Below are 57671 nucleotides of genomic sequence, written 5' to 3' on the forward strand. Positions count from 1 at the left end.
CGAGAATAGTGCCACATCTCAGTTTAAACTCACATCTTGCACCAATATCAGCAACGGGCTAGAAGCCCGTTCCACAAGAAAATCTACTCTTTGTGGAACAGGCATCTTGCCTGTTAAGCGAGAATAGTGCCACATCTCAGTTTAAACTCACATCTTGCACCAATATCAGCAACGGGCTAGAAGCCCGTTCCACAAAAAATAAACTTGATTGTGGAACGGGCATCTTGCCCGTTCTTAAGAATGGTGCAACATCTCAGTTTAAACTCACATCTTGCACCAATATCAGCAACGGGCTAGAAGCCCGTTCCACAAGAAAATCTACTGTTTGTGGAACGGGCATCTTGCCCGTTCTTAAGAAGAGTGCAAAATATTGGTTTGAGCTAATTGATTAATTTCTAATAACCAGGCTCCTCCTCGTACTCAGGAGTCTTAGTTTTCTCAGGAATATTCACGCGAGGAGCCTGGTAAGGCTTCGGTGCCTCATCATCAGCCCAAGCATCAGCCTCCACATCATCTTCGTACTCCACCACCGGCTGCTTCGGGCGAGAAATCTCGGCGCGAGTGTATTGCGGCTTCTCCTCGTACTCCTCCTCTTCGTAATCGTCCTCCTCCCCGCCCCAATTATCCTCTTCGTAATCCTCGTAATCGTCGATTGGCTGCTGCTGTACCTGCACCGCGCGCATGGGCGGCTGGCGAACCGCAGGCCGATTCCACTCTAAATCCTCATCCCAAGGAACTTCCTCCACCGCAGGCGCAGCTACCCGGCTCCGCATTTCCGGTGCAGGTATCCGCACGCCTGGGCCCAATTGATTTCCCGTAGCCACGGGTTTCGGATAATAACCTGCCTCGTCCTCTTCCCGTTCCCAAGGTGCTTGGCCCAAACCAACGCGCTCCAGCAAACCCACACTAAGCTGCCTGAGCCTTTCCTCGGAACCTTCAAACACAATCAAGCGATTCGGGCCACTGCTGACAATTTCCTCAATCCCCAACTCGTAAGTGCTGAGAACTTGGTCGGGGATTTGGGGGATTCCCAGGGAAGCGATAATTATAGAAACTAACTTACCGTCTTCGGGGTCGAACCTAAAGCCCCGCACCCTACCTAAAAGTTCGCCGGTTTCGGTAATAACTTCGCTGTTAATCAAAATGCTGTAGACTTCAACATCAACATCATCTTCGATCGCGCTCTCATCTTCCACCAACAGCACGTCGCCGATTTCGCTGACATTGTTGAGGAACATAAACCTCGGCATTCCAGCGACCGCGAATATATTATCACGCAGACCGATCGCCACAACTTCCCGCCGATCGATGTCCACCCACAATTGACTAACCACCCCCAAGCGTTTACCTCTGTCGCGAGTGATGACTTGAGTGCCGAGAAGGTCGGAGCGTTGGCAGATTTGTTCTGATGTCATTCTAACTTTAATCCTTATTTATCATAAAAATGGGCCTAAAACCCCCGTGCTTCTAGCACGGCTTTGCTGTATGCTTGTAGTAGTGGAAAGGTAATCAACCACTCTAAAAACCTAGCTGTCAAAAGACAAAGCGCTGAACCTTGAAAATTGAATCTAAGCGGTTCTACTGCATTTTTCTAGACTCCACCTCGCAGTAGGTAAAAGATTCAGAGGAGCTAGACAAACAGCATGTGAAGCGAATTTGCTTCAAACTGAAACAGGACTTGCCTAAAAGCAAATAGGGTAGGGCATACCCGAATTAACGCTTGGGGAGAGTCCCACCTCTGGGCTAGAGACTTCAAGGAATCTAGTTTAAGTGGTCTCGGTGAGCCAAGAATCCTCGTACCTTCAGGTCGAGGAGTGTCAATAAGTACATATATCACTCAACACGAGCGTTAACAGACACTCCGGGACTACAACTTCAGTCAGTCGATTTTAGATTTTAGATTTTAGATTTTAGATTTACTCCACAGAGGAATGTGGGAGCTGGAACTAGGGTCTAAAATTTTGATCTATCCACGACTGTTGTCGGCGGCTTGTACCCGTTTTTGGGTAGGGTCATCAACAGACACTCCGGGACTACAACTTCAGTCCTATGACTTGAGTATAAGCTCCCCGTGCTTGAGTAACACCAATTGTACGCTCAGCCGATTGAATCATAGGTCGCCGCAAACTCACAACAATAAACTGGGCTTGTTCAGACTGTCGTTTTATCATTCTAGCTAATCGCTCCACATTTGCCCCATCTAGAAACATATCCACTTCATCAAAAGCGTAGAACGTAGACGGGCGGTAGCGTTGCAGGGCAAAAATAAAACTCAGCGCCGTCAACGACTTTTCGCCTCCAGACATGGAAGCCAGCCGCTGTACGGGTTTGCCCTTCGGGTGAGCCACCAAATTCAAGCCACTGCTGAAGGGGTCTTCCTGGTCATCTAGCTGGAGATAGCCATCGCCTTCGGAAAGTTCCGCAAAGATAGTCTGGAAGTTCTCGTTAACCGCGTCGAAAGCTTCCTTAAAAGCGCGCCGCCTGAGTGTGGTAAAATTTTCGATTCTCAACAGCAGTTCAGTGCGTTCTCCTTCCAATGTCGTCAATTTTTGACTTAATTCTTGAAGGCGTTCTTGAGTGCGGTTGTATTCTTCCAAGGCTAGCATATTGACTGGTTCTAAAGCTTGAATGCGTTTGGCGATCGCCTTTACTTCCTGCTGCAATTCCGTCAAATTGGCTTTCTCAACATTTTCAGGAATCGACGGCACGGGGTCGGGCATTTCCGCCCGCTGCGTTTCCAAGAGAGTGCGGATGGCGGCCAATTGTTCCCGGCGTTCTTGCTGGGTTTCGTGAAGTTTTTGCAACTGCCATTGTAACTGTTGTTTGGCTAAATGCTGTTCTCGCAATTGAGATTCCGCCCGATCGCGCTCCCCCTTCTGCACGCCCAATTTTTCCTCAATTTCCCCCAAAGCCGCCTTAGCTGCGGCAATTTGTCCATCGAGTTCTAACTGCTGCGAAACAATGCGATCGATCGCATCCGCCCCCGCGTTTTGCTGCACTTGCCATTCCTGCAATTTCTCGCTGCCTTCCTTAATTTTGTCTTCCAAACGCCCGAATTGATTTTCCAAGTCTACCAGGCGCTGCTGGACGGTTCTCAGAGCCAATTCTCGCTCTTGCAGTTGCGCTTCCAAAGCGCGCAAACTCGATTGCATTTGCTGCCATTCGCTGTGACTGTTCGACTCTTCCAACTGCGCCAAAGTTTGGCGGTACTGCTGCAATTGAGTTTCCTGTGCGGGCAATTCTCGTTCCAGCAACTGCAATCTCGATCGCGAATTAATTAATTCCTGTGTATTTTTCGCAATTTGCGATCGCACTTGTTCCTGTTGCCCTTGCAAATTCTTAATTTCTGAATCCAACTGTTCCAAGCGCAACTGATGTTCGCGCAAATTTTGTTTCGCTTCCATCAATTCTTGGCTGCGAGTTTTGACTGCAACAGAAGCGCGATCGATCGCAATTTTACACCGTTCCAAAATCCGCTCAATTTCCTCCAACCTTTCTTGCAAAGACGCGATCGTCCGCGCTTCAATAGCAGCCTCGCTAGCATCAACCGTGCCAAAATGTAACGTAGATCTATTAGTAGAACTTCCCCCAGTCATCGCCCCGCTAGTTTCCAAAATTTCCCCGTCCAAAGTGACAATCCGGTACTGTCCCAAATAGCGGCGCGCGTCGCTGAGGTTGCTAAACACAACCGTACTGCCAAAAACGTAAGCAAAAATTTCCTGATACCGCGAATCGCAATCAATCAAATTAACAGCCGCATCCACAAACCCAGCCGCGCGCCGCAAATTTTCATTCACCGAATACCTGCCGCCCCTAATCTTATTCAAAGGCAAAAACGTCATCCTTCCCGCCCGTTTTTGTTTCAACAATTCGATCGCAGCAGCAGCCACGCTGTCATCTTCCACCACCATATTTCCCATGCGCCCGCCCGCCGCTATTTCCAGCGCCAACTGATAGCGCGGTTCTACCCTGCCGAGTTGCGCCACCAAGCCACAAACTCCGCCAATTCCGCTTTGCGCGACAATTTTTGCAGTAAACGTTCCCGTCGCTTCTTGCAGTGCTTGAAACTGCACTTCTAGTTTGTCTAATTTGCGCTGTCTTTCCCGCTGTTCTTCCAACAAACGAGTTTGAGTTTCCTGTTGCAGTTGCAATTCTTGTTCGGCTTCGACTAAAATCTGATTCAGCGATTCTACTTGCAAAGATGCCACGCCTTTGGTTTCCACCAGGCGAGATTGCTGCTCTTTTTTCGCTTCTATTTCCTGTTGTAATACTTGCAGCGATTGGTTTTGTTCTTGAATTTGACTTTGCAGGCGATCGGCTCTTTCGCCAATGGTAGCTTGTTCTGTACGCTGCGGTTCCAAAGTTTGTTGAATTGTTTCGATTTGGCGGTGCAGTTCCGTTTGCTGCTGTACCCAAACTTCTGCCGTCGAGGCGATCGCATTTGCAATTTCCCGATTTTCATCTAAACTTTGCTGGGCTGCGTCCCGCTGTTCCTGAAAACTCCCCTGCTGAGATTTAACATAAGATATTTCAATCTCAATTTGCTCCAAACTTTGCCGGAATTGCCGAACTTCTTCCTCGGTTTGTGCTATATTAGCCGCCATTTGCCCAGCAGTTTTTTCCAAATCCTGTTTGCGGTTTTGCAGTTGCCGCCGTTCCGCTTCCTGAGTGGCAATCGTCGCTTGTAAAGCCAACAATTCCGACTCTCCCAAAGCTTTAACGCGGGCATTCAGCGCGTCAAGTTCGGCGGTTGCTGCTTGAATTTGGGTGCTAATTGTTTGCAGTTGTTCGGTGAGAGATGCAGAAGTGCGATCGCCCATTTCGATTTGTTCGCGCAGTTTCCATTCTTGCTGCTGCAATTGCCGGAATTTCAGCACAATTTCCCATTGCGATTTTTCTTGAAATTCCGCCCGCAATTTTTGATATTTTTCCGCTTTTGTGCGATCGGAAGCCAGTCTATCGCGCTGAGAAATCAGCTCTTTTTCCACAATACTGCTGCGTTCTTCCACCTCCTTAACTTCATCCAACTTCTGCCTAGCTAAAGAGATTTTGCGATCGAACTGAGCCACGCCAGCCAATTCGTCAATGATTTCTCTGCGTTCCTTAGAATTCATCGAAATAATGCTGGTAACGTCTCCTTGTAGGACGACGTTATAGCCTTCGGGATAAATTCGCAAGCGGTTGAGTTGTTCGTGAAGTTGAGTCAGCGTGCAAGGTTGGCCGTTAATGTAATAAGTTGAAGTGTAAGTACCTTGGCGAGTTACCCGAAGTTTGCGCGTTACACTCCACTCATCCGGTTTGGGATTTTGGATTTTGGATTTTTTATTAGTAGCGAGTAGTTGCCCGTTGTTGTCTTGAGTTGCTGCGATTTCAATCTCTTCTACGTCTTCAACAGATAACTCATCCGATTTTGGATTTGGGATTTTCGATTTTCGATTGACAGGAGATGATTGGCCGTTGTTGTCTTGAGTTTCGGTAATTTCTATCCCTTCGGCTTCTGCAACTGAGAGAGGCGATTCTTGATTAGCAGATGATTGGCCGTTGTTATCTGGAGTTTCGGCAGTTTCTATCCCTTCGACTTCCTCTGCTTCAACAGATAACTCTTCCGATTTTCGATTTTCGATTTTGGATTTTCGATTGGCAGATGATTGTCCGTTGTTGTCTTGAGTTTCGGCAGTTTCTATCGCTTCGACTTCCTCTGCTTCCACAGATAACTCATCTGCTGCATTTTCCTCCTCATCTTCATCCCGCGCGAACCATTCCTCTCCCACATCTTCCAGGGCAAAAGTCGCAGTCACGCTAGCTTCGATCGTACCGCGTTTGTTTTGGGCGCTGTTCACCAAATCCGGCAAACGTTCAGCCCGCATTCCCTTAGAACTCGAAAGTCCGAGACAAAACAGCAAAGCGTCGAGGATGTTCGACTTCCCAGAACCGTTGGGCCCGGAAACCACAGTAAAACCGGGCAGCACGGGAATGGCCGTCGTGCCGCCAAAAGATTTAAAGTTAGTTAGTTCGATCCGTTTAATGTGAACCATATGCTAGGAGTAGCTTTGGCTCTAGGTTGTTGTCACAGGGTAGCACAGGCAATGGGGCGATCGACAATGTGTTAACTTTCTGGCATGGTCGATCGAACCGATATCTTACACCTTTTTGACATACCCCTGCCTAAAGGCGAGGGGATTCTTGATTCGCAGGGATTCCAATGAATTTACCCTCGGCAAGCATCTTGACCGTATGCCCTACGGCTGCAAGTCCTCTAATTAGAACTACTTGAGCGGCTGCAACATCTCTGTCTGTTGTATAGCCACAGTTCGAGCATGAATGAGTACGCTCATCAAGCTGTTTTTTTCCTGTTTCTGCTAGACAATTGGGGCAAACCTGACTCGTTTTATGGGCGCTTACCTTTTGAAAATACACGCCATATTTCAAACAAGTTTGCTCTAGGATTGTGAAGAACTGACCCCAGCTTGCGTCTAAGCAGTGTTTCCCTAGCATCGCCCTAGACAGCCCCATCAGGTTCAGATCCTCAACGAAAATCATTCCCACATCTTGGCAGATTTGATGAGATAATTTACGATGCCAATCTTTCCGACTGTTAGCAACGTATTCATGCAGTTTGGCGACTTTCTTTTGAGCTTTACGCCAATTGTTAGAACCTAGTTTTTTACGACAGACACGTTGTTGCAGCAATTTAAGCTTGCGTTCTGCGTCTTTAAAAAATCTTTGGCGCTTGACTAAAAGACCGTTAGAAGTTGCTAGAAAATTAGTTAGTCCCACATCAATTCCGATACCTTCACCGTGGGGCATTAGAGTGGGTACTGAAACGTCCCATTGTAGGGTTAACATCACGTACCAACCGCTAACCCTACGGACTATCCTTGCTTGCTTAATCGTTGCACCATCAGGGATAGTCCGTGATTGATGGAACTTAACCAAACCAATTTTAGGGAGCTTCACCCCTTGATTTTGGACGGGGTTAACCCCCAATTGTGGGAACACAAACGATCGCATTGTTCCTGCTTTCTTAAAGCGGGGGAAACCGTGTTTTTGTTCCCACATACTCACAAACGCTTTTTCAAGCCTTTTCAGTGTTTGCTGGAGGACGTGTACGGCGACGGCAGCCAATGTGGGTATGTTTGCCCTAGCCGTAGTTAAACTTTTGCACTGGCTTGCATAAGTTGGTCGTTTTGTTTCGGCCCGAATGATGAACTCAGATCGGATAGAGCAAGCGTTAATTCGACAACTACGAGACTCAAACCAATGTTTACGCAGGGCCAATGCGTAGTTGTATACGCGACGGCATTGTTCTAGCCAATCTTCAAAGATTGCTATTTGTCCTGCCGTTGGTTTGAGTTTGAATTCGTAGACTAAATGAAACATTTGCTCTTTCCTCCTACCTGATTCTACCACAATCATGAGCAAACGTTGAAACGCTTTTTCAAGAAGTCTACTTAAAGCCGTCCTAAAAGGACGGGGCTTGCACCCAAATTTTCGGTCAACAACCGAGTCGGCTTTTACTTCAAAAGTTCGTTGACAAAAGTACAATATCTCCGATCCGAGCGAGCGCTACAAATTAACGTAAATTTTGATACAGATAACTCCATGAAACTCGATCGACATTATTTGTGCGATTAAACCTGAAAGCCTTGTCCCTAGTGAATTAGAGGAAAGAGAATTCCCGGAATTCCAAATGTCACCCCTAGACATATAAAAACTTTCCGGTAAAATCGAACCAAAATTAATAATGTATAAAGTAACGAAGCGAATTATGGAGGGCAAACCCATTACACCAGCTCAGAACTCATCTAACCTGCCAGCTTCACCTGAAAGCGACCAACAAGTATTGCAAATTTGGGGTCGCCAGCCCCTTAAAGGACACGTCAAAATCAGCGGCGCCAAAAACTCGGCCTTAGTCGTCATGGCAGGAGCCCTGCTATGCCCAGAGGATTGCCGTCTCCGCAACGTTCCCGGTCTAGTCGATGTCGCCCGCATGGGGCAAATTCTCTCGGCTGTAGGAGTCAAATTACAGCAGCACGGGGACGTTTTAGACATCAACGCCAGCAACCTCATAGACGCTCAAGCCCCCTACGAATTAGTCAGCCAACTGCGGGCGAGCTTCTTCATCATCGGCCCGCTGCTAGCGCGTTTGGGATTTGCCAAAGTGCCCTTGCCCGGTGGGTGTGCCATCGGTGCCCGACCCGTTGAACTTCACGTTCGCGGTTTGCAAGCCCTCGGTGCCGAAGTTCACATCGACCACGGCACCGTTCACGCTTACGTCAAAGGGCCGAACCGCCGCCTGAAAGGAGCCAAAATTTATTTGGACTACCCCAGCGTCGGCGCAACTGAAACTTTGATGATGGCGGCGACTCTGGCTGAAGGAGAAACCGTGATTGAAAATGCGGCTCAAGAGCCGGAAGTCGCAGATTTGGCGAATTTCTGCCGCGCAATGGGAGCAAAAATTCAAGGCGCTGGCACGAATACGATCGTCATTTCGGGAGTTCCCAAGCTGCACGCGGTAGACTATTCAATTATTCCCGATCGCATTGAAGCCGGAACATTTTTAGTAGCAGGAGCCATCACTCACTCGGAAATCAGTTTGTCGCCAGTAATTCCCGACCACCTGACCGCAGTCATTGCCAAATTGCAGACAATTGGGGCGAAAATTATTGCAGAATCCCCCGACATTTTGCGGATAGTTCCCGGCCAAACTCACTCTGCCACAGACATCGAAACTCTGCCTTACCCTGGTTTCCCCACAGATATGCAAGCTCAGTTTATGGCTTTGCTGACGCTGAGCGAAGGAGACAGCTTGATCAAAGAAACCGTGTTTGAGAATCGCTTGCGCCACGTAGCAGAACTCAACCGCATGGGCGCGGACATTCGCCTTAAAGGTAATGTCGCGATTGTGCGCGGAGTGTCGCGGCTGTCCGGTGCGCCGGTAGTGGCAACAGATTTGCGGGCTTCGGCGGCGTTAGTATTAGCGGGACTTGCAGCCGATGGTGTCACCACCATCAGCAGCTTGCAGCACTTAGACCGCGGCTATGAGCAGTTAGAGGTGAAGCTGCAAAAATTGGGAGCGAATTTGCGACGGGTCAAAGAGGGTACAGACCCGGCGACTGCAGAGGCTCCTGTCAATCCCGTGCGATCGGGTTTAAACTGTTAATTAGTCATTAGTCATTAGTCAGCAGTCATTAGTCATTAGGAAGAAGGAAAAAGGAAGAAAGAAAAATAATTCAACCTTTTTCAATTCCCGCTTCCCAATTGCCAATTCCCACTTTCCAATGACCAATGACTAATGACCAATGACTAATGACTCAGGATTAAAATGTCTAACATACCCCTCATCGGTTTGAAAGCAGACCAGTTTCGCCACCCCCTAGACTTGGAAGCTACCAGCACTCTCAAACAACTGCCGGGCCTGGATTTGATCGTCCGGCAGTTGTTGGGACAACTTGGCGAACAGTTTTTTATGCTGGAAAATCTGGCTTCCAGTGTCCAAGTCGGCGAAAATCAATTGCCCCACCTGCATCAATTGTTGTTGGATGCCTGCAAAACTCTTGATTTGGAGCCGCCGCAGCTTTATGTCCGCCAGCATCCGATGCCAAATGCTTACACGTTTGCGATGCGGGGAAAACAGCCTTTTGTGGTGATGCACACTTCTCTGATTGATTTGCTCACAGACGAGGAAGTTAAGGCAGTAATTGCTCACGAGTTGGGGCATTTGAAGTGCGAGCACGGAGTTTACCTGACTCTGGCTAATTTAATTGTGTTGGCTGCAGGTCAAATTTCGCCTGTGGGAACCGTGCTCGCCCAGGGTTTGCAGGCGCAAATGTTGGAATGGTTGCGGTGTGCGGAATTTACGTGCGATCGCGCCGCCTTGCTCGCCACCCAAGACCCAAAAGTGGTAGCATCGCTGTTGATGAAACTGGCCGGAGGTTCGCCGACTTTAGCTCCCAAACTGAATGTCGATGCGTTTTTGGCGCAGGCGCGGGCCTACGACGACCTCAGCAGCACTCAACTGGGAGAAATGCTCAAACAAGCTCAAACGGCTCAGTTGTCCCATCCTGTACCAGTATTGCGCGCCAGAGAGATCGATCGCTGGGCAAGTTCAAAAGATTATGAATCTTTGCTTGCAGGAAATCGATCGGTGTGTTATGATAGTGAAACGAAAAAGGGCGGGTGGCGAAATTGGTAGACGCATCAGACTCAAAATCTGACACCGAAAGGTATGAGAGTTCGATTCTCTCCCCGCCCACTGCTAAAGAAGCTTAATAAATCTAGGGTTCCAGATGATAAGTCTGGAACCCTAATTTATATGGCATGGGGAATCGGGCATCGGGCATGGGGAATCGGGCATCGGGCATCGGGCATCGGGCATCGGTAACAACAGTCATTAGTCATTAGTCGTTAGTCATTAGTCGTTAGTCAGTCAACAGTCAACAGTCAACAGTCAACCGTTAACAGATTTTATGGGTGAAATCGCCGCTTTAGGCGCTGCATTTGTCTGGGCTCTATCTTCCACAATCTGGCAGCGAGTAGGACAGCAACTCCCCGCAGTGGTGCTAAACTTGCTCAAAGGTGCGATCGCCCTTTTCATGCTCCTTGCCACTACACTAATTTTAGGTAAACCCTTACCCGCAATCAACCCTAATATTTTAGCAATGCTGCTCATCAGCGGCGGCCTAGGAATTGGCATCGGAGACACCGCTTTCTTTATCGTCTTAAAATATTTAGGCGCGAGGCGAACGCTGCTTTTAGAAACCCTATCTCCCCCTTTAACAGCTTTATTCGGCTTAATCTTTTTGCAAGAAAAGTTATCGCCCATTGCTTGTACTGGCATTCTTTTAACAATTTGCGGCGTAGCTTGGGTAATTGCCGAACGAACAGCCGAAACAACCTTATCATCAAAATATATTTGGCAGGGATTAGGTATTAGTTTATTAGGACAAACAAGCCACGCCGCTGGAGCAATTTTATCCCGCGCCGCCTTCACTCAAATAGATATTGATCCCCTGTGGACAGCCGCCTTGCGTTTGAGCGGTGGTATGGCAGTCATGCTATGCTTTTTGAACCCAAAAAACCTTGATAGTTTCAAACAATTAAAAGCGCCAAAACTATTAGGTGCAATAATTCTAGCAGCTTTTTTAGGAACCTATCTCGGAATTTTTCTGCAACAGACTTCGCTGAAATATGCACCCGCAGCAATAGCTCAAGCACTCAGTTCTACCAGTCCCCTATTTATACTGCCTTTAGCGGTGCTGGCGGGCGAAAAAGTGAGCCTTCGGGCTGTTGTGGGGGTAGTTGGTGCGATCGGCGGAATCGCCTTATTATTAGGTTTGAAGTGATTATATTTGATATCAATTCCGGTGCCACCGGAATGATTGTTGACTGTTGACTGTTTACGGGCGGGTCGAAAAACTGAATGGTTGAGTGTTAACTGTTGACACTAATAGGCACGGCGTCGTCTCGAAAGCAATGGGTAATATTAATTACGATGCTACCGGATTTGATATCACAACTCCGACAAGTGGAAACAAAACTCTACGGAGAGATTGAGAAGCAAATTGCAAACGCTCGCCAGAAGGAAGAGGAAGTGATTTATGCTTATAATACTTGGGTAAAACAATTTGCAGAAATCCGTAAAGATTTTGACGGGATTATCCAGTCCATCACGAAGGCAGCAGCTAACCGAATACTTGAATCTGAAAAAGAGCGCCCTCACATACCAACTTGTCACAAAGTGCGTGAAGCGCAGCTATCCCGTAGGGAATCGTCCTTATAAGCTGTTGTGCATTTAACTTATATCTTTAGGGCGGGCAGGATGCCCACCCCACAAAAGTTTAATTGTATTCGGTCGTGCAATTTAAATGCCTCGGAGCTTATTCTTTAGAGAAGAAACGGCCCGAATAATATTTCTTCATCGATTCGTGAGAAATAATCCCATAACAAGATTCGTCTCTCGGCAAATCCCCTCTCGCTTCCAGCCAAGGTTTTTCACTGCAAATCATTCGTTCCAAAGTTTCATCATCATACTCAAAATATGCCTCCGCAACTTCTTCGATAAATTGCCCAACTTTTTGGGGAATTTTCGGTTGTTCGATTTTCTCTGTAATGCGTTCCCAACTAAATTGGCGTTGATACTTTTCTAATAAATCAGGAATAACCGGCCCGTGAATCTCTGCTTTAAAATCTACATCAAATAGTGGCTTTCCGTAAACTCCTAAATACCAAGCTTGAGCGTAATACATGAGTTTTTGTAGCTTGTAGGCGTTGATTGCTACATTAGTTTGGGCGGCCAACCAAATGAAAGCATTTGCAATATCTTGCTCACTCACTTTTACTGAACTACCTGGAACGGCAACAACTTTGAGTTGACCTTCGCCTATCTGTTCCAATAGTTCAGAAACGGACAAGTTAAATTCTGCAGCAATTTGCTCAACTCTTTGCCAAACTGGAGAACTCACTGTTATTTGATATTCATTTTTTGTTGAGATAGCTTCAGTCATGGTCGTCCTTAGAGCTGACTTAAATAATTCTAGCAAACAGTGAGGAATAATGACGTATGCAGTCTTTTATAAGCATTATAACTCAAGTGCAACTCACCCACAATCGGCAATTCAAATACATTACTCTCTCGCAACCGCTTGGAGAAAAACATAACTTCCAGATTTTCAATTTCCTCCGTGTCAGGATTGAGACGAGCCACAATTCCATATTCTAGTTCTTGCGATTCTTGCTCTGCATAAGGGGAACATTTATTGACGTACAAAATATCTCCAATAGCATCGTATTTAAAAGTTAGTTTTTCTGCCATATTATCTCTCCTTGGGTAACATTTTTTGTTAAGTAAGCTGTCACGATCCAATAGCGCTCTCTCGGAACTGTATCATTGACAACAGCTACTACAACATACCTACCCTTGCGACCCTTACCATATCTCGAAGAATGTCCATTATTAGAACCCCGACTTATTAAAGAAGCCGAGGCTCTAGCTACTCTTACAAATTGCAACTCATATCCCCAGATAATTGACTGAAACGCGCATTTTCCCGATAGTCTACCGGACAGTCAATCACGCAAGGGACATCTTGAGCCAGGGCTTCTTTCAGAATCGGAATAAAATCTGTTGCAGATTCCACTCGATAGCCTTTTAAACCCATACTTTCCGCAAATTTCACAAAGTCGGGATTGCCAAATTTTACGAAATCTGAATGACCAAAATAATCTTGCTGCTTCCATTCAATTAACCCGTAACCGCCGTCATTAAATATCAACGTCACAAAATTAGTACCGACTCGCAAAGCAGTTTCTAACTCTTGGCAATTCATCATAAAACCACCGTCGCCGGTGGCGGCTACTACTTTGCGATCGGGATAAACGAGTTTTGCAGCTACCGCACCCGGAATCGCAATTCCCATCGCCGCAAAGCCGTTGGAAATCAAACAGGTATTCGGGCGATCGCAATGATAGTGCCGCGCGATCCACATTTTGTGAGCTCCCACATCAGATATAAGAATATCTTCCGGGTCCAGGATTTGCCGCAAATCGTAAATGAGTTTTTGTGGCTTGATCGGGAAACCGTCGTCGGCTGCATATTGTTCGTACCCAGCGCGAATATCCGCCCGCAATTGCTTAGCAAAAGGGTCTACTTTCTCCATGCGATCGGCACGCTGCAAAATTTCATTGAGGGAATCAGAAATATCTCCCACAACTTCTATAAGAGGAATATAACTGCTGTCAATTTCGGCTGGCAAAGATCCAATGTGAATAATCGGAATTTTTCCTTCTGGATTCCACTTCTTCGGGGAATATTCAATCAAATCGTAGCCAACAGCAATCACTAAATCCGTTTCTTCAAAAGCACAACTAATGTAATCCCGTTTTTGCAATCCCGTCGTCCACAGTGCCAAAGGATGAGTGTAAGGAATTACACCTTTGCCCATGAAAGTATTAGCTACAGGAATATTCAATCGAGTAGCAAATTGTGTCAAAGCATCGCTGGCGTTAGCGCGGATCGCGCCGTTTCCTACTAAAAGCAGAGGACTTTTTGCCTTGGAAATTGCCACAGCGGCTTTATTCAAGCTTTGGTAAGCGCCAAAAGTTTTTTCGCGGTTATCTTTGGTGAGCGGAGTTCCTTCAGCCGGCATTGCTGCGATGTTTTCAGGTAAGTCAATGTGAACTGCTCCCGGCTTTTCACTTTGAGCTACTTTAAAGGCTTTGCGGACAATTTCTGCCGTCGTGCTGGGACGGACAATCTGAGCATTCCACTTAGTAACGGGCGCAAACATGGCGACCAAATCTAAGTATTGGTGCGATTCTATGTGCATCCTGTCTGTGCCGACTTGTCCGGTAATTGCTATTAAAGGAGCGCCGTCTAAGTTGGCGTCAGCAACTCCTGTCATTAAGTTAGTTGCGCCGGGGCCCAAGGTGGACAAGCAAACGCCCGCTTTGCCGGTGAGACGACCGTAAACGTCTGCCATGAAAGCCGCGCCTTGTTCGTGGCGAGTAGTAATAAATTTAATTGAAGAGTTTCTCAGGGCTTCTAGAACTTCTAAATTTTCTTCTCCTGGAAGTCCGAAGACGTATTCGACGCCTTCATTTTCTAAACATTTTACCAATAGTTGAGCTGTGTTCATTTCCGTTTCTCTCCTCGGTTAATGGTTTTTTTGTCTTTTTCAACCGATCGCACAAATACTAAATGGAAATTTTTAACCGCAGATAAACGCAGATAAACGCAGACTTATGTAGATTTGTGCGATCGGTTGATAGAGTGGGAGCTTATTTCACCCACACTGTTTTTATGTTAACAAATTCGTGCATTCCTTGGATGCTCAATTCGCGTCCGTAACCGGAGCGTTTGATCCCGCCGAAGGGCAATCTAGGGTCGGATTTTACTAAACCGTTGATGAATACCGCGCCGGCCTCTAGTTCGGAAATAAATCGATCGCTCTCTGAGTTTACTGTAGTCCAAGCTGACGCACCCAAGCCAAAAGATGTGCTGTTTGCCAGGGCGATCGCCTCATCAATGCCTGCAACTCGGAATACTAAAGCTACGGGCCCGAAAAATTCTTCTTGACGGGCAGAGGCATTCGGCGGAATATCTGCCAGAATAGTTGGCAAGTAGAAATTGCCGGCATTCTCTGACAATGGGCGGCCACCTGTCAGAAGTTTTGCTCCCGATTGGATGCAAGTTTGCACTTGATTGTCCAAATCTTTGAGGATTGCGGGAGTAGCTAAAGGGCCGATATCGGTTTCGGGCAACATCGGATCGCCTACTTTTAATTGCTCGAATTTTTCGACAAATCCTGTGATGAATTCGTCGGCAATCTCTTCTGCTAAAATAAAGCGTTTGGCGGCGATGCAAGATTGACCGTTATTGAGCATCCGGGATGTCACAGCAGTTGATAAAGCTGCTGCTACATCGGCGCTCGACATCACAATAAATGGGTCGCTTCCTCCCAATTCCAGCACTACTTTTTTCAAATTTTTGCCCGCATTTGCTGCCAAACTTTCACCCGCTGGTTCGCTACCGGTGAGGGTTGCTGCTTTTATACGATCGTCCGCAACGATATCAGCTACTTTGTCGGCGCCCACTAACAAAGTTTGAAAAACTCCTTCGGGAAAGCCAGCTTCCATGAAAATTTCTTCGATTTTCAAAGCGCACTGAGGCACGTTGGAAGCGTGTTTTAGCAAGCCGACATTGCCCGCCATCAGCGCCGGCGCCGCAAACCGAAAAACTTGCCAAAATGGGAAATTCCAGGGCATAACGGCTAAAATAGCGCCTAGCGGTTGGTAGCGGACAAAGCTGCTGCTAGCGTCAGTGGTTGCCGGTACGTCTGCCATAAATTGAGCGGCATTTTTGGCGTAATACCGACAAACTAAGGCGCATTTTTCCACTTCGCCGATCGCAGATTTGAGCGTTTTACCCATTTCCAGGGTCATCATTTCAGCGTAAATTTCGCGATCGCGCTCCAAGATGTCTGCAGCTTTCTGCATCCACAGAGCTCTCTGCTCAAACGGCAGTTGGCGGTATTTCTTAAAAGCTTGCTGTGCTAATTCCAGCTTAGCTTCTATTACCTCATCCGCGATCGGCTCGAAAGTTTTCAGCGTTTCTCCCGTTGCCGGGTTGATAGTAGCAATAGCCATTGTTTCATCTCCTGTGTGAAAAACACAAAACTCCCTGCTAGTTTTGAGCCGAGGCAGGGAGTTGTATCAAGGTATTACAAAATAGGAATTTACCTGCCACGTTTTCTTTCAGATATTGCTAAGTTGCAAGTGCCGCGATTTGTTTAAATTTCTCTACTTTTTATTATAGTTCAGAGTCTCGATCGCAAATCTTAAGAAAATTTGTCTTTCTGAAATCACGCACAAATCTCAAGAACAGGCTTTCCGGCCTTTTCCACAAAAGTTAAATGTTCTTGTGGGGCGTCCCGCCCGCCCCTGAAAGCTTTATTCACAATTAAGGCTGCAAGATGGATGAAATATCTTGTCGGGTGTCGCGCCCGCCTTGCATTCTCAAGAACAGTATAGCCGTAGGGTGCGTCGCCATCAAAAATCCTCAAAAAAAGCGAAAATCTCGCAGCGACGCACCTTGCAAGAATTAGCCGTAGGGTGCGTCGCCATCAAAAATCCTCAAAAAAAGCGAAAATCTCGCGCCGCAGGGTGCGTCGCCATCAAAAATCCCAAAAAAGAGCGAAAATCTCGCAGCGACGAACCCCACGATAATTAGCTAAACATTTCTCAATTCCCCTCCCTCAAACAGACTGTTCCTGAACGTAATCCTGCACGTAAGACTGATAGTAATACCTGCTGCCTTTATCGTTATTCGCCACCATTCCCAACAGCGGAATTCCCGCCATTTTCAAATCTTCAAAAGCCAACACCAGCGCCTCCCGCTCAGTTTGATGCAGCCCTACTACCAGCATCAATCCGTTAGTGTGAGCCGCCAACAAATTCGCATCCGCCAAACCCAAAAGTGGTGCAGTATCGTAAATAACTAAATCAAAATGACTTGACAAAGCTGCCATTAAATGCTGCATTTTTTTGGAAGAAAGCACCTTTGTGGGATCGAAAGGAACCGGGCCGGAAGTTAACACAAACAAATTTTCATCGCGGGGCGATCGCACAATCACCTTTTGCACATCCACATCATCAGCAATCACATTGTGCAGGCCTTGCCAATTCGGTAAACCCAGCATTTCGTGTACCTGCGGACGCCGCAAATCCCCATCCACCAACAGCACTTGCTGCCCCATTGCAGCCGCCGCCCGCGCCAGATTTACTGCTACCGTAGACTTGCCGTCACCTACTTGACAAGAAGTAATTACGCAAGAATTAATCGGAGTATCAAGGTTTAGTAAACGAATATTCGCATTGAGCGATCGAAAAGCTTCTTGAAAAGCATCCGTCGGCATCGGCGAAATTGACACATCCACCGGGCTTGTCTCAGCAGGAGGAAGTCTCAAAATTTTATCGCTAGCAGGAATTACCCCCAACAAAGGCAGGCGAATCGACTGTTTGACATCCTCTGGAGTTTGGAACACCGTTTTATTTTTAAACCGTTCCGCCAACTGCGCCGTCAGCATACCAAACAGCAAACCAGCCAATCCCCCCAAAGCCAAATTCAAAGGCATAATCGGAGCAACAGCCATCAACTCGCCATTTTTGTAGCGCGGAATTTCCGGCTTAGCAATAACTTCCCAAGCCACCTCTTTTTTACCCACAGCTTCAAGCTGCAAAGCTTGCTGTTTTGCCAGCAAACCATTCAGCGTATTGTTAGTTAAATCCAACTCGCGCTGCAAATCCGAATAGCGCCGCAAAATCACTGGTAATCCTTGAGAGTATTGATTCAACTGCTTAGCAGCTTGTTCCAAAACTTGATTCCGCACGCCCAGCACCTGAATTAAATTAGCAGTACCAATAAACTGCTCGATTAACTTAATCCGCACCGGATCTTGAAAAGCCAGCACTTGCGAATTTACCTTAGCCAAATCAGTTCCCAGAACCTGTTGGGCTTCTTTCTTCAACAAAGGAATCAGGTTCTTGCGCTGTTCTCGCAACAATTGCATTTGCGGAGTTTCGTCTGTAAACGTAGCCGAGTTAATCGCAATTTGCCCTTCTAATTGCTGCAATTGAGTCAACATCGCTTGATAGCGGGGAGCTTGACTCAGAGCCGAGGCCATCAGCGCTTGCTTCTGGTTTAATCCGAGCTGATTTTGCAGATTGGAATAGAGCAATCTCTGCTGATTGAGCTGCGATTGCGCTTCCAATCTTTGCGTTTGAAGTTCACTGATTTGCTGCGCGAGTTGTTGCGTTTGAATTTGCGGGTCGATGAAATTGTACTGCTGCCGCAACTTTTGAATTTCTGTTTGCAGAGCTTGTTGGCGTTTTTGCTGATTGGGAATTTTCGATTTTACAAAATCCAGAGTCTGACTAATTTGAGTTGTGGTATCTTGCACGCTGTAGTTGCGGTAGCCTAGCGCAACTTTTTCCAAAACAAACTGAATTTTTTTCGGATCGTAATCCCGATATCTAACTTCGATAATCTTGGTATTTTTGAATCGATTAATTGACAACCTAGTTTCCTGAGAAAACGGCAAATTATCTGCTTTTTGGTTCAAGAGGTAGTTGTAATTTATGTCAGGATACTTAGCCTGCAACTCTTTAATAATCGGCGCCATTACTTGCGGGCTTTGTAAAACTTGAATTTGCGATTCGTAGTCAAAACCAGCATTTTCTGTCGTCGCGGGCGCCGCTGGTTGCAGTTTCAGCTCACCCGAGTAGATTTTGGCTAAAGTATTTTGCGTAACGGCTGGTTCTACTAATAATTGAAAGCGCCCTTCGTACTCGCTTTTTTGATTCAGTGTCCAGGCGAAAACTCCGGTAGTCACTGCCGCTGCTACGCCGATTACTAAGATGGAGCGACTGCGGCAAACTTCCCAAAAAGTTAACTCTTCTGTCTCGGTTTTGTTGCTGCCTAAAAATTGATCTTCTCCATAAAGCCCAGAAGACATTTTTTGCAAATCAGCGGCTTTTTTATGATTAAACAGTGCTACTTGAGATTGTTTCCCTGGTTTCATTTGATTTCTACAACTTATTAGTTTAAACGTCTGTATTGGTGGCGGAGTTTCAGGCAATCGGTTGATTCCTAGATATTTCATTACCAAACCGCAATTTTTTCTATAAAGCGGGTTTCTGAGGTCTTAATGCCAGTTTATTCAAATCACCGAAAAATATCGAACAACCGAAATATTCCTAACAGCGGGCTGAGAGGAGCGAGAGTCCCTCCTACATTATCCGAGAACGTAGCGCGACCCGATCGCCTTACCATAATTACATCATTATTTTTCAGTTTGGGATTAGTTTCTTCATTGGCAGTTGCAGAAAAATCCACCTTAACAGTTAGCTGCGAAACGGTGCCGTTAGGATTGAGGCGAATTAAATTCACCGAATCCATTTCTGCCCGCGCTTTATTAAAACCTCCCGCTGCTACCAGCGCTTGATTTAAAGTAGTGTTGGGCACCACCGCAATCGTTCCCGGTTTCACGACTTCTCCTACAATGTTCACCCTAATCGTATCCGGTGAAAAATTAGAATTAGCAACTTGTTCGTCTTGGGTTTCATCGAGATTTTCGGCTTTGGGAACGATTACCGTATCTCCCTGTTGCAGCGCTAAATCTTGGGATACATCTCCCCCTTCCAAAAGTTGCCACAAATTGACATTAATAATTTGTTCTGTACCCGCCCGTGTCAGGCGGCGAACTTGTATTTGTCGGATATCAGCTATCGGCGTAATGCCGCCCGCCATTTTAATTGCCCTCGTTACAGTTTGCTGCAAAACATTTTCCCCGCCGTTGGTTTCGCTGGCAGCAAACAAACCAGAATTTTCACCCATTTCATTCTCTTGTACCCTACTTTGAGCCTCTTTTGTCAAAGTATAAGTACCGGGGCGAGTTACTTCGCCCACCACAGCAATATTAATTGGTTGAGTGCTTTGTCCGGTAATGTTAGCTACTGCTAAAGTCGGTGCTTCTTGGCGGTTGAGGCTAGTTACAGTGGGAATAAATATAGTATCGCCGTCGCGCAAAGTCATATCGGCCCGCAAATCGCCGTTTTGCAATAATTCCCACAAATCCACACTAATAATTTGTTCCGGTGCGTTGCGCTGGGGGCGGCGGATTTTGATTTGTCGCACGTCTGCTGACTGGGTAATTCCGCCTGCCATTCGCAGAGCCCGCGATATCGTTGGCATTTGAGTTCCCATTTGCTCTGCTGTGCCTCCGGGGCCTGCTGCTGAGGATATTGTATAGGCTCCGGGGCGGTTGATTTCGCCCGCGATCGCAATTTGCAAAGGACGCGGCGCCAGCAGTTTCAGGGTAATCCAAGGGCGTTTGAGGTATTTGCCGTATTTGTCTTTAACAGCATTAGAAGCTTGTTCTAGGGTCATCCCGTACACCGAAACGCTGCCAATTAACGGCAAACTCAGGGAACCGTCGGCCTGTACTTGGTGTTGACCGTTGGGGCCGCTGTATTCCGGGACGTTGAAGATGTCCATTTGAATACGATCGCCCGCGCCTAAAGTGTAAACTTCCGATCGTACACTTGAAGGTTCAGTTGCCGGAAATCCCGGAAATCCCGGCGCTGCGGGTACTGGTACAGGAACAGGAGAACCCGCATCCGCAGGAGGAGGAGGAGGAGGCATAAACTGGGCCGCTGCAGGAGATGAACCCACCGCCGCCAGCACTGACACTGTTAAACTTTGAATCATTAAACTTTTGACAGCATTGCTTGCCCAATAACTTAGCTTGCAGCTTTTGCTGGAAATGTCTCCCTGAGCCCCTCTTCTTGCAGGAAATGGGAGAAATTCTTCACCCTCCCTCTCCGCGAAGGGGACACAAGGATGAGATTTTTTCTCAAGTTGCACGCCGTGCGAATAACTTTTCACCACCATCGCTTTTTGCCCCTATCCTCATCCAACCCCGCCAACATCAAATGTAACCCAACTGTTCTAACTTGGTCAGAACTTTTTTAACACTCTCTTCCACACTTTCTCGCTCTGTGTAACAAATAATCTCAGGATTAAGCGGTTCTTCATAAGGATCGTCAATTCCCGTAAAACCCTTAATTTCTCCTGCTCTCGCCTTAGCGTATAGCCCCTTGACATCGCGACCTTCGCACACTTCTAACGGCGCTGTGATATATACTTCAACAAAATTGGGCTCCATTGCTCTAATTTCGTCGCGAATTGCTCTGTAGGGGCTAATAGCTGCGGTCATTACGGCTACTCCATTGCGGCTCAGCAGGTGAGCTACAAATCCAATCCGCCGAATATTAGTATCTCTGTCTTCTTGGCTAAATCCCAAACCTTTTGACAAGTTGGTGCGAACGACATCTCCATCCAATATTTCAACTTTGCAACCTCTTGCCTTCAATTCAGGTTCGAGAGCTTTGGTGATAGTTGTCTTGCCGGAACCGCTCAGCCCGGTAAACCACAAAATAAAACCTTTTTCCATTTTCAGCCGTTAATTACTAACTTGGAAATTATTAAGACGTAAAACTTTATAGATGCGGTTCCCTTTTTTCTATTATCGTTATTCGCGGTGTCATATTGGCAATATTTGCGCGCCAAAAGTGAGAAATCAAAATTTGCGATCGATTGGGCGGTCATTTAGTAACAAAATTGTGCCCTCGCTGCATACATAATTCCCGATTTATTATTTGTCAAGTCTTTACACACCAAAATTCAATTCGCGATCGCCAACGCCGAACATCTATCCGTAGCGCACTCATCACCTGACTGAGCCTTTCGCAATCTAAAATCTAAAATCTAAAATCTAAAATCCTATTTCCCATGTCCCCAACCTTGAAAGCAGATGTTTTGGTAGTCGGTGGTGGCACCGGCGGCACAGCAGCAGCCGTGCAAGCAGCCCGCCGCGGTGCCAAAACTATTTTAGTAAGCGAATTCCCCTGGCTGGGAGGAATGCTGACTTCCGCAGGCGTTTCTGCCCCCGATGGCAATGAATTAGCAGCTTTTCAAACCGGTTTGTGGGGCGCGTTTTTGCGGGAACTCCAGCAGCGACAGCCGGGAGGTTTGGATTGGGGCTGGGTCAGTTTTTTTACTTACGATCCCCGGATCGGTGCTGAAATTTTCGCTGATTGGGTTAAATGTTTGCCGAACTTGCGCTGGATTTGTGGACAAAAAGCTCAAGATGTGCTAAGGGAAGAATCTCGCATTTCTGGCGTTCGGTTTGCAGATTTTACGGTTTCGGCCAAAATCACTTTAGATGCCACGGAATTGGGAGATTTGCTGGCTTTAGCGGATGTTGGGCACCGCTGGGGTTGGGAATTCCAAGCCGAGTGGGGAGAACCCAGCGCGCCGATCGCCCCTAATGATCTCACAGAGCGTTATTCGGTGCAAGCTCCGACTTGGGTGGCAATCATGCAGGATTTTGGTAAAGGTGCGCTGGCGCCAGAAATTCCTGCGCCGCCTGTTGAGAATCCCGATCGATTTATCGGTGCTTGGGACGGTTACACTCCCGAACAATTTCTCAATTACGGCAGGCTTCCGGGGGGATTGTTGATGATTAATTGGCCGATTCGAGGTAATGATTATGGTGAAGGGGTCGATCGACTAATTGCATCTAAAGCATCTCGACAAGAATTCCTCCAAGAAAGTCTCTGGCACAGTCAAAGTTTCGCCCGCTTCATTCAAACGCAACTCGGCCCCCGCTACGGCCTTGCACAGAATATTTTCCCCCTTTCAACGATCGACAATCAACAAAATTCTTCCCTTCTTCCTTCTTTTGCCTTACATCCTTACTACCGAGAAAGTCGCCGCTTGCGAGGGATAAGTACAGTCAGAGAACAAGATATTTTGCCTATTGTCGGTGGCAGAGTCGCGAAGTTGCCGATAAATTCTGAGGGTATTTGTGAAACAATTGCGATCGGGAACTATGCCAATGATCACCACTACACCAGTGGCGACATTCCCTTGCAGCCAAAATCGATCCGCTGGGGCGGCCGCTGGACTGGAACTCCGTTTACCATTCCTTACAGCGCCCTAATTCCTGCGAGTACGGACGGTTTGCTAGTCTGCGAAAAAAATATTTCCGTATCTCACATCGCTAACGGTGCAACTCGCTTGCAACCGACGGTAATGAATATTGGACAGGCGGCGGGGATGGCGGCGGCTTTGTGCGCGGAATCTGGATGTCAGCCGCGGGAGTTGCCGGTGAGAGTTTTGCAGGAAGCTTTGCTGCAAGATTCCGAGGCGAGTGCGGCGGTTATTCCTTTATTTAATTTGACACGGGATCGATCGGACTGGCTCGATTGGCAACGCTATTATCTCGATCGACCCCAAGCATATCCCGCCAGCGGCGAATGTCAGGAGTCAGTAGAAAAACCAAGCAGTCAAACAGCAAATACCCACAGCCAATTTTCTGGCATTTTCCGTCGCCTCCGCGAACAAGACTGGACACTAACGCTGACAAGCCCCGCATCTGCGGCCGGTCAAACTTGGCAACTCGTGACTTTGGACTCGGAAACCGACAGATTTTTACACAGTTGCGAAACCGAAAAGCCTCTGACAGTATGGGGCAGGCTGAATTCGGCAGGTGCTTGGCTGCTGGCGGACTCAGTAGAATTGAAGAGGTGAGGTTTTTTGCAGAGATCCGAAAAATTCACAGAAATTTATCCTGATAGATCGGGGAGAGTCCGTATCAGTTAATAGACAATGACACGGATACTAACCCCATGCAAACTTACACACCAATTGCTTTACAGATTGCTTTACAGAGTCTTTTGGGCGTTACTTTGAGCGCCACTGTCGTTCGAGCCTTTGAATCCCTCGTCGGACTGCTGGAAGTTGCCACCGCTTCATACATTTTATCCGCCCAAACCGAACAAAGGGGCGATCGTTCTCCTGAAAGAGGCAGCGGACGCCGAGAGTTCAGTGAACCTAATCTTTACACTCATCAACTACAAGCATTTTAATGACATTGGACGAAAGCGATTTCCGTTATTGAGTTAGTTTCTGCCGCCCGTGTCGAGCGCTGAATCTGATTTCCTGGGATGATAGTTTTTCTGGTTTCCAAGGCAACTGCATTTCTTGTTTACAGTCATTAGGATATTCTTTTATGTGATGATAGCATATAAACCTTAAACCGCCATCTATCGAGACATTGAAGCTCGTATTTGGCGGTTTTGTATATTATTGCAACCTTCTGGGTAGTGCAATTAGGATTTTTTTTATTACTGAAGCAAGAGATTTTATTTCATTTTACATCGACTTCTGGCTGCTCTCATAGATCAGATGCTACGCATCTAAAGTGTCTGTTGCTTCGGGAGGGGGAGAGGGTGAGAAAGGGAGAGGTAAAGATAATTTTCCGCTTTTTATACAAGGATTTTAGGAGACAATTTAAAGGCGCGATAGCTTAACTAAAGCCTTTTTCCTTCTTTCTTTTTCCTTCTTCCTTATGATTCCTGATTCCTGATTCCTGATTCCTAATTCTATAGTTTGATAATTTCAGGGAAATTCATCCTGATAGGTCTGGGTAAATGTCGTATCTCTAAATAGATACTGAGACGAATACTACCCATGAAAACCTACACTGCAATTGCTTTACTGAGCCTGTTGGGCATTACCTTGAGTGCCAGCGCCGCTCAAGCTTTTGAATCTTCACTCCCCATGCTCGAAACTGCCACCGCCCAATATATGTTGTCAGCCCAAACTCAACAAAAGCCCGAGCGTCCTATTAAGAGGCGAGGCAACCGCAGGGATTTTACCGAGTCTAATGTTTACACTCATCCGCTACAAGATTTCTAATCGCACTGGAGGCAAGTGATTACCACAACTGAGTTGCTTTGGGCCGTTCATTCGATCGCGCGATCGGATTTTCTGGAATTCTAGTGTTTCAGGTTAAGCGACAACTGCACTTTTTGTGGACAGTTCTGAGAAGATTGTTTTTTGTTTGAAATATGTTAGCATATAAACGGGAAACCGCCATCTACCTAGAGATAGATTCTAGTATGTGGCGGTTTTGTATTGAAAACGCTTCAATTAAACAAGCACTAACCACAGGCCTCGGATCATCTGGGTTTTTCAACCGATATCCCTCGCCCCCCACGCCTTATTTTGGCGTTGCACAATTTGAGGCGGATTTTTGTGGGCTGTCCCGCCTGCTGTGAAAATACAGCGGACGGGCAACGAGATCCCATCCCACAAAACTATCAAAATCTTCCCGCAATTATGCAACAGCCTTATTTTAGTTGATAAAACCGGGTTTGGGCATCCATGACTATTCAAGAATTAGGGGCTCGGAGTCGCCTCAAATTCCTGGCATCGCAACAGTTATTTACGTTCTCCCCCCCACAGGTAGGGTTTAATTTTCAACCGCTGCACTATAATTAACTTGCGATAACTAACTTATATATAGGTAAACTGTCAGCGCAGAGGGTGCAGCAATCTACTTAAATTGGCCACCAATAAGAACCACTTATGCGGTGTGGATAGCCTTTAAGCCCATGCCCCTGTTACATCAGGGAACTTAACTAACCTGAATATTAGGGTAGCTGGCAAGCTTTCCGGCGACAGTCGGCTATGCTTGATTCGGCGCTCTCGCAATAATTTAATGGAGGATGACAAAATGCCTCCTAATTTGGCTATTTCGGGGATAGTGATGAAAAATGACTCTTTAGATCTGGTCAAAAGCCTCAGCCCTAGTGCAATGGATCAGATCATGCTATATCTGGCGTTTAGCGCCATGAGAACCAGTGGGCACAGGCACGGGGCGTTTCTAGACGCGGCCGCAACGGCGGCTAAGTGTGCCATTTATATGACTTATATGGAGCAGGACAACAACCTGCGGATGACCGGACATTTGCATCACATTGAGCCTAAACGGGTGAAGGTGATTGTTGAAGAAGTCCGGGAAGCTCTGACTCAGGGAAAATTGCTGAAAATGTTGGGTTCCCAAGAACCTAGATATTTGATTCAGTTTCCTTATGTCTGGCTGGAACAGTATGGTTGGATGCCGGGACGCCCTCGCATTCCGGGAAACAATTTGACTGTAGATGAAAAAAAATATCTCGAAGGCAAAATTCCTCCTAATCCGCCAGACGCTCAACTGATCAATTCTTTTCAGTTTATGGAGTTGATCGAGTTTCTGCACAGGCGATCGCAAGAAGATATGTCTCCAGAAAGACGAATGCCTTTGAGCGAAGCTCTAGCAGAACACATTAAGCGACGCTTGATCTATTCTGGGACAGTGACTCGCATTGATTCTCCTTGGGGAATGCCGTTTTATGCCCTCACTCGCGCTACTTACTCTCCGGCAGAGCAGGAAGAGCGGACATTTACTATGGTTGAGGATACGGCTAGATATTTCCGGCTGATGAAGGATTGGGCGGAAAAACAACCGAAGGTGATGCGAATTATGGAGACTTTGGATATTCCGCCGGAACGGCTCGACCAAGCCCTTGAGGAATTAGATGAAATTATTCGCAATTGGGCCGATCGCTATCACAAGCGGGGCGAACCGACGATGATTTTACAAATGGTTTTTGGGCCGCAAGACGACGCTTAGTTTGATTAACTATTAATCATTAGTCATGAGTTGATTGCTTGAGACTAATGACTAATGATTAATAGCTAATAGCCCTGGATGGCGCAACCGGCTTTTTTTCCAAAAATACTGCGTTAATCGTTTGAATTCTCGTAAAAAACTAGGTTTCTTGGGCCGCGAATGCGTCCAGGATTAACTAAGGATCGCGAATTAAATAACTTACAATTTTAATTGTTATTGTGGGATGGGCGGGACGCCCATCCCACTTTCAAGAGTGGAAGTTATTTAATTCTCATTCCTAAGCTAAAAAAGCTCTCCAGGTCGCCGCTAAAATAATCGCTGCGATCGCTCCTATGAGCGTATTGAAAAAATTTACCACCTCGTTCGTCAGCCACTCAAACTTTGATTGCACCGTCGCCCCAATCACACTCTCTATGTTCGTGGCAATAAAAGCTGCAATAACACAAAAAACAATCCCTGTCAAGTCAATTAAACCTACGGCCCAACTTAAAAGCGCAATCAAAATTGAGCCGACAATACCCGCGATCGTTCCTTCCAAACTTACGGCCCCTTCCGTACCCCTGGGTACAGGTTGCAAGCTGGTAATCAAAAAAGTCCGCTTCCCGTAAGCTTTGCCGATTTCGCTGGCGCAGGTATCGGAAAGTTTGGTGCAAAAACTCGCCGCGTAACCCAGCAATAACAGGGAAATAGCATCTTGTGGCACAGGCATCTTGCCTGTGTCTGCTAAAACAGACATCTTGCCTGTCTCTCCTAAAACAGACATCTCGCCTGTATCTCCTAAAATAGATAATGCCAAAACTCCCAAAGCGCAAAGAGTAGCGGTTAAAGCCGAACCCCAGACATTTTCTGGGCCTCTGGCGCCTGAACGCTTTTCGGCTATGCCTTCTGCTTCTTTTTGGGCTTTGCCGATGCGCGTAACTCCCGATCCGACAAGAAAGTAAAACATCACGACAGCATAGCCTTGCCATCCCAAACAGCCCCAGATGAGGACGCCCAATACCCAGCCGTGAAATTGCCCAGCAGGAGTGAGCAATTTTTTAGGAGCAATGGTGGCGATCGTGAGTAAAAATGTATTTAGGGCGATCGCCACCAACCAAGGATTAGACCAAGATAAATAATTAAAGAACAATTCTGAATTCTGCATTTACTACCTCCTTGACATCCACCCCGCCCTATAAGGGCTAGAATTCCCAAACCTCACGATTTAGGTTTCTGCTTCTGTCCCCGAGACGGGTTTTTCGCAACTGCCTTTTAGAGGAGTCTCTATCTGGTCTTACGTTCGCTCCACAGACTGCAACGGCAAGCCCTGCCGCCAAAATATTCTTAGCCGCGTTCAAATCTCGGTCATGGTTCATCCCACAATTAGGACACTCCCACTCCCTGACACTCAACGGCATTTTCTCAACAATATGCCCGCAGTTTTCGCATCTTTTAGAGCTGGGAAACCAGCGGTCAATTTTTACCAGTTTCCGCCCGTACCACTGGCATTTATAGGTAAGTTGTCGCGTCAGTTCACCCCAACTAGCGTCAGAAATAGCTTGTGCCAGTTTGCGGTTCAAGACCATATTTTTGACAGCCAAATCCTCAACTATTATCGTTTGGTTTTCGCGCACGAGTTGAGTTGTCAGCTTGTGCAAAAAATCTTTGCGAGCATCGGCTATCTGCCCGTGTATTTTGGCTGCTTTAAGTCGCGCCTTGTGCCTGTTGTTGCTTCCTTTCTGTTTCCGAGACAAGGCTTTTTGCGCCCGCCTCAGCTTCTTGTGCAGCCGCTTAAAGTGTTTGGGGTTAGCAATCTTATTGCCGTCACTGGTAGCAATCAGACTGGTGATCCCAACGTCCAAACCAACTGCTTTATCGGTTTTGATCTGCGGTTTGACGGTAGGGTCATCTACCAGCAAGGAGACAAACCATCGTCCTTGTGTATCCAGTTTGACCGTAATGGTGGATGGATTGCATCCAGGAGGGATTTGCCTGCTCCACCTAATCGGCAAAGGTTCGGAGCATTTAGCCAGAAATACTTGAGAGTCTTTCCACCGGAAAGCAGACTTAGTAAATTCAGCGCTACCGCCGTGATGCTTTTTCTGAAAGTTGGGATATTTAGCACGACCGGCCCAGAAGTTAGTAAACGCCTTTTGCAAATGTCTGAGTCCCTGTTGCAGAGGGACACAGCTCACCTCCGAAAGAAAATCAAGCTCTGGCTCTTTTTTCCAACTTGTCAGCATGGAGGAGGTTTGAAGGTAATCAACTCGTTCTTGACGAGAGTACCAAGCCTCTGTACGGGCAGCCAGCGCTTTGTTGTATACCAGTCGAACGCAGCCCAAAGTCCGTCGCAAAAGTGATTCTTGCTCGGTGGTGGGATAGAAGCGGTAGCGATAGGCTTTTTCCATGCCGGACATTTTACCACGTTCCGTGTAAAGCCGTCCTGTAAGGACGGGGTTTCAAACCCATTTTTCTGATGAACCAAGTCTTATTTCATCTTGCCTTCCCCGTGACCGATATTGCCCAAACCAAAGCGTTCTATGTAGACGGGCTCGGCTGCCAACTAGGTCGCGAATCGCCTAATTCTGCGATTATGGGTTTGTGCGGCCATCAAATTGTCGCCCACGTCAGCCGCGAACCTTTGACGCCTCAGCGAGGCATCTATCCCCGGCATTTTGGGTTAATTTTTACTTCCGAAGCTGACTGGGAAGCGTTGTTAGAGAAAGCCCAGCAAAACAACTTAAATTTCTATCAAGAACCGAGACGGCGATTTGTTGGTTTGCCTACAGAACACCGCACTTTCTTCTTAGAAGACCCTTTCCACAATATACTTGAGTTCAAGTATTATTGTGAAGCTGAAGCAATTTTTGGCCGCAGCGAATACGCTGAAGTTGGGGATGCTGTTTGATTGCTGCGCGAAATAACAACCAGTTGCAGCATAAACTGTTGGGCATCTAAATTGTCTTTTTGGGGCGGGCGAGACGCCCAACCCCTACTCCCCACAAGAATTTTCTTAAATTTGACTATACAATTTAAATGCACTTCAGCATATCAACTTTCGGATTGAATCAAATCACCTGCTGGTGGATGTCGCCCTATAGCTTTGTCAGCAGTACGAATATTAATAACTCTTTCTCGATTTAAGACTAATGCTGTAACTGTAGCTCGTCCAATTGTAGTTAAACCAACTATTGATAATCCATCCGCCGACCAAATAAAATGTTCGTTCCAGGTATCTTGTCTGGGATTAAACAATGGTACTTCTACACTCGACTGGGTATCTATGGCTGTAGTTTTATCGGATTTTTGACGGTTGCAATGAAAGCAAGCTAGTGCCAAATTGTCAATATTGTTACTCCCTTTTTTAGTGAGAGGAATGATGTGCTCGATCGTAAACTCTACATACTGCCATTGTTCGGAAGCATGGCAATATTCACACAGACAGTTTGCTCTCTGACGAACTTGATTTTGGATATTCTCAGGAATTTGACGGCGAGCTGACATTTCTATACTGTAGGCTGAATCTGGCCCAAGAAAAGATTGCGGACAGTTCGATTGACAAAACTGAGGTAATCGTCGATTTCTTCGTAAAGATTCAGTTCTTGGTCTTCTTCGGGATTGAGTTGCAAATTTTGTTGTTTTTCCAACAGTTCTTCTATGCGATTTTTGACTGTTGTAGAGGCTCGGAAAATCGGTATTCCTTCCACTAATTCAATGCGAACTGCTCCTTCTATAGGCAGAGTGTCTCGCAGATTTTCCAGTTTGGGCAGGACGATCATAATTGTTGATTTTATGGGTGTCAATTAAGATTATATCAATAAATTTTAAATCCGTCTAGCTAGACTCGAAAATACCGAAGACCGAACCCCTAATTTTAAAAAAAAATCGAGGTTTTCAAAGCAGAGCGTTTTACTTTACAGCCAGCTATTTATCAATCTTTAAGGGTTCTGACAGTGCTTCAGCGACCGCTTTTAAACTGCTGGAATGCCTCGCCATCATGGCATGGGCAAAAACCGACAATTTAACTTCTTTGGCCGCCGATATTTGGGAACTAGAAGCGGGTACGATGATGAAATCCCAATCTGTCCAAATCGAAGTAAAATTGAGCTTTTCTAACAATCCTGCATCTCGATTTAAATCTTCCAGAAAAGCACTGCCAGGACGCATTTGAACGCAGCCTTTTCCCCAGAGAGTGTAAGCCATCCAAGTACCGCTGTGAGGAGAAGATATGGCAATAAAGCGCTGCACTCGGTTAAGGCCGCCTAACCTTTGCAGGTAGTAGCGAGTTACTAAGCCGCCCATGCTCCATCCTACTATATCTAAATGCTGTTCAGGCGCAAAGGTTTTGTCTATATAATCTGCTATTTGTTGGGCTAATTCGTCTATGCTGGCGTTGCCCCAATGGGGCGAAAGATTGAGGGTGTAGACTGACCATCCCAGTTGGGTCAGGTAGGCAGACATTTTGTGAAAAATTCCCGATTTTCGGAAGATTCCGTGAATTAGCAAGACTGGGTTGCGGCTGAAATTGCTATTCATTTTTCAGTGGGAATTTTATTTTCTATAGGTGCTTTGAGTTCTTCAACTATTGCGTTAATACTTAGGGCTTCTGTCACCATTTGGCGGTGCAGCAAAACGTTGACTTTAACTTCTTTACCTACTGGCATTTGGGAGCTGTTCGCCGGTACAATCATTATGTCAAATGGCGTCCACATTGATGTAAAGTTTATGCGTTTGAGCATTGTCACATCTTGATTCAAATCGCGCAGCAAGCCACTATCGGGGCGCATATCCAGGTATCCTGGTAGGCGTAGGGAATAGGCGGTGAGGGTGCCGTGGTGGGGGGAAGAGAGGGTGATGAAACGCTGTACGCGGTTGATTCCTCCGAGTCGCTGGACGTAGTAGCGGCTGACGATGCCGCCCATGCTGTAGCCTACTATGTCTAAAGATTGTTCTGGGTCGAAGGTTTCAGAGATGTAGTCTGCGAGTTGCTTGGCGAGTAAGTCGAGGCTGAGGCTACCGTCGTTGGGGGTGAGGTTGAGGCTGTGGACTGACCATCCGAGTTGGGTGAGGCGGGCGGACATTTTGCTGAAAATCATCTTTGTGTCCCAGATGCCGTGTATCAGGATGACGGGATTGCGATCGAGCGAACTGTTCATTTGAAAAGAAAATTGCTTGCTAATTACAGCATAAATCACTCCCCTAGGGAGTTTTACCCCTACTAGGACAGCTAGCCAATCGGATCGAGGTACGATCGACCATTAGTGGGAATCCCTAACAAATTCTGAGATACTTGTAAATAAGTGCAAAGCAGCCTGGTATTTATACTTAGTAATTTGCTTTGATGAGGTAGCTTAGATACAGCAAAATGTAAATTTTGATTAAGAAATGTAGACAAAAGTTGCCTTACCTCGTAGTCTAATTTTGTTGACAAGCTTGTAAAAATTTCTCTAAAAGAACAAAAGGAGTAAGTCTAATGTTTGGTTTTATCAAAAATTTCTTCGGCGGTATTTTCGGCTTTTTCGGCAGACTATTGGGCTTGAAAAAGTCTGAATATTTCCTAGATTTGGGTGAATCGGGAGCGAAGGAACCAGCAAAAGTTGCGCCTGCGAAGTCTGAGCCTGTGGCGATCGCACCGGCAAAAGTTGAGCCTGTTAAGTCTGAAAAGTCTGAGAAGTCTGAACCTGCTAAGAAGGCTAAGGTAGAGAAAAAGTCTAAGAAAGACAAGGAACCAGTCGCTAGCGTTCCTGCTAATACTCCCGAACCTGCGAAGGTACCTGCGGTTGCAGCAACTAACGGCAAAGTGCCGAGTCAAGCTGAACCGAATCGGACTTTTGCTCCTAATAATTTAATGCCGACACCAACTGGAAGTCGTCGGAGCCCTGGCCCCAGCATGAACAATTTCCGGGAAATGGCTCGTCAGGTGAAAACGAAGTAGGAAATTGGGAATTGATAATAGGGAATTGGGCATTGGATAATTCCCAATGCTGGCGTTAACAATTTAAAAATGGGATTGCTCATTTTTAATTTTAACTATTTGTTCTATTCCCTATTTTCTGGGTTTCTGAGGAAGGCTAATCCGCTGTATAGCTGAAAAGCTGAGTCCCAAGGAGTTTCTGATTTGCGCTCGACTTCTATATGAGATTCGATCTTGCTCAACATATTAGTGTAATCGAGCACTGTCTCGGCAAAGGGCGTAAATTCTGACCAAACTGTAACGTCAAGCTGGCGATCGAATATTTCCAATAAGTTATTCCAGTTAATTCTGGTGGTACTTTGAGGCATTTGTTGAGAGTTTTTGACTGTCGATGTTTTGTTTTTCGGGTTCGGTGAAGTGGGGATATCGGCAGAAGCTTTGGTGAAGTCAACTCCTTGTTGAAATTCGTAACTTTGGTCGCAAATTCGCAGAATGCAGTTTCTGCTGGGAATGTGTAAGTCACAGATTTGAGCGTAATCTTGCCGGATTTCTCTGTGGCGAAATTGATCCTTTCTTCGGTTGGGCGAGTAGTCCATGACTTCGATGAACATCGGCAACAAGCCTTCTACTCTTTGGGTAACTTCTGACCAGCTAAATTCGATCGCACCGAGTCGTGAGAGTTTATCTTTGCAAACAACGGCTGGAGAAGAGAGAGACTGGAAGTGTTGCACTCGGAAGATTTGGATTTTTTGAATATCGCTTAAGGTTGCCCAAAATACGGGAATGCCGGCGTTGATGAGTTCTTGACCATAAATTCGGAGTTCGGCGATGGGGCCAGTTTTGTAGAGTCTCCAGCCGCGGCTTTGGATTTGCATCCGGGTTGTGTAGGCGTCGATTTTAAATATTCTGCTGATATTTTGTACGGCTGCGGCTTTGTTTTCGGGACTCACGGGTTCGAGGATGAGGAGTCCGGGTTCGAGGTTGCTGGGGTCGTTTTTAGCAGTTTCTATGGCTTGTTGGCGGAGGTTTTGTTGTGCGGTTTCAATCCGTTGAATAGCTTGGCGGGTCTGGGAGAGGATTTTGGGGTTGGTGATGTCGCGGAGTATTTGTTTGTAGGTTGTTTGGGCTTTTTCGAGCTTGTTGGTGAGTTCGTAGTAGCGGGCGATATAGTATTGTACCCACGGATTTTCGGGGGAGTCTTTTTGTAGTTTTTTGATGAGTTGGGCAGCTTGTTTGTATTCTTTACCATCGAGGGCGGCGACTATTTGGTTGATGTCTGTCATGGCGATTGGGGGAATGGCGTTGTTTCTATCTTGGCTGATGTTTGGGTGGTTTCGCCACTGGTTAAAAAATTTTGCTGTTGTGTTAACTTATAGATATAGCAATCCTTGCAGGAGTCGTAAATTTTTGACCCCACCCCAACCCTCCCCTTATCAAGGGGAGGGAGTAAGAAATTTACAAATGATTTAGGATGCCTAAGCTGTTCTGCATTTAAGTTGTCTGTCAAAAAACAATCTAACTCTTGTGGGGAGTAGGGGCCCTAGCGTCCCGCCCGCCCTGAATATGCAATTTACAGGCGCGACAGCTTATATGATATGAAACTATGAGTGCGATTCGTTTAACCAAAAATAAGGTTTAAAACCCTTATGGGACGGTTAGCCCAGTTAAAAAACTGGTGATAACTGATTACATTTGTAGGTGAGATTCTGTGAATCAAGTCCTATCCTCCAAGTGCAGGAGTGAAAGCATAACCCCTGGTTTATTGGGCAGCAACCAATAGGCTAAAGCGGGGTTAAAAGGCAGAAATACTAAAAGCCAAATTTGGTAACTGTCGAGCAAGAGTCTATGTGTAGCGAAAGCAAAGATGTGTTTGAACCATCGTAATCGTAAATGGTGTAATGGCTGAATCAAGAATAAATCCGTTAAACAATACGGTAAAGACTGATTAACACCAAGCCAAAAGGCAAGGATAGGGCATAAGCGGTTTAATGGCCGACTTATAAGCACCGCCCGAAAACCCGGTGGAGAGCATCACGCTAAAGACTAAACCAATGTGTAATCGGAACGAAGTAACTCTCTTAAATCTCTGGAAAGGTCGATCCCCAGTAAGTAGCTAATGAATGATTTAAGAGAGAGGGATTGTATCAAAAGCGAATGCCTCACTGTAATGGTGTGAATATGCTGACAGATACACGGTAATTCCAATGGAGTAGAACAAGTAGCAATGAACATATCTAAAACGCTGAACAATCAGACGGTGGAGTGGAAAGACATCAACTGGCGAAAGTTAGAAAGGGTGACTTTCAAGTTGCAAAAGCGCATATACCAAGCGAGTGAACGTGGTGATGTTAAAGCAGTTCGTAAACTTCAAAAGACCCTGATTAGGTCGTGGTCGGCAAAATGTATCGCGGTACGTAGGGTGACACAAGATAACCAAGGTAAAAATACGGCGGGAGTGGATGGTGTGAAAACATTAACCCCAAAGCAACGTATTAACCTGGTAGGCAAGTTAAAGTTAACTGGAAAGGCAAAACCCACTCGTAGGGTAATGATTCCTAAACCTGGTACTACTGAAACAAGACCATTAGGAATCCCAACGATAAACGACCGCGCACTGCAAGCGTTAGTTAAACTAGCGTTAGAACCTGAGTGGGAGGCAAAATTTGAGCCAAACTCATACGGTTTTCGACCAGGACGTTCCTGTCACGATGCGATTGAGGCAATCTTTCTCAGTATCAGATACAAAGCCAAATACGTGCTAGATGCTGATATTGCTAAATGTTTCGACCGTATAGACCATAAAGCATTACTCTCCAAAATACACACATACCCCACTCTAAGCCGTCAATTAAAGGTATGGCTAAAAGCAGGGTACTGCGTGCAGGGTAGTTTATTCCCTACTAATGACGGCACACCACAAGGCGGGGTCATTTCTCCGCTACTGGCGAATATTGCCTTACATGGTATGGAAGAAAGAGTTAAACAGTACGCGGAAACACTAAAAGGAGCAAAAACGAACAATCGTTATGCCCTTAGCCTAATTCGCTATGCTGACGACTTCGTGATTATCCATGAGGATGTAAACGTAGTCAATAAATGTCAAGAGATAATTGCAGAATGGTTGAGTGACATGGGATTGGAGTTAAAACCCAGTAAAACAAAATTAACCCACACCCTCATTAAGATTGATGGTAATGTTGGGTTTGAGTTTCTAGGATTCCATGTACAACAATATAAAAGTGGTACATATCGATGTGCCAAAAACCCACGTGGAACACTGCTAGGTTTTAATACACTAATTACACCCTCCAATACAAAGGTTAAGGTGCATCTAGCTAAGATGGCTGCTGTAATAGATACCCATAAAACCGCCCCACAAGCTGCTTTAATTAGTAAGCTGAACCCAATCATTAGAGGCTGGTCAAACTATTACTCAACCTCTGTCAGCAAGGAAACCTTTTCAAAGGTTGACTACTTAACATACAACAAGTTAAGAGCCTGGGCAAGAACGAGGGGAAAAGGAAACATCAACAAGGACAAATACTGGCGAACAGTAGGCAACCGCAATTGGTGTTTCAGTACAGAGGATGGATTAGAATTGCTCACCCATGTAGGTACGCCAATCGTAAGGCATATAAAGGTCAAGGGTGATGCTAGTCCGTTTGATGGAAACTGGACTTATTGGAGCAAGCGTAGAGGAGAATACCCAGAAACCCCCAACCGGGTTGCGACATTAATTAAGCGTCAAAAGGGTATTTGTCCTCACTGCGGTTTGTACTTTACCAGTACAGACATTGTAGAAGTTGACCATATTAAACCAACATCGTTAGGTGGAAAAGATACCTACAATAACTTGCAACTTCTACACAAACACTGCCATAACACAAAGACAGCAACAGACGGGTCAATACGCTCTAAAGAAGGCGATAAAACCTGATAGTTAGTCTTGAATCGTATCCATAACAAGGATGGAACTATCAAGGAGCCGGATGAGGTGAAAGTCTCATGTCCGGTTCTGAAGGAGAGGTAGAGGTGGCAACGCCTCTATCGACTCTACCCAATCATTGAAAAAATACGTGTCAAAATTGTCAAAAATGATTTTGAGCTTTCACAACACGCAGTAAACCAAAGCATAGTTCGCCGTATCAGAGTACAAGAACTCCGGGAAGCAATAATGGCCGGTGAAGTTATCGAAGAGTATCCCGATGACAAATATGGCCCAAGCTGTTTGATTTTCGGTTTGACCATTGGCAATAGACCTTTGCACGTTCAGTGCAGTTATCCATCTCGTCCTTTGGTAAAAATCATTACTTTATACGAACCAGAACCGAAAATCTGGAGTAATTTTAAGTTAAGGATAAATCAAAATGAACAATGATATTTGGCTAGAAACAATGGTGGAAGAAAAAGTAAGTTATACCCTTGAAATCAATGGTAAGTTTATTATCATTGAAAATGTTCCTGCTAGAGTGTGTGTGGAAACGGGAGAGCGCTTTTTTTCACCTGAAACTGTAGAACAGTTGCAGAAGATGATTTGGGAAGAGAGAAAGCCTATTAGGGTGATTGAAACACCTGTTTTTGAGTTTGCTTAGCACTTGGTTTAAATTGAGTTAAAGCTGATTGGAATTAACGCTTAATGTGTAAGTACCTTTGCTTGTGCGATCGCATCCTTTAACAACTATTTTATAAGTGCCGTTACTAGGCAATTTTACGGTGAGTTGAGACTCTCGGCGATTCTGGGAGTTGCCTGTTTTTTGGGAAATATTTTTGCCGCTGGTGTCGAACAGTGTTATGTTGTGGTCGAATGCTCTGCTTTTGAGGTCGATCGTCATAGATTGACCTGCGCGTCCTTGGAAGGCGTGTTCGCGGGATTCGCCTTCTTTTAAGGTTTCTCGGCGCTCTAGGAGGGAGAGAGAGAGGTGACTTTTGGTCGATCGACATTGCTCAAATCTAAGCGGTAATTTGTGGTTGTTGCACCAGGGCCATTTCCGTTTCTGACTGCGATGATAAAGGCTGTTTTGTTGTTGGGGTCTCGGACTATTTTGTCAATAAATTGGGATTGTATTTGTTTTGCTGTTAGAGGTTTAGGTTGGTTGAAGTTGGGTTGTGAGGTACAGAAAAGCACGGATCCGTCTAGATAGCGGGCGGCGTAGAACCAATAGTTTTGACCGTTAGTTGTAAATTCGTTTCTGCTAAAGATAGTAAATCTTTCAAGTTGCGGTAGTTGCTGATTGCGCTGGCAATTTTTATCGATGTAGATTTGGTTGGCTGATGGCTGTTGCTGGGCGAAAACTGCTGGGACGATGGTGGTGACAATTGCTGAGATGAGGGTGAGGGTGAGGGGGAAGGGCGATCGGGTTTTCATAAATACTTGTTTCTATTTATTGTTGTCAGGTATTGTACGCTGTACTTCCTATTCTATCTCTGTTTTAAATACTTTTCTAATTCCGCAGTGCGCTGTTTCGTCATGCGATCCAAACATTCATTGAGGAAACCTCGATAACCCGTACCGCCACGATTTTTATAAACTTCAAATTCACAGGTTTTATCTCTTAACTGAATCCACCCTAATTGTGCTTCGGAAAGTAGCGCCCGCTCTTCGCCGCTCAATTGGGAAATCAGTTGTTTGTAAATCTCGTTAAGTCGTTGATCCGAGGCTTCGTAATTCAACCGAATACAAGCTCTGACTTGCACATCTCCTTGCGGGCGATCGCAATTAATCTGTTGAGCAATGGGAAAGCTCGGAGATTGTGCAGAAACTGATGTTGTACCAAAAATTGCCAAAAGTGCGTGAAGCGAAGCTATCCCGTAGGGAATCGACCAAAAGAGCGATCGACCTTTCCTCAACTCTATTTTCATTCCTCCTCAACCCATTTATCTGATAATTCCTCTTAACACGAGACAGAGTTGATTTGATTAATTTAAGTGTTTTTTTATATTTACTGAATTAAAACGCCTTTTTTTATCAGATTCCAAAAGTGTGCTTGAGTGCTGCATCCACTGCCACCATATCCGACAAAATACCAATTTTGCGATCGATTTCAACTTCTAGAAGCGTCACAAGATTGTCTGTCATAATTACCGAGTCAGCTAGCAATCCCGTTTGCTGCCCTTCCGGTGTTGCTAGGGAAACAAAAACCCGGCTTGGGTGTCCTGAACGGGCTAAGTTGCTAGTAATCATTGCCGTAATTGTTTGCCCTAAACCAGTCCCCAGATTATTAGCTTGAACTATCAAAGCTGGACGGCGTTTCGCAGTACGCAAATCCGAGCTGGGAAACAAAACCAAAACCACATCACCGCGACTATAAGGCATCGTAAGCATCCATCTCCGGTAGTTCCCAATCAGGAGCAAATCTACTCAACCGAACCCGTAAATCTGCTGCTTCTTCCTGGTTGATACCGCGAGATTGCAAGTTTACTAACCCTAATTTTGGCATAAAAGTAACAATAACTTGCGCTTCTTCTATGTCGGCAGGCATTTCCAATAACTCAATTTTGCCATTTCGGTATATCCCCTCTACTGACTGTAACATATTACTCCTATGATAATTATCTATTTACATTTTAGCTGCGATCGCCAAACCCATCCAGTCTCCGATCGGCTTGGTGGATATTAGCACTTCTCAAAGGCCGCTCCAACTAAAGACAAAGCCACAATCGGAGCTGTCACCGCTCTCAGAATTCTACTCCCCAAAGAAACAGCTTCAAAACCCAATTCGATCGCCCTTTCCACCTCACCCTCAGTCCATCCACCCTCCGGGCCAATAGCTATGACAATCGATAATTCTCCCCCAGGGGGCGGGCACGGGGGCACCGCCCCTACAAAATGGGGTTCTAATTCTTGCTCCCCCCTTAACAAGGGGGGCTGGGGGGGTTCTAAATTACCCAACAAACAATCCCACAAATGCCGATTGTCTCCGCGAGCAACACAAATATATCGATATTTTTGACCGCAATCTTTCACAGAAATATCAAACGAAACAGGCTCTAAAATCGTCGGCACAAATTGACGTTCCGACTGTTCCGCCGCCTCCGCAGCAATTCTTCTCCACCGATCGACCTTCTGAGAACTCGGTTTGAGCAATGTTCGATCGCTCGTTACCGGCACAATACTTGCCACACCCAACTCCGTTGCCTGCCTCACAACCTCGTCAAAACCGTTTCCCTTGGGCAATGCCGCCATCAAAGTTACTGCCACGGGTAGCTCCCTGTTCACCGCAATCTCCTCTGCTATCGAGGCAAATAACCCGGTTTCCCGTACTTCTAGGACTGCTAACCACCAATGCCCTCGCCCGTCCATCGCAATAAATCGATCGCCCGCTTGCAAACGTAGCACTCGATTTAAATAATGCTGCTGTTCTCTAGTTAGGTCGATTTGGCGATCGCAAATTTGAGCTGCTGTAACTGCTAATCTTTGTAGTTGAGGCATTGAATTGGGGATTGTTCGTTTTCTATTAGAGATTTTTTTTATTTAACCGCAGAGAACGCAGAGAACGCAGAGGAAGAGAGAATGAGAGGAGATAGGCAGGCGGGGTTTCAACTGTTCAAAAAACTATAAAGGCAAAGCATCTACAACCGGAATTATTTTACAAATTCAAGTTTTTTCTGCAAATGCTCTGCCTTTATATTGCTGTTGCCAGAAGTCTATTGAATACTATCGAAAATCGGCTTATCCTTCCTCCTTAATCTTCTTTAAATAAGTGGAAATCGCTTCTGTAGCTAGCTGCGTAATCGGCTTGCCCTGACGGGCTGCTTCTTCCTTGAGCTCGTTGTAGATTTCATCGCGGACGCTAATTCGACGGCGGACTTTGCCACCGCCAGCAGTGGCAGTCTCGTTTTCATCGCCGTTACTAGACGTAACTTCTAATTCATTTATCTCAGTTGTCATCGAGTCAGCAGATTGGTAGTTGGTTACAAATTGACGGATAGATTCTAACCCGACGCGATCGCAAAAATTGCCAAAACTCTCGCTCAGTTGCCGTTTTTGCTTGAAATAAACAAAAATCGGCTCCAGAAAAGCTTCAAAATCCTTGACGTGCAGCTTTTCCTCAATGGGTTTTGCCAGCCGCGTTTGGTCGGGAGAACCGCCCAGCCAAATCTGGTAGGATTCCGGGGAACTCCCGACAAACCCCAATTCTGCCATATAAGGGCGGGCGCATCCATTTGGGCAACCCGTCATCCGCACCACAAAATGCTCGTCTGCCAAGCCAACTTTGGTCAAAAGTGCGCGAATTCGCTCTAAAATGCTGGGAATCACGCGCTCAGACTCGGTAATCGCTAACCCGCAAGTCGGCATTGCTGGACAAGCCATCCCATAGCGCACTAAGGGGTCGATCGCAGTTTCTCGCTGAATGCCGCATCGATCGAGTATTCCCTGAATTTCCTGTTTGATATCCGGCGAAACATCGTAAATCAGCACGTTTTGGTGCGGTGTCGCCAGTATCGGCAAGTTGTACTTCTGCACGATTTCCCGCAAAGCTGTTTTTAGCTGAAATGAACCTTCATCCTTGATCCGGCCATTATCCACAGAAATGCCGACAAACAGCTTGCCGTCTCCTTGTTCGTGCCAGCCCAAGAAATCCAAATACTTCCACTCTGGCAGCGGTTTAAAGGCTTCTAGTGGCTTGCCAAAATATTCGGCTACTTTTTCGCGGAACCACTGTACGCCTTTGTCGTTAATCAGGTACTTCAGCCGCGCGTGCCGTCTGTCTGTGCGATCGCCGTAATCTCTCTGGGTTGCTACAATTGCCTTGACCAAATCGTAAACATCGTCCTTGGCCACATAGCAAATCTCATCCGCAACCCGCGCAAAAGTCTCTTCTTTGTTGTGAGTACGGCCCAAACCGCCGCCAGCAAACACGTCAAAACCTTGCAACTCGCCAGCTTCATTGGTAATTACCACCAAGCTCAAATCCTGAGAGTACAAGTCAATTGAATTGTCTCCCGGCACGGTAACGGAACACTTGAACTTGCGCGGCATATAATGGCTGCCGTAAATCGGTTCTTCTTTGTCGTCGCTAAAGATTGTGCCGTTGCCGTTTTTCTGTCTCGCGGCCTTGACTGCGGGGTCTTCCTCGGCTGAAACAGCTTTTTCGCCGTCCAACCAAATTTCGTAATAAGCACCGGTTTGCGGTGTCAGCAAATCGGCGACATTGTTGGCGTATTGCAGCGCATACTGGTATTCTGGGCGATTTTTGTATGGTGCTGGCGGTGCCATGACGTTGCGGTTCAAGTCGCCGCAAGCTCCCAAGGTTGACCCCATATTTTTAATAATTGAGGAAAACACTACTTTAAGATTTTTTTTCAACACGCCGTGCAGTTGGAAACCTTGGCGCGTTGTGACGCGGAGCGTGTGGTTGCCGTATTCTTCAGATAGCTTGTCTAAGGCTAGGTATAATTGCGGCGGAGTGAACCCGCCGGGATTGCGGGTGCGGAGCATGAACTGATAGTCTTTTTCTTGTCCTTTAACTCGATTGTCGCGGTTGTCTTGCTGGTACGAGCCGTGAAATTTGAGAATCTGAATCCCCTCTTCGGTGAAGTGGGTAGTTTCTTGTAACAATTCAGTCGCAACGGGTTCTCGTAAATAGTTGCTGCGTTCTTTGAGACCTTCTGATTTAGAGGGTTTGCGCGCAACTGGGGTTGAAGTGGAAGATGTGATCATGGGAATGTATAGTGCCAGTTATAATTAGATACAGCCGATCGAATATTTCTTGACAATTTGACACTTGACAAATTTGCACTTGACAAATCTCCTCAGAAATGCTGTGTCGGATCTGTTGAGAACTCGGTTAACAAGTAAGTTAACAAGTAAGTTAATAACGGTAATCCGCTAGGAATTCTGATGTTGTTCAATTGTAACACGATCGAGCCGGGGCTGAAAAATTGTAATTAAGAGTTTATACTTTCGATCGCTTAAGTGTACGAAACTTTAGAAATAATTAACCTCAACCTTTGAAACTATGTCACTGTATGACGAAGACACTTTTGTGGTGTTAGAAACAAACCAGCCAGAGCAGTTTTTGACTGCGGCGGAACTGTTAGAAAAGCTGAAAGCCGTCTTAACCGAGAAACACGAAGATTTGCCGCAGGACGTGAATAAAATATCTGGCGTGGAAGCTCAAGCCAAGTATTTGATTGATACTTATTGTGAATTAGATGTCGGGCCTGGAAAATTTTTGCAGTGGTATGCAGTGCGCTTGGAAAAGTAATTTTAGGGATGGGAATTGGTAATACAGTTAGCCGTTAGCAGTTAACATTCAACAATTCTCCAATCTAAAATCCCAAATCTAAAATCTAAAATCGGTTAATCTTCTAACTGTTGAACCGATGATACTTCTACTGCGGTAACATCGATCGTACCGGGCGGTGTCAAGCGACTAAAATGACCTTCCTCTATTTTCAGAGGTTCGCCGCAGTTGGCACACTGAAGCTGAGTTTGATTTAAGGCTGTAAATTCGTATTGACAAACTGGACACTTGTCCTCAATTAAATTGCGTTTCAGCCACCACTGAAGCGCGAAAAATGCAACCACAGGCGTCAGCAACAAAAAAGCTACTAAAATCAACACTGATTTAACTATCCAACCCAAACCAATAGACACCAACAAATACGCGATGCCCAGCAGTATCAGCCAATTACTAATACGGGGTAGCTTGAAAGATATTTTGGGGGTGCCTTGGTTCACTGTGGTCTCCTTGGGTGTCTTTGCAGGTAGGCATAACTCTATCCTACTCAGAAATTCCGGCGGTCGATCGAGTTAATTTTCCCATTGTACACCCAGAAACCGCTCTCTACGTTATAAGTTAATCAGAGTCAGAGGGTTGAAAAATTCCTTGTAAGGATTGACAAAGGGATTCAAAACTAAATCTTGCCAGGGTTTGTTCCCTCAACCAGTGGCGATCGCACCTTTTATCCTCCCCTCGCAGCATTTCTACACAAGCAACCGCTACTGCTGCTGAATCTCGGTGGGGAACTCGCCATCCCAGTTTACCATCTTGCAGCGGATCTGCCGATCCGTCCGCGTCTCCCGCGAGTACGGGTACTCCGCAAGCCAGCGCTTCCAAATAAACTATACCGAAGCCTTCCTGGGAGGGCATTACATAAGCATCGGCTAACTGGTAATGTGCTGCTAAATTTTCTGTGGGTACAAAACCGGCAAATATTACTCTTTCGGTAACTCCCAAATCCTCAGCGAGTTTCGCTAATCTAGATCGATCGTCTCCTCTGCCAATAACTAAGTATTTCACATTCGGAAAAGTTTCGGCTATTTGTGGCAAAGCTTGAATGGTGACATCGACGCCTTTGTAAATATCCGTCGATCGCAATCTGGCTACAGTCATCAATATTTTAGCACCAACCAAATTGTACTGCTCTAATAAATCCTGTGGCTTGGGCCCATTCGTAAATATATTTTCATCTACAGTACAAGGCACTATTTGGAATTTTTCGGGATTTAAGTTGTTAATTTCGCAAGTGCGTGAAGCTAAGCTATCCCGTAGGGAATCGCGCGTATACCTGCTAATAGTCCAAATACTCTCAGCTTGTCTCATTGCTGTTTGATATTTGGGCCCAAGCGGTTCCCACACTTCCTTGCCGTAAGTTAAAATTGTGTAGGGGATTCGCAGCGGCTGGCATAAAGTTTGAATTAGCGGTGCGAGTTTGATGTGACCGCAAAAAACCCGCTGTGGTCGTTTTTGCAGCAAGCGAGTTAGTAATACTGTAGCAAACTTAAGACGGCCCAACCAGGGATTATCGGTTTTGAGGTAATAAAATGTTAGATTTTTTGACTCGTAAGGATTGTTGCAGTCTGGGGAATCTCGCAACAACAAAACTTCAGCTTGCGGCGGCGAGTTCGTGTTTCCGGTTATTGACACGTAAGCTTTGAAAATGTCTTGAACGTAGGATTGAATACCGCCTTCGCTGGCAAATATTTCTAGGAAACAGAATAGGTGATTTGTCGATCGCATCTCTGATTTACCTATTGACAGCGCAGACAATTATTGCATTATAGTGATTTTGTCAAAAAGGGCGATCGGCATTATCTAGAGCTTCTAAACCCTGTCCTGATGACTGTAATTGCAGGTTTTACAGGCAAATATTTGACTCGCCTACTCTCAGCGTTAGTTTTGAGCGGCGCTCTGCTTTTTTACTAGGGCTTTTTAACTAGCTGCATGGGTGAGCGCGAGGCTTTGCTTTCACTTTACTATAATCTACCGTAATTGACCGTAAACTTAATGATTTTTTACAATATCCTACCCCAAGCAAAATTTAAGATTTATTGAGTTGGCGCGGCGCGTCCGACCAGACCGAGGATTAGCATATCGGTGCCGATTGAGGCGATCGCATCTTTAGTTTTTGGTAAAAGTATGGTCTATCCAAAGATAGATAGCGAGGCTGTTTTTAACTGTTATCATCAGCAAACATAGAGAGTTAAATTCAATATGACTCGACCAGGTTTTAAAAGCAATTTCTGAAATATTTTGTTGAAAATATTCTCCTAAAATTTTCTCACAAGTGGAAAAATTTTAATGCTCATAAAGCATTTAAAAAATTCAAGCATCGTTGATTTCTGGAGCAGGGAGGAGCGATACTGGATATTCGTATCTTTTCTGTTTCCCCAAGCAGTCTAACGAGCCGAGCCAGAAAGTTTTACGAGCCGAAAAAAAACAAGGTATCGTACAATAATGTACGAAGAAAAGCAGAACCCCTAAAACATTAAGTATTCGAGCTTAAACCTGACCAAAGCTAATGTTAGGTTGGCAATGTCATATTTACGAGTGACTCTCTCAAAACGAGAATTCATTGGAGTTTGAGGTGAAACGAGTAACGATCGCACTCAGTCTTTTTAGTCTACTCAGTAGCACTCTGGGAAGTTGCACAGCCACTTCCCAGAACGCTCAAAACAGCATACAACCAAGCAACTCCGAACTTTCATCAGTTGCTGTAGCAGTCCGTGACCTCGGCAATCCATTCTTCGTACAAGTTGGCAAGGGCGCTGAGGCCGCAGCCAAGAAAATCGGCGGTGCAAACGTGAGGACAACTCTCGTTTCCAGCGGCGACGATTTAAATCAGCAATTTAATCAAATCGAAAACTTTATTGCCTCTAATGTCAGCATGATTGTACTCAATGCTGCTGACACCAAAGGCATTGCCCCGGCTGTCGAAAAAGCCAAGCAGGCCGGAATTCCGATAATTGCAGTTGATACCGCCGCGGAGGGAGGCGTTGATGCGACAGTTACTTCAAATAACGTGCAAGCTGGCGAAGTAAGCTGTCAATATATAGCCGATCGCTTGAAAGGCAAAGGCAGCGTTGTGATTATCAACGGGCCTCCCGTCGCTTCAGTCGTCGAGCGAGTTCAGGGTTGCCAAAGTGTCTTCTCCAAATATCCCAACCTCAAGGTTCTTTCCAAAGATCAGAACGCTGAAGGCAGCCGCGATGGCGGGTTAAGAGTGATGAGCGATTTGCTTACTTCCTTCCCGAAAATTGATGCTGTTTTTGCAATTAATGACCCCTGTGCCATTGGTGCAGAATTAGCAGCAAAACAAGCACAAAGAAGCGAGTTCTTTATTGTGGGAGTCGATGGTGCACCTGAAGCTTTAGATGCGCTCAAACAGAACAACAGTTTATTTGTGGCTACAGCAGCTCAAGATCCATTTCGCATGGCAGCCAAGGCAGTTGAAGTCGGTAACGACATTCTCAAAGGAAAAAAGCCAGCCAATCCAAACATTCTGATTCCAGTCGCGCTGATTACTCGCGAAAACGTCGATCGACATAAAGGCTGGACAAGCGAGTGACCTTCTTCGTGTCAAGTTAAGCTGTCAGTCCGCCAGTCCGCCAGGGACTGAAGTCCCTGGCTAATAGCTAAAGTCCTCTGAAGAGGACTCAGAAGAAGACTTTTCAAACTCATTAGATCTCTCCCAAAAAGCCTGTCAAGAACAGGTATCTTGCCTGTTCCACAAGAATTCTGGGATATCTCTATTAGTCCTCTTCAGAGGACTTTAGCTTTGAGGCAGGGGTTTCAACCCCTGCCGGACTGCGGGAAAGAGCGTGGAAAGTTGGCATCAATGGCAAGTGACATCCTCCTACACCAAATCTACGATGGTAAATAGCACTAAAAATTCAATCCAAACCAAGCCCGTCCTCGAAATGCAAGGTATTACAAAAACCTTTCATGGTTTTACAGCCTTGCACGATGTAAATATCACCGTTTACCCAGGCGAAGTCCACGCCCTCATGGGGGAAAACGGTGCGGGCAAAAGTACGCTGATGAAAATTCTGGCGGGGGCCTACATAGCCGATGCAGGCGAAATCAAAATTGACGGTCAAGCTGTTAAGATGACAGACCCCGGTCAAGCCAGAAATTTAGGGATAGCGATTATTTATCAAGAACTCAATCTCGCCCCCAATCTGACAGTTGCTGAAAACATTTTTATGGGCAGCGAGCTGAAGAAAGGAGGTACATTTTTAGACCAAGATGAAATGCGGCGTAGGGCTGCTGAGGTATTAACAAACCTCGATGCAAGTTTTGATGCTGGAGACCTGGTTTCCACACTTTCAATTGCCGAACAGCAGCAAGTGGAAATAGCTAGGGCGCTCAAAGATAAAAGCCGAATTTTAGTGATGGACGAGCCGACGGCCGCGCTTTCAGACCGCGAAACAGATAAGCTTTTTGAAGTGGTTCGCCGCTTGCGGAATGAGGACATTGCTATTATTTATATCAGCCACCGGATGGAAGAGATTTATGCCCTTGCCGATCGCGTGAGCGTCATCCGAGATGGCGGATATATTGGCTCTCTTGAAAAGCACGAAATTTCTGCCAATCGCTTGGTGGAAATGATGGTGGGTCGTTCTTTACAGGATTTGTACGAAAACAAGCATCAAATAACACCGGGCGCTGTTGTTCTTGAGGTAACAAATTTAAGCGACGGCCACAAAGTAAAGCCGGCCAGTTTTCAACTTCATGCGGGCGAAATTCTAGGTTTAGCGGGTTTAGTTGGCGCGGGGAGAACAGAACTTGCCCGCCTAATTTTTGGTGCGGATCGGAAGGTAAGCGGTGAAATTAAACTCGAAAATCGTCATCTTAATGTCTCGACACCCGATGAAGCAATGGCAGCCGGAATTGCTTACGTGCCAGAAGATCGCAAGGCTCTCGGACTATTTTTGGAGGCAAGTTCGGGTGAGAATATCACCATGAATGTCCTAGATCGAGAAGCAAAAGCTGGCATTATTAACTCAAATTTTCTGTTGAAAGTTGTCAATGATGCTATTAATAATTTGCAGATTCGCCTTGCAAGTCCGAGCATCAGGGCAATGGATCTTTCTGGGGGGAATCAGCAGAAGTTGCTGCTAGCGCGTTGGTTGGCTATCAACCCAAAGGTACTTTTGCTAGATGAACCAACGCGAGGTGTGGACATTGGCGCAAAAAGCGAAATTTATCGAATTATTAGCGATTTGGCAGCCAAGGGTGTAGGTATTTTAATGATTTCCAGCGAGTTGCCGGAAATTGTGGGAATGAGCGATCGCGTCTTAGTGATGCGAGCAGGAAGCCTCGTCGGTGAAGTAGGCGGATCGACTGGGGAAGCAATTACGCAAGAGAACATTATGGCTTATGCCACCGGGGCAACAGAGGTAAAAAAATCATGAGTCAAACAGAAGTAAAAAGCACTAGAAATCAATCAAGCGATCGCCAAAAAGCAAGTAAAGCTCAAGCTTGGAGAAATTTTGTCCAAGTGGCCGGCATCCTGCCGATTTTGGTTGGGATCTGTATAATTTTTTCGCTGGTAACGCCCAACTTTCTTTCAGTAGGAAATTTGATCAATGTCATCCGGCAAGCATCGATCAATATTGTCCTAGCTACCGGCATGACTTTTGTGATTTTGACAGGCGGAATTGACCTTTCTGTTGGGTCAATTTTGGGCGTGACGGCAGTTGTCGGGGTGCTGGTTTCCTTAGTTCCAGGTCTCGGTTGGTTTGCCGTACCGGCTGCGTTAATAGCGGGAATCTTTTTGGGATTGCTTAACGGCTCGCTAATTGCCTATTTAGGTTTGCCTCCGTTCATCGTAACCCTCGGTTCTTACACTGCTTTGCGAGGAGTTGCTTATTTAGTAGCTAACGGCACTACAGTTATCAATAGAAATCTGAATTTTGCTTGGGTAGGTAACAATTATCTCGGCCCAATTCCCTGGTTGGTTGTTATCGCTTTCCTCGCAGTTTTAGCGAGTTGGTTTGTCTTGCGGCGGACTGTTCTAGGGAGGCATATTTACGCCGTGGGAGGCAACATTCGGGCAGCACGATTGACAGGTATTAAGGTGAGTCGGGTGCTGTTGTTTGTTTACGGTGTTAGCGGGATGCTTTCTGGTTTAGGTGGAATTATGAGCGCCTCGCGCCTCTACAGTGCGACGGGGATGTTGGGGCAAGGCTACGAATTAGATGCGATCGCTGCTGTAATTTTGGGAGGAACGAGTTTCACAGGTGGAATTGGCACTATTTGGGGTACTTTGCTGGGGGCTTTAATTATTGCCCTGCTCAATAATGGACTAACTCTGATGAATGTGTCTTTCTTCTGGCAGTTAGTTGTCAAAGGTTTGGTGATAATTATCGCAGTGACGATTGACAAAGTTCGCACCGGTTCAAGCGCAGCGTAGGGGAAGCCAACCCCCCCCTGCCCCCCCAAGGGGGAAAAGGAAGAAGGAAGTTCGGCAAAGGATTCTGTAACGAATTTAACGGATGTAACTGAGATATTGCACCTTTCTCAATTACTTGCTTAGGAACGGGCAAGATGCCCGTTCCACAAAGAGTGAATTTTCTTGTGGAACGGGCATCTTGCCCGTTCTTGAGAATGATGCAATATCGGTTTTTATGTGGAGCTTTGTCCTATGCAGATCCAGCATTTTTATCACCTAATTACTGCTTTTATCCTGGGTTCACCTGCTCTCTTTCTACTAACATCATCCCCAAGTTTTGCTGCACCAATTGATAGATTAGTTGCTTCTCAACCGTTAAATACCTTGGCAGAAGACCCTTTCGCGCAGGTGAATTCTGTCTCTCAACTCTCGGATGTAAAACCCACTGACTGGGCGTTTCAGGCGCTGCAATCTCTAGTAGAACGCTACGGCTGCATTGTCGGTTATCCCGACGGAACTTACAGAGGAAACCGGGCGCTGACGCGGTATGAATTTGCAGCAGGATTGAATAGCTGTCTCGATCGAGTCAGCGAACTAATTGCCGCAGGAACAACCAACCTGATTACTCGGGAAGATTTAGCGAGCGTCCAAAAACTGCAAGCAGAATTTGCAACTGAATTATCGGTGTTGCGGGGTCGAGTCGATGCTCTCGATGCACGCACGGCACAACTAGAAGCGAATCAGTTCTCGACTACGACGAAGATGAATGCGGAAATTATCGTGGTGGTAACAGATACCTCGGGTAACAGTGTTGGGGATTCGGGCGATCGCACCAACCCTATTCTTGCCAACCGGGGGGGAGTAAATTTTGAAACCAGCTTCACCGGTCGCGATATGCTGAGAACCCGTTTGGAATTCGGCAACTTGGACAGCCTTGCCGAAGAGACGGGTACAAATATGACGGCATTGGGCTTTGAGGGCAATACCGACAACACAATCACCGTCCCTCACGTATTGTATTTCACCCCGCTGACCTCTAATCTCTCGCTGACCGTCGGCTCCACAGGTGTTGGGTATCCCGATATTGCGAATTTGCTGACTCCTCCAACGATCCCCAGCGGTAGTCAGGGAATTCCCTCGAAGTTCGGACAATACAGTGCCCTCTTCCGCCGGGGGGGTGGCGGTGCTGGTCTCAACTGGACGATCGTCCAAAACCTCACCCTGGCTGTGGGCTATGTAGCCGGAAATGCCAATCTCTCGCAGTCAAGTAACGGTTTATTCAACGGTTCGTACAACGCTTTGGTTCAGCTTGCCTACCGGGGCGATCGCGGAGGAATTGGCGTAGCCTATTCTCGTACCTTTACACCAAGCGGTAAAGTCGATCTCACAGGCGGTACGGGTAGTTTTCTGGCTGCGCGACCGTTTGGGGACAATATTGCTACATCCAGCGATTCTGTAGGCGTACAAGGATTCTACCGCCTTGCTCCCCGCTTGCAAGTTCACGGTTGGGGCGTTTATACTCGCGCCAATGCAGAAAATTCCGGTGTTAGCAGCGTTTCTGATGGTAGAGGTGGCGTGGTTTTGCTAAATGTTGACGGGGACGATCGCGCCGATATTGTGTATGCAGCGATCGGGGTAAGTTTCCCAGATGTGGGAGGTGAAGGCAATCTACCGGGGATTTTAGTGGGTTTACCAGGTCGCGTGACGAGCAGTAATGTGCGCCGCGAGCGAGATACTTCCTATCACATTGAAGCTTTCTATCGCTTTCAGGTCAACGACAACATTTCCATCACCCCTGGTGTTTGGGCCGTTGTTAATCCTGAGAATGACAGCCGCAACGACACTCAATGGGTTTGGTTGCTTCGCACTGGCTTTAACTTTTAAGCGGAAAGATATTTTAGTAACCTAGTCCAGGACACAAAAACCCAGTTTCTTGACGTAATTGCCTCATTTGAGACGATAATCGCGAGAAACTGGGTTTTTTAGACTAATAGTGCATCCAGGGCTTCTATTCCATGCCACACAACAAAAAACCCCTACCATCGCTGGCTGGGGTAGAAAATTATCAGGGTGCATCTACTAATATTTGCAACTATAACATACATTTGTGGGGTGTCACCCTTCAGGGGTGACACCCAACGAGGATTTCAAGTCAGAATAAGTTATGATTTAATATGCCAATGATTAACAAAGCTTTTATATCATCTCGTTCTGTCCCAGCCGCTCTAAAATTTAAGATTTAGAATAAATCTGTGCTAGACCTCAAATTAATCCGAGACAACCCGCAAGCCGTGCAAGAAAGCCTCAACCTGCGCGGAGGTAACTATGAAATCGAGCCGATTTTGCAATTAGACAAACAGCAGCGGGAGTTGGAAGGCAAGCGATCGCAACTACAAGCCCGCAGCAACGAAATTGCCAAACTCATCGGTCAAAAAAGAAAATCGGGTTTACCCCTCGAATCTCCCGAAATTCAGGAACTGCAGGCAGAAGGCAACGCCGTCGGCACCGAGTCGAACGAACTGCAAGCACAGGAAAAAGAGCTAAAAGCTCAAATAGAAGCTTTATTGCTGCCGCTGCCAAACTTGCCTGGTTCCTCAACGCCGATCGGCAAAAATGAAGAAGAAAACGTCGAAATCCGGCGCTGGGGAGACGAATACATTCCCCAAAATTCCGGTATTTTACCGCACTGGGAAATCGGCGAAAAATTAGGAATTATCAACTTTGAACGGGCAGTAAAAATCGCTCAGCCCCGCTTTGTCAGCTTAATGGGAGCCGGGGCCGCCCTAGAAAGAGCAATTATTCAATTCATGCTCGATCGCCACACAAAAGCAGGTTATGTAGAAGTAATTCCCCCATTTTTAGTTAACACTGAATCCCTCACAGCTACGGGTCAATTACCCAAATTTGCTGAAGAAAGTTTCAAGTGCGACCAAGATGATTTGTGGTTAATTCCTACTTCCGAAGTTCCGGTTGTCAATTTGTACAGAGGTGAAATTTTGACAGCAGAACAGTTGCCAATTTATCACTGTTCTTACACTCCTTGTTTTCGCCGGGAAGCTGGCAGTTACGGCAAAGATACGCGGGGATTAATTCGATTGCACCAATTTAATAAAGTTGAATTGGTAAAACTTGTGCATCCGAGTACCTCCGAGGCAGAGCACGAAAAGTTAGTGCAGGATGCTGAGGGAGTTTTGCAGGCGCTGAAATTGCCTTATCGGGCGATCGCGCTGTGTACCGGCGACTTAGGTTTCGCCGCAGCCAAAACCTACGATTTAGAGGTGTGGCTGCCATCTGCTGGCAAATACCGCGAGATTTCCAGTTGTTCCAACGTCGCAGATTTTCAGGCGCGGCGGGCCAATATTCGCTTTAAAGAAGCGGGTAAAAAAGGCACTCAATTCGTTCACGCGCTGAACGGTTCCGGTTTAGCTGTGGGCCGGACAATGGCAGCAATTTTGGAGAATTACCAGCAGCCCGACGGAACTGTAAAAGTGCCGGAACCCTTACAACCGTATTTGGGACGAGAAGTTTTATAGACAAGATGATTCGGCGATTAACTGGTTGCCCAGGCTCTGCCTGGGAACCGATGTACAGAGGCTCTGCCTCGCTTGCTTGCGAAAATTGCAGGCAGAGCCTGTGGATCTCCGTTACCAGGCTCTGCCTGGTAACGAGTAACGAGTAAAACTCTTGTGGTGTAGGCATCCTGCGTGCCCTTGGCTGGCTATTTACCAGATATCTATTACAGTTGGAGCAACGCTTCTTTGATATTTAACGCTAAAAATCTATCCAATGCTAGATACATCCAATAAACAGATAACTGACTATCGCTGCTAGTCTTCTGAAATCCCAAAGCCAGGGACTGTTTTTCGTACATGGGGTGGATCATCAGGGTGTACAAGTCGCAAAGATTGGGAAAATCTGTTTGCATTTCGCCTAAAACTTTTTGTGAGTCTTCGAGAAAAGCAATGCGGTATTCTGACAAATACTGCGGATCGATCATCCAACTGCGGACAAATACTGACTGGCAATTTTGATCTCCTGGTAACGCCATTTTGAAAGGATCGATATCGGAAATTGAGCTTAAATGAAGCCCTTTACTAGGAGCATTAAAAAAATTCACTTCCGATTCGCTAGCTGTGGGATAAAGTAAGTAAAACCCGACTGGATTTAGATTATCTGAGCGCCGCAAAACTCGCATTCCCTTTGAGTATTGATGGGCAAAAAGCCGGAGTATTTTAGCAATTTTGTGGGGAACTGTGTTAGTGTTGCGGTTCATCCAGTTGTAATTGGTGGCTAATAAATTGGCAACGATAATTGCGTCGCACCGAGGGTTGAAATCATCTAATTGGAGTTGTACAGGCTTTTGAGGTTCGGCGGTTTCTAAAATTTCTGAAACTGACTGAATTTTAATTGCCGTAGCGTTACCATCAAAGTGTTTTGCGATTAATCCGAGTGCTGCTAATTTATCTAACATCATTCCGGCGGCGCGATCGCTCCCGCGATCGGAATCGCAGTAAAATAGTTCGGCGGCTTCCCGGTGAGTGCACTGCACTTCTGTTGCTGGCACTTCCAGTTTCGCCAGCGGTGGTTTGAGACGGGGCTGGCTTTCCTGAAGCTGTTTCACCGATAAGTAAACCCAAAGCCTGATAAAGCATTCAGCCCTAGTGCGGGTTACGCCTACTCGTTTCATCAACAGCGAAACAGCCGTGCGGCGTTGAGAAGGAGAATACCAAGTATCTAGTTTTGCAATATCCATTTCAGTCGGGAAGCTGCGAAGGAACTCTAGTTACATATTGGCTCAATTACATAAAACTTCACCCCACTTCAGGTTATTTGTTGCCGCTGTTGCTCAACTTGCCTGATTTCCGGCGACTCTACAAGATAGCTGCTTGCTCGTTGCAAGTTCACAAATCACAAAGCACAATCAATTTTAGATATTTTATGACCCGACTAAATTAGCAACTTTAGAGGTTTACGTCATGTACAGTGCTGATACCAATTTAATATGAAGCTGCATAGAATAAAGCTTCAAGAATGAAATTGTAATAAGATAGCGAACTGCGACAGTTCAGGTGTGATTTGTTGCAGAACAAGATTAAGTCGTTCCTGCAATAGGGTTCTTGGAGCCTCTATCGATATTTGGAACTGCAAAAAGAGATGAGGAATGTTTAAAAGTATGGTGCTACTTATAGCAATCTTTGCAGGAGTCGTAAATTTTTTACCCCACCCCAACCCTCCCCGAAATCGCGGGGAGGGAGTAAGAAATTCACAAATGATTTAGGATGGCTATAAGCTGTTGTGCATTTAAATTGTATATTTCGAGTCCCGATCAAAAATCGTCAAGTCCTCTCCCCCGATCCCCATCGGACCCTCTCCCTCTCTAATACCATAGGCAATCTAGATGCAACACAGCTTATGTAGGGTGCAACCTAAGCACCTTACGACTATTTACTGACTGCCAACAATCTAGATAAACCCGCCCCCACACAATGAATAATCTGCATCAACGCTGTCTGTGAACGCATCGAAAAAATGTACATTTGGATTGTTCGTCTTGGGAGGGCGGGTTTTTCAGATTATTCGTTTCCGACATAGATGGTTGGTAAAACCCGCCCCTACGCAATCTGAAATTATAGTTGATTTTTCAGGTATAAAATTAAGAGGAAAACTCAAGCGGCTGCTAGCTGTGCTTGTTCTGCTGCTTGGGGCAAAGTCTGATTTACCACAATCCACTTGCCTGTAATTGGGTCGCGGTAAGTAATAAAGGGATTAGATTTTAAAGGTTGACTGCAAGGTTTAGCGCCCATCTCTACACACTCCCTATAAATGGCATTGAATAACTACTACAACACCATACCTTTAATAATCGGCTATTTTGCCTAAAATCCGCGTGATTTATACCTCAACAATAGGTGATATTTTAGGTGTGTTTTGGTGACATAGAACACTGCCTAATGTGATTGAAAACTGCGTGGGCAGTGAGCAGTATCACCAAAAACCTTCCGTAAAAAAATCTGCCTTGTGGTTTTTACCTTCTACCTTTAAGCAGACCACTGTTTTCAGTATACATCTGATATTATTAAGTAAGGTAAAGATGTTTATCAGAGATCCCCTCACAAACTTATGGTGCTATTTGGATTTGGCAAAAAGTCGAGCCTGCCCTCTCCCCAAGAGGCATTACCGGGACGGGCAGAGTCGATGTCGGTACCGGCAAGTCACTTTGTTAACGGCAATCCGCTCAAACCTCCCTTTCCAAACGGCATGGAGACTGCGTTGTTTGGCCTGGGCTGTTTTTGGGGAGCGGAACGCAAATTTTGGCAGCAAAATGGAGTTTTTTCGACGGCTGTTGGCTACGCGGCCGGGATTACTCCGAATCCTACTTACAAGGAAGTTTGCAGCGGGATGACGGGACACAATGAAGTAGTTTTGGTTGTGTTCGATCCGAAAGTAATTAGTTACGAAACGCTGCTCAAAGTTTTTTGGGAAAGTCACAATCCTACTCAAGGAATGCGTCAGGGCAATGATTCGGGTACTCAGTATCGATCGGGAATTTACACGTATTCAGCCAGCCAAAAGCAGCTAGCTGAAGCTTCGCGCGATGCTTACCAGCAGGCTTTGACTGCGGCCGGTTACGGCAAGATTACCACTGAAATTATTGACGCGCCTGAGTTTTATTACGCAGAAGGCTATCATCAGCAGTATCTTGCTAAAGACCCGAACGGTTATTGCGGCTTGGGCGGTACTAAGGTTTGTTTGCCTGCTATGTCTCAGGCTTAAAACTTTTACAATGGCTATTTTGAGGCGGTTGCAATAGTCCGGCAGTCCGGCAGGGGTTTAAACCCCTGCCTCAAAGCTTAAGTCGTCTGAAGACGACTGAAAGGTTATTGAGATGGTAAAAGGGATTAGTTGAAAGCAGGTAAAATAATGCTGGCTGGTGTGGTAATTATCAATTTAATGATATCTCTGGTCTGTTTTTATATAGCTGCGAAGGTGGGGAAAATCAGGCGGACGATCGCACGTTTGGAACTTCGGATCGCAGCAATCGAACGCTGTAGCAGCAATGTCCTCAGTATGTCGCCGGATTTCCTTGGTAAAAGGCAGCAAGGTACCCGCCAACTGCGACGGCGTTATCAACAACTAGAATTGCAACTGCAACAGGTTCAGCAACTTTTGGGATTGCTGGGTTTGGGACGGATGCTTTGGTCCAGGCGCGATCGACGTTTGAGGTAAGCTATCCTAAAATTGCCGCCTGTGCTGACTCCCTAGGGTTTTCAACAATATTTCTACCTTTGTAAAGGGCTGCGATCGGGCAAACGCCCCTAAAATTGGTGTATGGAGAGAAGTTATAAAAATGTCAACTAAACGTTCAGGATTATTTATTGGCGGTTTGCTTGTGGGTTCTGCGATCGGGGCCGTGACTGGCTTGCTGATGGCACCGCGACCGGGCAAGGAGACGCGGCAGATATTGAAAAAATCAGCGGATGCTTTGCCGGAGTTGGCGGAGGATTTATCGACTAGCGTGCAATTGCAGGCCGATCGACTTTCTGAAACTGCCATCCGAAATTGGGACGAAACTTTGATTAGACTCAAAGAGGCGATCGCGGCCGGTTTGGAAGCGACTCAGCGGGAACGCCAAACCCTGTCGGAAGCTGAATCTGAAGTGAGTCCCTCCTCGCGCCCTCCCATCCGCTAAATGGCATGAAATTCTCAACCCCCAATCCCAGATTCAAGTGAGCGATCCTATATTTTGGCTAGGACTTTCAATTTTGCTAGTAGCAGTTAGCCTGACTGCTGTTTTAGTGACTTTAATACCTGCAGTGCAAGCGCTGGCCAGGGCGGCCCGCAGCGTGGAAAAGCTCGCTGACACGCTTTCTCGCGAATTTCCGCCCACTTTGGAGGCGATTCGCTTGACGGGGCTGGAAATTAGCGAGTTGACGGATGATGTCAGCGAGGGAGTACAAAGTGCGGGCGAGGTTGTCAAACAGGTCGATCGAAGTATTGGTAGCGCCAAAAAGCAGGCGCAAAACGTGCAGGTAACTACTCGCAGCGTGGTGACTGGGATTAAGGCTGCTTGGAAAACTTTAACTCGCAAGCCACCGATTTCGGGAACAAATCGCCGATCGACAGATAGATTGTCGCCGAGTCAAAGAAGTGCGATTTCGCTAAGGGATTCGGGCTTGGAGGATAGGTATTCTGGGCATTACGGTGCGGGTGCGAGTAATGGGGAATCGCCACGGTTGAGGGGTAGCGAGGGTTCTGGTTTGCCGGGGGATGCGGAAGATTTTGAGGAAGTGCGATCGAACGATTCTTGATTGCACCCAATTCCCGATCATCCCTCCACAGCACACCCATCCCACCAGCAAGGATTCTTATCAATAAAATCCATCAAAGCATCATACTTAGGCGAACCCTTTTGTTCCACATATTCCAAAGCCCCCCAACTTCCCCACTTACTAAATCCACCCACGTCCACAAAGTGCATGAAAAGACTGCCTCCAGCTTGTTTCCAACTATTCAGTAATTGAGTGTACATATCATACATTTCAGGACGCCTATTTAATGCCATAAAAAACTCA

General features: G+C 46.2%; 54 protein-coding genes and 1 tRNA gene (1 of these 55 only partly in view). 26 read left to right on the plus strand and 29 right to left on the minus strand.

Annotated elements, in window-relative coordinates; translation table 11 throughout:
• The first annotated feature begins 92 nt into the window (after positions 1-92).
• Positions 93-392 carry a hypothetical protein gene (locus QT987_RS03545; RefSeq protein WP_333237297.1) on the plus strand — a complete coding sequence of 100 codons (300 nt, stop codon included), beginning with the start codon at positions 93-95 and terminating at the stop codon, positions 390-392.
• Positions 393-395: 3 nt separating this feature from the next.
• Here QT987_RS03545 and QT987_RS03550 read toward each other — a convergent pair whose 3' ends face one another.
• The 3 genes from QT987_RS03550 to QT987_RS03560 all read right to left on the minus strand — a co-directional run bounded on the left by QT987_RS03550 (position 396) and on the right by QT987_RS03560 (position 7380).
• Positions 396-1415, minus strand: coding sequence for a PRC-barrel domain-containing protein (locus QT987_RS03550; protein WP_333237299.1), 1020 nt, complete (start codon positions 1413-1415; stop codon positions 396-398).
• A gap of 618 nt (positions 1416-2033) precedes the next feature.
• Positions 2034-6035 (minus strand): chromosome segregation protein SMC, encoded by a 4002-nt coding sequence (gene smc / locus QT987_RS03555; RefSeq protein WP_333237301.1) that lies wholly within the window; start codon positions 6033-6035, stop codon positions 2034-2036.
• Between the two features lie 130 nt (positions 6036-6165).
• Complete coding sequence (locus tag QT987_RS03560) at positions 6166-7380, minus strand: transposase (RefSeq protein ID WP_333237303.1); 1215 nt, start codon at positions 7378-7380, stop codon at positions 6166-6168.
• Positions 7381-7744: 364 nt separating this feature from the next.
• Between QT987_RS03560 and murA the strand changes: the two genes are divergently transcribed.
• The 5 genes from murA to QT987_RS03585 all read left to right on the plus strand — a co-directional run bounded on the left by murA (position 7745) and on the right by QT987_RS03585 (position 11782).
• Positions 7745-9163 carry a UDP-N-acetylglucosamine 1-carboxyvinyltransferase gene (murA, locus tag QT987_RS03565; protein ID WP_333237305.1) on the plus strand — a complete coding sequence of 473 codons (1419 nt, stop codon included), beginning with the start codon at positions 7745-7747 and terminating at the stop codon, positions 9161-9163.
• Positions 9164-9325: 162 nt separating this feature from the next.
• Positions 9326-10195, plus strand: a complete 870-nt coding sequence (locus QT987_RS03570; RefSeq protein WP_333237307.1) for a M48 family metallopeptidase — start codon at positions 9326-9328, stop codon at positions 10193-10195.
• A tRNA-Leu gene (locus QT987_RS03575) sits at positions 10174-10255 on the plus strand. The genes QT987_RS03570 and QT987_RS03575 overlap by 22 nt, the downstream gene beginning before the upstream one ends.
• 214 nt (positions 10256-10469) lie before the next feature.
• The gene (locus QT987_RS03580; RefSeq protein ID WP_333237309.1) at positions 10470-11345 is read left to right on the plus strand and encodes a DMT family transporter; all 876 of its coding nucleotides are present in this window, start codon (positions 10470-10472) and stop codon (positions 11343-11345) included.
• Between the two features lie 95 nt (positions 11346-11440).
• Entirely contained in the window at positions 11441-11782 is a 342-nt protein-coding gene (locus QT987_RS03585) for a hypothetical protein (RefSeq protein WP_333237311.1), read from the plus strand.
• A 97-nt stretch (positions 11783-11879) separates the two neighbouring features.
• Here the strand turns inward: QT987_RS03585 and QT987_RS03590 are convergent, their stop codons facing one another.
• The 4 genes from QT987_RS03590 to QT987_RS03605 all read right to left on the minus strand — a co-directional run bounded on the left by QT987_RS03590 (position 11880) and on the right by QT987_RS03605 (position 16146).
• Positions 11880-12506, minus strand: a complete 627-nt coding sequence (locus QT987_RS03590) for a type II toxin-antitoxin system antitoxin SocA domain-containing protein (RefSeq protein WP_333237313.1) — start codon at positions 12504-12506, stop codon at positions 11880-11882.
• Between the two features lie 29 nt (positions 12507-12535).
• On the minus strand, positions 12536-12814 hold the full coding sequence (locus QT987_RS03595) for a DUF2283 domain-containing protein (RefSeq protein WP_333237315.1): 279 nt from the start codon (positions 12812-12814) through the stop codon (positions 12536-12538).
• A 184-nt stretch (positions 12815-12998) separates the two neighbouring features.
• A complete protein-coding gene (locus tag QT987_RS03600) occupies positions 12999-14636 on the minus strand; it encodes an acetolactate synthase large subunit (protein ID WP_333237317.1) in 1638 nt (545 codons plus the stop codon).
• A 142-nt stretch (positions 14637-14778) separates the two neighbouring features.
• Entirely contained in the window at positions 14779-16146 is a 1368-nt protein-coding gene (locus QT987_RS03605) for an NAD-dependent succinate-semialdehyde dehydrogenase (protein WP_333237318.1), read from the minus strand.
• A gap of 340 nt (positions 16147-16486) precedes the next feature.
• Between QT987_RS03605 and QT987_RS03610 the strand changes: the two genes are divergently transcribed.
• Positions 16487-16729, plus strand: a complete 243-nt coding sequence (locus QT987_RS03610; RefSeq protein ID WP_333237320.1) for a hypothetical protein — start codon at positions 16487-16489, stop codon at positions 16727-16729.
• Positions 16730-16754: 25 nt separating this feature from the next.
• Here the strand turns inward: QT987_RS03610 and QT987_RS03615 are convergent, their stop codons facing one another.
• From QT987_RS03615 to cysC, 3 genes are all read right to left on the minus strand, one after another.
• Positions 16755-19079 (minus strand): polysaccharide biosynthesis tyrosine autokinase, encoded by a 2325-nt coding sequence (locus QT987_RS03615; RefSeq protein WP_333237322.1) that lies wholly within the window; start codon positions 19077-19079, stop codon positions 16755-16757.
• Between the two features lie 143 nt (positions 19080-19222).
• A complete protein-coding gene (locus tag QT987_RS03620; RefSeq protein ID WP_333237324.1) occupies positions 19223-20950 on the minus strand; it encodes an SLBB domain-containing protein in 1728 nt (575 codons plus the stop codon).
• Between the two features lie 37 nt (positions 20951-20987).
• The gene (gene cysC / locus QT987_RS03625; RefSeq protein WP_333224077.1) at positions 20988-21512 is read right to left on the minus strand and encodes an adenylyl-sulfate kinase; all 525 of its coding nucleotides are present in this window, start codon (positions 21510-21512) and stop codon (positions 20988-20990) included.
• Between the two features lie 338 nt (positions 21513-21850).
• Between cysC and QT987_RS03630 the strand changes: the two genes are divergently transcribed.
• From QT987_RS03630 to hetR, 4 genes are all read left to right on the plus strand, one after another.
• Positions 21851-23653, plus strand: a complete 1803-nt coding sequence (locus QT987_RS03630; RefSeq protein ID WP_333237327.1) for an FAD-dependent oxidoreductase — start codon at positions 21851-21853, stop codon at positions 23651-23653.
• 98 nt (positions 23654-23751) lie between these two features.
• Positions 23752-23991 carry a hypothetical protein gene (locus QT987_RS03635; RefSeq protein WP_333237329.1) on the plus strand — a complete coding sequence of 80 codons (240 nt, stop codon included), beginning with the start codon at positions 23752-23754 and terminating at the stop codon, positions 23989-23991.
• A gap of 604 nt (positions 23992-24595) precedes the next feature.
• Positions 24596-24823, plus strand: a complete 228-nt coding sequence (locus tag QT987_RS03640) for a hypothetical protein (protein WP_333237331.1) — start codon at positions 24596-24598, stop codon at positions 24821-24823.
• 853 nt (positions 24824-25676) lie between these two features.
• The gene (hetR, locus tag QT987_RS03645; protein WP_333034952.1) at positions 25677-26582 is read left to right on the plus strand and encodes a heterocyst differentiation master regulator HetR; all 906 of its coding nucleotides are present in this window, start codon (positions 25677-25679) and stop codon (positions 26580-26582) included.
• Between the two features lie 277 nt (positions 26583-26859).
• Here the strand turns inward: hetR and QT987_RS03650 are convergent, their stop codons facing one another.
• Positions 26860-27726, minus strand: a complete 867-nt coding sequence (locus QT987_RS03650) for a TIGR00297 family protein (RefSeq protein ID WP_333237334.1) — start codon at positions 27724-27726, stop codon at positions 26860-26862.
• Between the two features lie 37 nt (positions 27727-27763).
• Entirely contained in the window at positions 27764-28978 is a 1215-nt protein-coding gene (locus tag QT987_RS03655; RefSeq protein ID WP_445299701.1) for an RNA-guided endonuclease InsQ/TnpB family protein, read from the minus strand.
• A 59-nt stretch (positions 28979-29037) separates the two neighbouring features.
• Between QT987_RS03655 and QT987_RS03660 the strand changes: the two genes are divergently transcribed.
• Complete coding sequence (locus QT987_RS03660) at positions 29038-29469, plus strand: VOC family protein (RefSeq protein WP_242724508.1); 432 nt, start codon at positions 29038-29040, stop codon at positions 29467-29469.
• Positions 29470-29612: 143 nt separating this feature from the next.
• Here QT987_RS03660 and QT987_RS03665 read toward each other — a convergent pair whose 3' ends face one another.
• From QT987_RS03665 to QT987_RS03680, 4 genes are all read right to left on the minus strand, one after another.
• A complete protein-coding gene (locus QT987_RS03665) occupies positions 29613-30065 on the minus strand; it encodes an HNH endonuclease (RefSeq protein ID WP_333105924.1) in 453 nt (150 codons plus the stop codon).
• A gap of 2 nt (positions 30066-30067) precedes the next feature.
• Complete coding sequence (locus QT987_RS03670; protein ID WP_333237337.1) at positions 30068-30340, minus strand: hypothetical protein; 273 nt, start codon at positions 30338-30340, stop codon at positions 30068-30070.
• Between the two features lie 145 nt (positions 30341-30485).
• The gene (locus tag QT987_RS03675) at positions 30486-31097 is read right to left on the minus strand and encodes an alpha/beta fold hydrolase (RefSeq protein WP_333237339.1); all 612 of its coding nucleotides are present in this window, start codon (positions 31095-31097) and stop codon (positions 30486-30488) included.
• Positions 31094-31717 carry an alpha/beta fold hydrolase gene (locus tag QT987_RS03680; RefSeq protein ID WP_333237341.1) on the minus strand — a complete coding sequence of 208 codons (624 nt, stop codon included), beginning with the start codon at positions 31715-31717 and terminating at the stop codon, positions 31094-31096. Before QT987_RS03680 ends, QT987_RS03675 begins: the two co-directional genes overlap by 4 nt.
• A gap of 317 nt (positions 31718-32034) precedes the next feature.
• Between QT987_RS03680 and QT987_RS03685 the strand changes: the two genes are divergently transcribed.
• Positions 32035-32496 carry a hypothetical protein gene (locus QT987_RS03685; RefSeq protein WP_333237343.1) on the plus strand — a complete coding sequence of 154 codons (462 nt, stop codon included), beginning with the start codon at positions 32035-32037 and terminating at the stop codon, positions 32494-32496.
• Positions 32497-32600: 104 nt separating this feature from the next.
• Here the strand turns inward: QT987_RS03685 and QT987_RS03690 are convergent, their stop codons facing one another.
• Positions 32601-33758 (minus strand): tetratricopeptide repeat protein, encoded by a 1158-nt coding sequence (locus tag QT987_RS03690; RefSeq protein WP_333237345.1) that lies wholly within the window; start codon positions 33756-33758, stop codon positions 32601-32603.
• A 941-nt stretch (positions 33759-34699) separates the two neighbouring features.
• On the opposite strand from QT987_RS03690, the gene ltrA reads away from it, so the two are divergent.
• From ltrA to QT987_RS03705, 3 genes are all read left to right on the plus strand, one after another.
• Entirely contained in the window at positions 34700-36412 is a 1713-nt protein-coding gene (ltrA, locus tag QT987_RS03695) for a group II intron reverse transcriptase/maturase (protein WP_333237347.1), read from the plus strand.
• A gap of 147 nt (positions 36413-36559) precedes the next feature.
• Positions 36560-36853, plus strand: a complete 294-nt coding sequence (locus tag QT987_RS03700) for a DUF4258 domain-containing protein (protein WP_333237407.1) — start codon at positions 36560-36562, stop codon at positions 36851-36853.
• The gene (locus QT987_RS03705) at positions 36843-37067 is read left to right on the plus strand and encodes a YgiT-type zinc finger protein (RefSeq protein ID WP_333237349.1); all 225 of its coding nucleotides are present in this window, start codon (positions 36843-36845) and stop codon (positions 37065-37067) included. The genes QT987_RS03700 and QT987_RS03705 overlap by 11 nt, the downstream gene beginning before the upstream one ends.
• An 18-nt stretch (positions 37068-37085) precedes the next feature.
• Here QT987_RS03705 and QT987_RS03710 read toward each other — a convergent pair whose 3' ends face one another.
• The 7 genes from QT987_RS03710 to sir all read right to left on the minus strand — a co-directional run bounded on the left by QT987_RS03710 (position 37086) and on the right by sir (position 42136).
• The gene (locus tag QT987_RS03710) at positions 37086-37307 is read right to left on the minus strand and encodes a hypothetical protein (RefSeq protein ID WP_333237351.1); all 222 of its coding nucleotides are present in this window, start codon (positions 37305-37307) and stop codon (positions 37086-37088) included.
• A 68-nt stretch (positions 37308-37375) separates the two neighbouring features.
• Positions 37376-37840 carry a hypothetical protein gene (locus QT987_RS03715; protein WP_333237352.1) on the minus strand — a complete coding sequence of 155 codons (465 nt, stop codon included), beginning with the start codon at positions 37838-37840 and terminating at the stop codon, positions 37376-37378.
• A gap of 53 nt (positions 37841-37893) precedes the next feature.
• Complete coding sequence (locus QT987_RS03720) at positions 37894-38334, minus strand: lysozyme inhibitor LprI family protein (protein WP_333237355.1); 441 nt, start codon at positions 38332-38334, stop codon at positions 37894-37896.
• Positions 38335-38440: 106 nt separating this feature from the next.
• Complete coding sequence (locus tag QT987_RS03725; RefSeq protein WP_333231359.1) at positions 38441-38788, minus strand: type II toxin-antitoxin system PemK/MazF family toxin; 348 nt, start codon at positions 38786-38788, stop codon at positions 38441-38443.
• On the minus strand, positions 38778-39008 hold the full coding sequence (locus QT987_RS03730; protein ID WP_333053401.1) for a hypothetical protein: 231 nt from the start codon (positions 39006-39008) through the stop codon (positions 38778-38780). Before QT987_RS03730 ends, QT987_RS03725 begins: the two co-directional genes overlap by 11 nt.
• A gap of 80 nt (positions 39009-39088) precedes the next feature.
• A complete protein-coding gene (locus QT987_RS03735) occupies positions 39089-39904 on the minus strand; it encodes an RsmE family RNA methyltransferase (RefSeq protein WP_333237357.1) in 816 nt (271 codons plus the stop codon).
• Positions 39905-40144: 240 nt separating this feature from the next.
• Entirely contained in the window at positions 40145-42136 is a 1992-nt protein-coding gene (gene sir / locus QT987_RS03740; RefSeq protein ID WP_333237361.1) for a sulfite reductase, ferredoxin dependent, read from the minus strand.
• A gap of 298 nt (positions 42137-42434) precedes the next feature.
• Between sir and QT987_RS03745 the strand changes: the two genes are divergently transcribed.
• On the plus strand, positions 42435-42683 hold the full coding sequence (locus QT987_RS03745) for a chlororespiratory reduction protein 7 (RefSeq protein WP_333237364.1): 249 nt from the start codon (positions 42435-42437) through the stop codon (positions 42681-42683).
• Positions 42684-42778: 95 nt separating this feature from the next.
• Here the strand turns inward: QT987_RS03745 and QT987_RS03750 are convergent, their stop codons facing one another.
• Both QT987_RS03750 and QT987_RS03755 read right to left on the minus strand, forming a co-directional pair.
• The gene (locus QT987_RS03750) at positions 42779-43159 is read right to left on the minus strand and encodes a hypothetical protein (RefSeq protein ID WP_333237367.1); all 381 of its coding nucleotides are present in this window, start codon (positions 43157-43159) and stop codon (positions 42779-42781) included.
• A 118-nt stretch (positions 43160-43277) separates the two neighbouring features.
• Entirely contained in the window at positions 43278-44441 is a 1164-nt protein-coding gene (locus tag QT987_RS03755) for a glycosyltransferase family 4 protein (protein ID WP_333237369.1), read from the minus strand.
• Positions 44442-45288: 847 nt separating this feature from the next.
• Between QT987_RS03755 and QT987_RS03760 the strand changes: the two genes are divergently transcribed.
• The 5 genes from QT987_RS03760 (at position 45289) to serS (ending at position 52631) form a co-directional block, all read left to right on the plus strand.
• Positions 45289-46269 carry an ABC transporter substrate-binding protein gene (locus QT987_RS03760; RefSeq protein ID WP_333237372.1) on the plus strand — a complete coding sequence of 327 codons (981 nt, stop codon included), beginning with the start codon at positions 45289-45291 and terminating at the stop codon, positions 46267-46269.
• Positions 46270-46522: 253 nt separating this feature from the next.
• Positions 46523-48118 carry a sugar ABC transporter ATP-binding protein gene (locus QT987_RS03765; RefSeq protein WP_333237375.1) on the plus strand — a complete coding sequence of 532 codons (1596 nt, stop codon included), beginning with the start codon at positions 46523-46525 and terminating at the stop codon, positions 48116-48118.
• The gene (locus QT987_RS03770; RefSeq protein WP_333237377.1) at positions 48115-49119 is read left to right on the plus strand and encodes an ABC transporter permease subunit; all 1005 of its coding nucleotides are present in this window, start codon (positions 48115-48117) and stop codon (positions 49117-49119) included. The genes QT987_RS03765 and QT987_RS03770 overlap by 4 nt, the downstream gene beginning before the upstream one ends.
• A gap of 231 nt (positions 49120-49350) precedes the next feature.
• The gene (locus QT987_RS03775) at positions 49351-50982 is read left to right on the plus strand and encodes an iron uptake porin (RefSeq protein ID WP_333237379.1); all 1632 of its coding nucleotides are present in this window, start codon (positions 49351-49353) and stop codon (positions 50980-50982) included.
• A 368-nt stretch (positions 50983-51350) separates the two neighbouring features.
• Positions 51351-52631 carry a serine--tRNA ligase gene (serS, locus tag QT987_RS03780; RefSeq protein ID WP_333237381.1) on the plus strand — a complete coding sequence of 427 codons (1281 nt, stop codon included), beginning with the start codon at positions 51351-51353 and terminating at the stop codon, positions 52629-52631.
• 203 nt (positions 52632-52834) lie between these two features.
• Here the strand turns inward: serS and QT987_RS03785 are convergent, their stop codons facing one another.
• Entirely contained in the window at positions 52835-53851 is a 1017-nt protein-coding gene (locus QT987_RS03785) for a hypothetical protein (protein WP_333237385.1), read from the minus strand.
• A gap of 913 nt (positions 53852-54764) precedes the next feature.
• Positions 54765-54902 (minus strand): hypothetical protein, encoded by a 138-nt coding sequence (locus QT987_RS03790; RefSeq protein WP_333053409.1) that lies wholly within the window; start codon positions 54900-54902, stop codon positions 54765-54767.
• A gap of 316 nt (positions 54903-55218) precedes the next feature.
• Between QT987_RS03790 and msrA the strand changes: the two genes are divergently transcribed.
• The 4 genes from msrA to QT987_RS03810 all read left to right on the plus strand — a co-directional run bounded on the left by msrA (position 55219) and on the right by QT987_RS03810 (position 57407).
• Positions 55219-55872, plus strand: coding sequence for a peptide-methionine (S)-S-oxide reductase MsrA (gene msrA / locus QT987_RS03795; protein WP_333237387.1), 654 nt, complete (start codon positions 55219-55221; stop codon positions 55870-55872).
• A 129-nt stretch (positions 55873-56001) separates the two neighbouring features.
• Positions 56002-56325: a hypothetical protein gene (locus tag QT987_RS03800; protein ID WP_333053411.1), complete on the plus strand. Its 324-nt coding sequence runs from the start codon at positions 56002-56004 to the stop codon at positions 56323-56325.
• A 121-nt stretch (positions 56326-56446) separates the two neighbouring features.
• Complete coding sequence (locus tag QT987_RS03805) at positions 56447-56788, plus strand: YtxH domain-containing protein (RefSeq protein ID WP_333053412.1); 342 nt, start codon at positions 56447-56449, stop codon at positions 56786-56788.
• Positions 56789-56825: 37 nt separating this feature from the next.
• On the plus strand, positions 56826-57407 hold the full coding sequence (locus QT987_RS03810; protein ID WP_333237389.1) for a DUF948 domain-containing protein: 582 nt from the start codon (positions 56826-56828) through the stop codon (positions 57405-57407).
• Positions 57408-57424: 17 nt separating this feature from the next.
• On the opposite strand, the gene QT987_RS03815 is transcribed toward QT987_RS03810, so the two are convergent.
• On the minus strand, positions 57425-57671 hold the 3' portion of the coding sequence (locus tag QT987_RS03815) for a cellulose-binding protein (protein ID WP_333237392.1). 1541 nt of this gene lie beyond the right edge of the window; only the last 247 of its 1788 coding nucleotides appear in the window; its start codon lies off the right edge, out of view — the gene reads right to left on this strand; the stop codon is at positions 57425-57427.

The sequence above is a fragment of the Microcoleus sp. SVA1B4 genome (assembly GCF_036700545.1).
GTDB lineage: Bacteria > Cyanobacteriota > Cyanobacteriia > Cyanobacteriales > Microcoleaceae > Microcoleus.

Excerpts from the sequence above, each read along its gene's own strand:
- QT987_RS03550 (WP_333237299.1), bottom strand. The coding sequence starts at position 1,415 with ATGACATCAGAACAAATCTGCCAACGCTCCGACCTTCTCGGCACTCAA.
- smc (WP_333237301.1), bottom strand. The coding sequence starts at position 6,035 with ATGGTTCACATTAAACGGATCGAACTAACTAACTTTAAATCTTTTGGC.
- QT987_RS03560 (WP_333237303.1), bottom strand. The coding sequence starts at position 7,380 with ATGTTTCATTTAGTCTACGAATTCAAACTCAAACCAACGGCAGGACAA.
- murA (WP_333237305.1), top strand. The coding sequence starts at position 7,745 with ATGTATAAAGTAACGAAGCGAATTATGGAGGGCAAACCCATTACACCA.
- QT987_RS03570 (WP_333237307.1), top strand. The coding sequence starts at position 9,326 with ATGTCTAACATACCCCTCATCGGTTTGAAAGCAGACCAGTTTCGCCAC.
- QT987_RS03580 (WP_333237309.1), top strand. The coding sequence starts at position 10,470 with ATGGGTGAAATCGCCGCTTTAGGCGCTGCATTTGTCTGGGCTCTATCT.
- QT987_RS03590 (WP_333237313.1), bottom strand. The coding sequence starts at position 12,506 with ATGACTGAAGCTATCTCAACAAAAAATGAATATCAAATAACAGTGAGT.
- QT987_RS03595 (WP_333237315.1), bottom strand. The coding sequence starts at position 12,814 with ATGGCAGAAAAACTAACTTTTAAATACGATGCTATTGGAGATATTTTG.
- QT987_RS03600 (WP_333237317.1), bottom strand. The coding sequence starts at position 14,636 with ATGAACACAGCTCAACTATTGGTAAAATGTTTAGAAAATGAAGGCGTC.
- QT987_RS03605 (WP_333237318.1), bottom strand. The coding sequence starts at position 16,146 with ATGGCTATTGCTACTATCAACCCGGCAACGGGAGAAACGCTGAAAACT.
- QT987_RS03615 (WP_333237322.1), bottom strand. The coding sequence starts at position 19,079 with ATGAAACCAGGGAAACAATCTCAAGTAGCACTGTTTAATCATAAAAAA.
- QT987_RS03620 (WP_333237324.1), bottom strand. The coding sequence starts at position 20,950 with ATGGTGGTGAAAAGTTATTCGCACGGCGTGCAACTTGAGAAAAAATCT.
- cysC (WP_333224077.1), bottom strand. The coding sequence starts at position 21,512 with ATGGAAAAAGGTTTTATTTTGTGGTTTACCGGGCTGAGCGGTTCCGGC.
- QT987_RS03630 (WP_333237327.1), top strand. The coding sequence starts at position 21,851 with ATGTCCCCAACCTTGAAAGCAGATGTTTTGGTAGTCGGTGGTGGCACC.
- QT987_RS03635 (WP_333237329.1), top strand. The coding sequence starts at position 23,752 with ATGCAAACTTACACACCAATTGCTTTACAGATTGCTTTACAGAGTCTT.
- QT987_RS03640 (WP_333237331.1), top strand. The coding sequence starts at position 24,596 with ATGAAAACCTACACTGCAATTGCTTTACTGAGCCTGTTGGGCATTACC.
- hetR (WP_333034952.1), top strand. The coding sequence starts at position 25,677 with ATGAAAAATGACTCTTTAGATCTGGTCAAAAGCCTCAGCCCTAGTGCA.
- QT987_RS03650 (WP_333237334.1), bottom strand. The coding sequence starts at position 27,726 with ATGCAGAATTCAGAATTGTTCTTTAATTATTTATCTTGGTCTAATCCT.
- QT987_RS03655 (WP_445299701.1), bottom strand. The coding sequence starts at position 28,978 with ATGTCCGGCATGGAAAAAGCCTATCGCTACCGCTTCTATCCCACCACC.
- QT987_RS03660 (WP_242724508.1), top strand. The coding sequence starts at position 29,038 with ATGAACCAAGTCTTATTTCATCTTGCCTTCCCCGTGACCGATATTGCC.
- QT987_RS03665 (WP_333105924.1), bottom strand. The coding sequence starts at position 30,065 with ATGTCAGCTCGCCGTCAAATTCCTGAGAATATCCAAAATCAAGTTCGT.
- QT987_RS03670 (WP_333237337.1), bottom strand. The coding sequence starts at position 30,340 with ATGATCGTCCTGCCCAAACTGGAAAATCTGCGAGACACTCTGCCTATA.
- QT987_RS03675 (WP_333237339.1), bottom strand. The coding sequence starts at position 31,097 with ATGAATAGCAATTTCAGCCGCAACCCAGTCTTGCTAATTCACGGAATC.
- QT987_RS03680 (WP_333237341.1), bottom strand. The coding sequence starts at position 31,717 with ATGAACAGTTCGCTCGATCGCAATCCCGTCATCCTGATACACGGCATC.
- QT987_RS03685 (WP_333237343.1), top strand. The coding sequence starts at position 32,035 with ATGTTTGGTTTTATCAAAAATTTCTTCGGCGGTATTTTCGGCTTTTTC.
- QT987_RS03690 (WP_333237345.1), bottom strand. The coding sequence starts at position 33,758 with ATGACAGACATCAACCAAATAGTCGCCGCCCTCGATGGTAAAGAATAC.
- ltrA (WP_333237347.1), top strand. The coding sequence starts at position 34,700 with ATGAACATATCTAAAACGCTGAACAATCAGACGGTGGAGTGGAAAGAC.
- QT987_RS03705 (WP_333237349.1), top strand. The coding sequence starts at position 36,843 with ATGAACAATGATATTTGGCTAGAAACAATGGTGGAAGAAAAAGTAAGT.
- QT987_RS03710 (WP_333237351.1), bottom strand. The coding sequence starts at position 37,307 with ATGACGATCGACCTCAAAAGCAGAGCATTCGACCACAACATAACACTG.
- QT987_RS03715 (WP_333237352.1), bottom strand. The coding sequence starts at position 37,840 with ATGAAAACCCGATCGCCCTTCCCCCTCACCCTCACCCTCATCTCAGCA.
- QT987_RS03720 (WP_333237355.1), bottom strand. The coding sequence starts at position 38,334 with ATGAAAATAGAGTTGAGGAAAGGTCGATCGCTCTTTTGGTCGATTCCC.
- QT987_RS03725 (WP_333231359.1), bottom strand. The coding sequence starts at position 38,788 with ATGCCTTATAGTCGCGGTGATGTGGTTTTGGTTTTGTTTCCCAGCTCG.
- QT987_RS03730 (WP_333053401.1), bottom strand. The coding sequence starts at position 39,008 with ATGTTACAGTCAGTAGAGGGGATATACCGAAATGGCAAAATTGAGTTA.
- QT987_RS03735 (WP_333237357.1), bottom strand. The coding sequence starts at position 39,904 with ATGCCTCAACTACAAAGATTAGCAGTTACAGCAGCTCAAATTTGCGAT.
- sir (WP_333237361.1), bottom strand. The coding sequence starts at position 42,136 with ATGATCACATCTTCCACTTCAACCCCAGTTGCGCGCAAACCCTCTAAA.
- QT987_RS03745 (WP_333237364.1), top strand. The coding sequence starts at position 42,435 with ATGTCACTGTATGACGAAGACACTTTTGTGGTGTTAGAAACAAACCAG.
- QT987_RS03755 (WP_333237369.1), bottom strand. The coding sequence starts at position 44,441 with ATGCGATCGACAAATCACCTATTCTGTTTCCTAGAAATATTTGCCAGC.
- QT987_RS03770 (WP_333237377.1), top strand. The coding sequence starts at position 48,115 with ATGAGTCAAACAGAAGTAAAAAGCACTAGAAATCAATCAAGCGATCGC.
- QT987_RS03775 (WP_333237379.1), top strand. The coding sequence starts at position 49,351 with ATGCAGATCCAGCATTTTTATCACCTAATTACTGCTTTTATCCTGGGT.
- QT987_RS03785 (WP_333237385.1), bottom strand. The coding sequence starts at position 53,851 with ATGGATATTGCAAAACTAGATACTTGGTATTCTCCTTCTCAACGCCGC.
- QT987_RS03790 (WP_333053409.1), bottom strand. The coding sequence starts at position 54,902 with ATGGGCGCTAAACCTTGCAGTCAACCTTTAAAATCTAATCCCTTTATT.
- msrA (WP_333237387.1), top strand. The coding sequence starts at position 55,219 with ATGGTGCTATTTGGATTTGGCAAAAAGTCGAGCCTGCCCTCTCCCCAA.
- QT987_RS03805 (WP_333053412.1), top strand. The coding sequence starts at position 56,447 with ATGTCAACTAAACGTTCAGGATTATTTATTGGCGGTTTGCTTGTGGGT.